The sequence below is a fragment of the Saccharopolyspora taberi genome (genome assembly GCF_039534165.1).
Lineage (GTDB): Bacteria > Actinomycetota > Actinomycetes > Mycobacteriales > Pseudonocardiaceae > Saccharopolyspora_D > Saccharopolyspora_D taberi.
In genome coordinates, this window is record NZ_BAAAUX010000010.1 from 18,595 (window position 1) to 74,194 (window position 55,600).

General features: G+C 70.9%; 57 protein-coding genes (1 of these 57 cut by a window edge). 27 read left to right on the forward strand and 30 right to left on the reverse strand.

Annotated features, from left to right (window positions below):
* Window positions 1-268 precede the first annotated feature (268 nt).
* The 4 genes from pdxH (at window position 269) to ABD691_RS08360 (ending at window position 4,894) form a co-directional block, all read left to right on the forward strand.
* Window positions 269-934, forward strand: coding sequence for a pyridoxamine 5'-phosphate oxidase (pdxH, locus tag ABD691_RS08345; protein ID WP_344678908.1), 666 nt, complete (start codon window positions 269-271; stop codon window positions 932-934).
* 169 nt (window positions 935-1,103) lie between these two features.
* The gene (locus ABD691_RS08350) at window positions 1,104-2,417 is read left to right on the forward strand and encodes an MFS transporter (RefSeq protein WP_344678909.1); all 1,314 of its coding nucleotides are present in this window, start codon (window positions 1,104-1,106) and stop codon (window positions 2,415-2,417) included.
* A gap of 121 nt (window positions 2,418-2,538) precedes the next feature.
* Complete coding sequence (locus ABD691_RS08355) at window positions 2,539-3,933, forward strand: APC family permease (RefSeq protein WP_344678910.1); 1,395 nt, start codon at window positions 2,539-2,541, stop codon at window positions 3,931-3,933.
* A 34-nt stretch (window positions 3,934-3,967) separates the two neighbouring features.
* Window positions 3,968-4,894, forward strand: coding sequence for an aldose 1-epimerase family protein (locus tag ABD691_RS08360; RefSeq protein WP_344678911.1), 927 nt, complete (start codon window positions 3,968-3,970; stop codon window positions 4,892-4,894).
* A gap of 17 nt (window positions 4,895-4,911) precedes the next feature.
* On the opposite strand, the gene ABD691_RS08365 is transcribed toward ABD691_RS08360, so the two are convergent.
* The 3 genes from ABD691_RS08365 to ABD691_RS08375 all read right to left on the reverse strand — a co-directional run bounded on the left by ABD691_RS08365 (window position 4,912) and on the right by ABD691_RS08375 (window position 7,174).
* Complete coding sequence (locus ABD691_RS08365) at window positions 4,912-5,388, reverse strand: DUF7144 family membrane protein (protein WP_344678912.1); 477 nt, start codon at window positions 5,386-5,388, stop codon at window positions 4,912-4,914.
* Between the two features lie 69 nt (window positions 5,389-5,457).
* Window positions 5,458-5,982, reverse strand: coding sequence for a GNAT family N-acetyltransferase (locus ABD691_RS08370; protein WP_344678913.1), 525 nt, complete (start codon window positions 5,980-5,982; stop codon window positions 5,458-5,460).
* Window positions 5,983-6,028: 46 nt separating this feature from the next.
* Window positions 6,029-7,174 (reverse strand): acyl-CoA dehydrogenase family protein, encoded by a 1,146-nt coding sequence (locus ABD691_RS08375; protein WP_344678914.1) that lies wholly within the window; start codon window positions 7,172-7,174, stop codon window positions 6,029-6,031.
* 137 nt (window positions 7,175-7,311) lie between these two features.
* Between ABD691_RS08375 and ABD691_RS08380 the strand changes: the two genes are divergently transcribed.
* The 4 genes from ABD691_RS08380 (at window position 7,312) to ABD691_RS08395 (ending at window position 11,437) form a co-directional block, all read left to right on the forward strand.
* Window positions 7,312-7,947, forward strand: coding sequence for a TetR/AcrR family transcriptional regulator (locus ABD691_RS08380; RefSeq protein ID WP_344678916.1), 636 nt, complete (start codon window positions 7,312-7,314; stop codon window positions 7,945-7,947).
* Complete coding sequence (locus tag ABD691_RS08385; RefSeq protein ID WP_344678917.1) at window positions 7,944-8,876, forward strand: carbohydrate kinase family protein; 933 nt, start codon at window positions 7,944-7,946, stop codon at window positions 8,874-8,876. The genes ABD691_RS08380 and ABD691_RS08385 overlap by 4 nt, the downstream gene beginning before the upstream one ends.
* Window positions 8,877-9,284: 408 nt before the next feature.
* Window positions 9,285-10,589: a citrate synthase gene (locus ABD691_RS08390; protein WP_344678918.1), complete on the forward strand. Its 1,305-nt coding sequence runs from the start codon at window positions 9,285-9,287 to the stop codon at window positions 10,587-10,589.
* 527 nt (window positions 10,590-11,116) lie between these two features.
* Window positions 11,117-11,437 (forward strand): SbtR family transcriptional regulator, encoded by a 321-nt coding sequence (locus ABD691_RS08395; protein ID WP_344679084.1) that lies wholly within the window; start codon window positions 11,117-11,119, stop codon window positions 11,435-11,437.
* Here ABD691_RS08395 and ABD691_RS08400 read toward each other — a convergent pair.
* The 4 genes from ABD691_RS08400 to ABD691_RS08415 all read right to left on the reverse strand — a co-directional run bounded on the left by ABD691_RS08400 (window position 11,409) and on the right by ABD691_RS08415 (window position 15,684).
* Entirely contained in the window at window positions 11,409-12,578 is a 1,170-nt protein-coding gene (locus tag ABD691_RS08400; RefSeq protein WP_344678920.1) for an ABC transporter permease, read from the reverse strand. The two genes, ABD691_RS08395 and ABD691_RS08400, sit on opposite strands and share 29 nt — an antisense overlap.
* Before the next feature lie 31 nt (window positions 12,579-12,609).
* The gene (locus ABD691_RS08405) at window positions 12,610-13,443 is read right to left on the reverse strand and encodes an ABC transporter ATP-binding protein (RefSeq protein WP_344679085.1); all 834 of its coding nucleotides are present in this window, start codon (window positions 13,441-13,443) and stop codon (window positions 12,610-12,612) included.
* Between the two features lie 74 nt (window positions 13,444-13,517).
* Window positions 13,518-15,038: a glycerol-3-phosphate dehydrogenase/oxidase gene (locus ABD691_RS08410; RefSeq protein ID WP_344678922.1), complete on the reverse strand. Its 1,521-nt coding sequence runs from the start codon at window positions 15,036-15,038 to the stop codon at window positions 13,518-13,520.
* A gap of 16 nt (window positions 15,039-15,054) precedes the next feature.
* Window positions 15,055-15,684, reverse strand: a complete 630-nt coding sequence (locus ABD691_RS08415; RefSeq protein ID WP_344678923.1) for a TetR/AcrR family transcriptional regulator — start codon at window positions 15,682-15,684, stop codon at window positions 15,055-15,057.
* 16 nt (window positions 15,685-15,700) lie between these two features.
* On the opposite strand from ABD691_RS08415, the gene ABD691_RS08420 reads away from it, so the two are divergent.
* A complete protein-coding gene (locus tag ABD691_RS08420; RefSeq protein ID WP_344678924.1) occupies window positions 15,701-17,350 on the forward strand; it encodes an FAD-binding oxidoreductase in 1,650 nt (549 codons plus the stop codon).
* 22 nt (window positions 17,351-17,372) lie between these two features.
* Here the strand turns inward: ABD691_RS08420 and ABD691_RS08425 are convergent, their stop codons facing one another.
* Window positions 17,373-17,564 (reverse strand): DUF397 domain-containing protein, encoded by a 192-nt coding sequence (locus ABD691_RS08425; RefSeq protein WP_344678925.1) that lies wholly within the window; start codon window positions 17,562-17,564, stop codon window positions 17,373-17,375.
* Window positions 17,561-18,415 carry a helix-turn-helix domain-containing protein gene (locus tag ABD691_RS08430; protein ID WP_344678926.1) on the reverse strand — a complete coding sequence of 285 codons (855 nt, stop codon included), beginning with the start codon at window positions 18,413-18,415 and terminating at the stop codon, window positions 17,561-17,563. The genes ABD691_RS08425 and ABD691_RS08430 overlap by 4 nt, the downstream gene beginning before the upstream one ends.
* Window positions 18,416-18,546: 131 nt before the next feature.
* Here ABD691_RS08430 and ABD691_RS08435 point away from each other — a divergent pair, with 131 nt between their 5' ends.
* The gene (locus ABD691_RS08435; protein ID WP_344678927.1) at window positions 18,547-18,774 is read left to right on the forward strand and encodes a hypothetical protein; all 228 of its coding nucleotides are present in this window, start codon (window positions 18,547-18,549) and stop codon (window positions 18,772-18,774) included.
* Window positions 18,775-19,010: 236 nt separating this feature from the next.
* Window positions 19,011-19,253 carry a hypothetical protein gene (locus ABD691_RS08440; RefSeq protein WP_344678928.1) on the forward strand — a complete coding sequence of 81 codons (243 nt, stop codon included), beginning with the start codon at window positions 19,011-19,013 and terminating at the stop codon, window positions 19,251-19,253.
* 283 nt (window positions 19,254-19,536) lie between these two features.
* On the opposite strand, the gene ABD691_RS08445 is transcribed toward ABD691_RS08440, so the two are convergent.
* Entirely contained in the window at window positions 19,537-19,995 is a 459-nt protein-coding gene (locus tag ABD691_RS08445) for a GyrI-like domain-containing protein (RefSeq protein ID WP_344678929.1), read from the reverse strand.
* 128 nt (window positions 19,996-20,123) lie between these two features.
* On the opposite strand from ABD691_RS08445, the gene ABD691_RS08450 reads away from it, so the two are divergent.
* Window positions 20,124-20,630: a DinB family protein gene (locus ABD691_RS08450; protein ID WP_344678930.1), complete on the forward strand. Its 507-nt coding sequence runs from the start codon at window positions 20,124-20,126 to the stop codon at window positions 20,628-20,630.
* 53 nt (window positions 20,631-20,683) lie between these two features.
* On the opposite strand, the gene ABD691_RS08455 is transcribed toward ABD691_RS08450, so the two are convergent.
* Window positions 20,684-20,851, reverse strand: coding sequence for a hypothetical protein (locus ABD691_RS08455; RefSeq protein WP_344678931.1), 168 nt, complete (start codon window positions 20,849-20,851; stop codon window positions 20,684-20,686).
* 172 nt (window positions 20,852-21,023) lie between these two features.
* On the reverse strand, window positions 21,024-21,254 hold the full coding sequence (locus ABD691_RS08460) for a hypothetical protein (protein ID WP_344678932.1): 231 nt from the start codon (window positions 21,252-21,254) through the stop codon (window positions 21,024-21,026).
* Between the two features lie 283 nt (window positions 21,255-21,537).
* Here ABD691_RS08460 and ABD691_RS08465 point away from each other — a divergent pair, with 283 nt between their 5' ends.
* Window positions 21,538-21,813: a Clp protease N-terminal domain-containing protein gene (locus ABD691_RS08465; protein ID WP_486374891.1), complete on the forward strand. Its 276-nt coding sequence runs from the start codon at window positions 21,538-21,540 to the stop codon at window positions 21,811-21,813.
* Here the strand turns inward: ABD691_RS08465 and ABD691_RS08470 are convergent.
* The 8 genes from ABD691_RS08470 to ABD691_RS08505 form a co-directional block, all read right to left on the reverse strand.
* Entirely contained in the window at window positions 21,810-22,208 is a 399-nt protein-coding gene (locus ABD691_RS08470; RefSeq protein ID WP_344678933.1) for a hypothetical protein, read from the reverse strand. The two genes, ABD691_RS08465 and ABD691_RS08470, sit on opposite strands and share 4 nt — an antisense overlap.
* Entirely contained in the window at window positions 22,205-24,976 is a 2,772-nt protein-coding gene (locus ABD691_RS08475; protein WP_344678934.1) for an FtsK/SpoIIIE domain-containing protein, read from the reverse strand. The genes ABD691_RS08470 and ABD691_RS08475 overlap by 4 nt, the downstream gene beginning before the upstream one ends.
* Before the next feature lie 111 nt (window positions 24,977-25,087).
* A complete protein-coding gene (locus ABD691_RS08480; protein WP_344678936.1) occupies window positions 25,088-25,339 on the reverse strand; it encodes a hypothetical protein in 252 nt (83 codons plus the stop codon).
* Between the two features lie 3 nt (window positions 25,340-25,342).
* Window positions 25,343-25,603 (reverse strand): hypothetical protein, encoded by a 261-nt coding sequence (locus ABD691_RS08485; RefSeq protein WP_344678937.1) that lies wholly within the window; start codon window positions 25,601-25,603, stop codon window positions 25,343-25,345.
* 183 nt (window positions 25,604-25,786) lie between these two features.
* On the reverse strand, window positions 25,787-26,599 hold the full coding sequence (locus tag ABD691_RS08490) for a hypothetical protein (protein WP_344678938.1): 813 nt from the start codon (window positions 26,597-26,599) through the stop codon (window positions 25,787-25,789).
* A gap of 307 nt (window positions 26,600-26,906) precedes the next feature.
* Window positions 26,907-27,326 carry a PRC-barrel domain-containing protein gene (locus ABD691_RS08495; protein WP_344678939.1) on the reverse strand — a complete coding sequence of 140 codons (420 nt, stop codon included), beginning with the start codon at window positions 27,324-27,326 and terminating at the stop codon, window positions 26,907-26,909.
* 192 nt (window positions 27,327-27,518) lie between these two features.
* Window positions 27,519-28,322: an alpha/beta hydrolase gene (locus ABD691_RS08500; RefSeq protein WP_344678940.1), complete on the reverse strand. Its 804-nt coding sequence runs from the start codon at window positions 28,320-28,322 to the stop codon at window positions 27,519-27,521.
* 85 nt (window positions 28,323-28,407) lie between these two features.
* Complete coding sequence (locus ABD691_RS08505) at window positions 28,408-29,088, reverse strand: DUF4232 domain-containing protein (protein ID WP_344678941.1); 681 nt, start codon at window positions 29,086-29,088, stop codon at window positions 28,408-28,410.
* A 373-nt stretch (window positions 29,089-29,461) separates the two neighbouring features.
* On the opposite strand from ABD691_RS08505, the gene ABD691_RS08510 reads away from it, so the two are divergent.
* Complete coding sequence (locus tag ABD691_RS08510) at window positions 29,462-30,253, forward strand: GH25 family lysozyme (RefSeq protein WP_344678942.1); 792 nt, start codon at window positions 29,462-29,464, stop codon at window positions 30,251-30,253.
* 555 nt (window positions 30,254-30,808) lie between these two features.
* Here ABD691_RS08510 and ABD691_RS08515 read toward each other — a convergent pair.
* Window positions 30,809-31,855, reverse strand: a complete 1,047-nt coding sequence (locus tag ABD691_RS08515; RefSeq protein ID WP_344678943.1) for a copper resistance D family protein — start codon at window positions 31,853-31,855, stop codon at window positions 30,809-30,811.
* Between the two features lie 1,068 nt (window positions 31,856-32,923).
* Here ABD691_RS08515 and ABD691_RS08520 point away from each other — a divergent pair.
* Genes ABD691_RS08520 through ABD691_RS08535 form a run of 4 tightly spaced genes read left to right on the forward strand, consistent with a single transcriptional unit; the run spans window position 32,924 to window position 37,115 of the window.
* A complete protein-coding gene (locus ABD691_RS08520) occupies window positions 32,924-33,865 on the forward strand; it encodes a DMT family transporter (RefSeq protein WP_344678944.1) in 942 nt (313 codons plus the stop codon).
* The gene (locus tag ABD691_RS08525) at window positions 33,862-35,097 is read left to right on the forward strand and encodes a glycosyltransferase (protein ID WP_344678945.1); all 1,236 of its coding nucleotides are present in this window, start codon (window positions 33,862-33,864) and stop codon (window positions 35,095-35,097) included. The genes ABD691_RS08520 and ABD691_RS08525 overlap by 4 nt, the downstream gene beginning before the upstream one ends.
* 6 nt (window positions 35,098-35,103) lie before the next feature.
* A complete protein-coding gene (locus ABD691_RS08530) occupies window positions 35,104-35,979 on the forward strand; it encodes an alpha/beta fold hydrolase (RefSeq protein WP_344678946.1) in 876 nt (291 codons plus the stop codon).
* Window positions 35,976-37,115 carry a glycosyltransferase family 4 protein gene (locus ABD691_RS08535; protein WP_344678948.1) on the forward strand — a complete coding sequence of 380 codons (1,140 nt, stop codon included), beginning with the start codon at window positions 35,976-35,978 and terminating at the stop codon, window positions 37,113-37,115. The genes ABD691_RS08530 and ABD691_RS08535 overlap by 4 nt, the downstream gene beginning before the upstream one ends.
* 702 nt (window positions 37,116-37,817) lie before the next feature.
* Here the strand turns inward: ABD691_RS08535 and ABD691_RS08540 are convergent.
* Window positions 37,818-38,312, reverse strand: coding sequence for a peptidase inhibitor family I36 protein (locus ABD691_RS08540; RefSeq protein WP_344678950.1), 495 nt, complete (start codon window positions 38,310-38,312; stop codon window positions 37,818-37,820).
* Between the two features lie 253 nt (window positions 38,313-38,565).
* Between ABD691_RS08540 and ABD691_RS08545 the strand changes: the two genes are divergently transcribed.
* Complete coding sequence (locus tag ABD691_RS08545) at window positions 38,566-40,221, forward strand: FAD-binding dehydrogenase (protein WP_344678951.1); 1,656 nt, start codon at window positions 38,566-38,568, stop codon at window positions 40,219-40,221.
* Here ABD691_RS08545 and ABD691_RS08550 read toward each other — a convergent pair.
* Window positions 40,134-41,147, reverse strand: coding sequence for an AraC family transcriptional regulator (locus tag ABD691_RS08550; protein ID WP_344678952.1), 1,014 nt, complete (start codon window positions 41,145-41,147; stop codon window positions 40,134-40,136). The genes ABD691_RS08545 and ABD691_RS08550 overlap by 88 nt on opposite strands.
* Before the next feature lie 82 nt (window positions 41,148-41,229).
* Between ABD691_RS08550 and ABD691_RS08555 the strand changes: the two genes are divergently transcribed.
* Window positions 41,230-42,042 (forward strand): NmrA family NAD(P)-binding protein, encoded by an 813-nt coding sequence (locus ABD691_RS08555; RefSeq protein WP_344678953.1) that lies wholly within the window; start codon window positions 41,230-41,232, stop codon window positions 42,040-42,042.
* Window positions 42,043-42,075: 33 nt separating this feature from the next.
* Here the strand turns inward: ABD691_RS08555 and ABD691_RS08560 are convergent, their stop codons facing one another.
* Together ABD691_RS08560 and ABD691_RS08565 are read right to left on the reverse strand one after the other, a co-directional pair.
* Window positions 42,076-43,665, reverse strand: coding sequence for a solute symporter family protein (locus ABD691_RS08560; RefSeq protein ID WP_344678954.1), 1,590 nt, complete (start codon window positions 43,663-43,665; stop codon window positions 42,076-42,078).
* Window positions 43,662-44,204, reverse strand: coding sequence for a DUF485 domain-containing protein (locus ABD691_RS08565; RefSeq protein ID WP_344678955.1), 543 nt, complete (start codon window positions 44,202-44,204; stop codon window positions 43,662-43,664). The genes ABD691_RS08560 and ABD691_RS08565 overlap by 4 nt, the downstream gene beginning before the upstream one ends.
* A gap of 605 nt (window positions 44,205-44,809) precedes the next feature.
* Between ABD691_RS08565 and ABD691_RS08570 the strand changes: the two genes are divergently transcribed.
* From ABD691_RS08570 to ABD691_RS08585, 4 genes are all read left to right on the forward strand, one after another.
* A complete protein-coding gene (locus ABD691_RS08570) occupies window positions 44,810-48,103 on the forward strand; it encodes a sensor histidine kinase (protein ID WP_344678956.1) in 3,294 nt (1,097 codons plus the stop codon).
* 67 nt (window positions 48,104-48,170) lie between these two features.
* Window positions 48,171-48,608: a roadblock/LC7 domain-containing protein gene (locus ABD691_RS08575; RefSeq protein WP_344678957.1), complete on the forward strand. Its 438-nt coding sequence runs from the start codon at window positions 48,171-48,173 to the stop codon at window positions 48,606-48,608.
* A gap of 7 nt (window positions 48,609-48,615) precedes the next feature.
* Window positions 48,616-49,125 carry a DUF742 domain-containing protein gene (locus ABD691_RS08580; RefSeq protein WP_344678959.1) on the forward strand — a complete coding sequence of 170 codons (510 nt, stop codon included), beginning with the start codon at window positions 48,616-48,618 and terminating at the stop codon, window positions 49,123-49,125.
* A complete protein-coding gene (locus ABD691_RS08585; RefSeq protein WP_344678960.1) occupies window positions 49,106-49,732 on the forward strand; it encodes a GTP-binding protein in 627 nt (208 codons plus the stop codon). Before ABD691_RS08580 ends, ABD691_RS08585 begins: the two co-directional genes overlap by 20 nt.
* A gap of 60 nt (window positions 49,733-49,792) precedes the next feature.
* On the opposite strand, the gene ABD691_RS08590 is transcribed toward ABD691_RS08585, so the two are convergent.
* The 4 genes from ABD691_RS08590 to ABD691_RS08605 form a co-directional block, all read right to left on the reverse strand.
* Window positions 49,793-50,410, reverse strand: coding sequence for a GyrI-like domain-containing protein (locus tag ABD691_RS08590; RefSeq protein WP_344678961.1), 618 nt, complete (start codon window positions 50,408-50,410; stop codon window positions 49,793-49,795).
* A gap of 8 nt (window positions 50,411-50,418) precedes the next feature.
* Complete coding sequence (locus ABD691_RS08595; RefSeq protein WP_344678962.1) at window positions 50,419-51,228, reverse strand: SAM-dependent methyltransferase; 810 nt, start codon at window positions 51,226-51,228, stop codon at window positions 50,419-50,421.
* Window positions 51,229-51,317: 89 nt separating this feature from the next.
* Window positions 51,318-52,412 carry a winged helix DNA-binding domain-containing protein gene (locus ABD691_RS08600; RefSeq protein ID WP_344678963.1) on the reverse strand — a complete coding sequence of 365 codons (1,095 nt, stop codon included), beginning with the start codon at window positions 52,410-52,412 and terminating at the stop codon, window positions 51,318-51,320.
* Between the two features lie 9 nt (window positions 52,413-52,421).
* Window positions 52,422-52,787: an ArsR/SmtB family transcription factor gene (locus tag ABD691_RS08605; protein WP_344678964.1), complete on the reverse strand. Its 366-nt coding sequence runs from the start codon at window positions 52,785-52,787 to the stop codon at window positions 52,422-52,424.
* Between the two features lie 84 nt (window positions 52,788-52,871).
* Between ABD691_RS08605 and ABD691_RS08610 the strand changes: the two genes are divergently transcribed.
* Genes ABD691_RS08610 through dprE2 form a run of 3 tightly spaced genes read left to right on the forward strand, consistent with a single transcriptional unit; the run spans window position 52,872 to window position 55,495 of the window.
* A complete protein-coding gene (locus ABD691_RS08610) occupies window positions 52,872-53,936 on the forward strand; it encodes a Gfo/Idh/MocA family protein (RefSeq protein ID WP_344678966.1) in 1,065 nt (354 codons plus the stop codon).
* A gap of 19 nt (window positions 53,937-53,955) precedes the next feature.
* Window positions 53,956-54,726: an HpcH/HpaI aldolase family protein gene (locus ABD691_RS08615; protein WP_344678967.1), complete on the forward strand. Its 771-nt coding sequence runs from the start codon at window positions 53,956-53,958 to the stop codon at window positions 54,724-54,726.
* Window positions 54,727-54,751: 25 nt separating this feature from the next.
* Window positions 54,752-55,495 carry a decaprenylphospho-beta-D-erythro-pentofuranosid-2-ulose 2-reductase gene (dprE2, locus tag ABD691_RS08620; RefSeq protein WP_344678968.1) on the forward strand — a complete coding sequence of 248 codons (744 nt, stop codon included), beginning with the start codon at window positions 54,752-54,754 and terminating at the stop codon, window positions 55,493-55,495.
* Window positions 55,496-55,500: 5 nt separating this feature from the next.
* On the opposite strand, the gene ABD691_RS08625 is transcribed toward dprE2, so the two are convergent.
* A protein-coding gene (locus ABD691_RS08625) for a helix-turn-helix domain-containing protein (protein ID WP_344678969.1) crosses the window boundary here: on the reverse strand, window positions 55,501-55,600 show its 3' portion. The gene runs 623 nt beyond the window's last position; the window shows 100 of its 723 coding nt (coding positions 624-723); its start codon lies beyond the right edge, outside the window — the gene reads right to left on this strand; it ends in the stop codon at window positions 55,501-55,503.

Here is a 55,600-nt window from a genome sequence, read left to right on the forward strand (position 1 = left end):
TGGCCGGGTTGGAGCGCCCCCGGTTCCTGTTCGTGCGCTGCCGGAATTGCCCGGATGACCTGCGGCCGAACGGGTGTGCTTCCACTCACTTGATCGATTGCGAGATCGATCGGGAGGCACCGCTGATTCGGCACCGGTTCGCATCCCGTTTACCGTCGTACCGGGGTTGGCGCGCCCACGCGGTGGCGCCTGCCCGCCGAGCCCGGCGGACCGCCGGAGCTACGAATTCGAGTCGGGCCGCTGCCGGGCGAGTCAGGGAGGAAAACCGATGTCGGAGGCGAACTCCACCCCCACGGCGACGCTGCCGTCCATGCGCGTGTCCTACGAGGCGGGGGCGCTGGACGAGACGTCCCTCGCCGCGACCTGGCACGAGCAGCTCCAGCTCTGGTTCGACGAGGCCGTGCAGGCCGGCGTGCCCGAGGCCAATGCGATGGTGCTGGCCACCGCCGACGCCGACGGCGTGCCGTCGTCGCGCACGGTGCTGTGCAAGGGCTTCGACCAGCGCGGCGTGGTCTTCTTCACCAACTACACCTCGGCCAAGAGCCACGACCTGAAGGTCACGCGGCGGGCGGCGGCGACCTTCCCCTGGCTCGCGATGCAGCGGCAGGTCAACGTGCGCGGCGAGGTGGAGAAGGTCTCCGCCGAGGAGACCGCCGAGTACTGGGCGGTCCGGCCGCGGGGTTCGCAGCTGGGCGCGTGGGCCTCGCCGCAGTCCCGGGTGGTCACCGGGCGCTCGGCGCTGGAGTCCTCGCTGAGCGGCATCGAGCGGCGGTTCGCCGACAACGAGAAGGTGCCGGTGCCGCCGCACTGGGGCGGCTGGCGGATCCGGCCGGAGTCGGTCGAGTTCTGGCAGGGCCGCCCGGACCGGCTGCACGACCGCCTGCGCTTCCGCAACAACGACGGCAGGTGGGTCGTCGAGCGGTTGGCTCCCTGAGCAGCCGGCGTCCGGCGGAGGGACATGAGAAAGCCCCGGTCACCAGCCGGGGCTTTTTCCTGACACCATCCGCGAAATCTTCGTTCCAACCAGCGGAAAAGTAGACATCGGTCACAAGGCCGGAAATCCCCGAGCTGTTAGCCGTACTAACGGCTAGGGTTCTGCAGTTGTGCAGAAGCGCGGCGGCGAGGCGGTGCGGGAGCCCGGCAGGACCCGCTCCCGGCTGAGCAAGGTCCTCATCGACACCCGGCCACTGAAGTACCCCGCCTACCGGCGGCTGTGGCTGTCCAACATCGTCACCTCGGTCGGCGCGCAGGTCAGCGCGGTCGCGGTGCCGCAGCAGGTGTTCAACCTGACCGGCTCCTCGGCCTACGTCTCGCTCGCCGCCATGTTCGGCCTGGCGCCGCTGCTGGTCTTCGGCCTGTGGGGCGGCGCCGTCGCCGACGCGGTCGACCGCCGCAGGCTGCTGATGGTCACCAACGGCGGCCTGGCGGTCACCTCGGTGCTGCTCTGGGCGGTCGCCGCGGCCGGCTTCAACACGGTCTGGCTCGTGCTGGTGCTCTTCGCCGCGCAGCAGACCTTCTTCGCGGTCAACATGCCCACGCGCGGCGCCGCCATCGCGCGGCTGCTGCCCGCGCACCTGCTGCCTTCGGCGCAGGCGCTGGGCTCCACGGTGTTCCAGATCGGTGCGATCACCGGCCCGCTGCTGGCCGGGATGCTGCTGCCGCTGCTCGGCCTCCCGGTGCTGTACCTGATCGACGCGGTCGCGCTGTGCGCCGCGCTGTGGGCGGTGTACCGGATGCCGCCGCTGCCGCCGAACGACGGCGCTCCGACCAGCGCGGGCCTGCGCTCGATCCTCGACGGCTTCCGCTACCTGACGCTGCAGAAGGTGCTGCTCGCGTCGTTCCTGATGGACATCATCGCGATGGTCTTCGGCATGCCGCGCGCGCTGTTCCCGGAGATGGCCGAGCGGACCTTCGGCGACCCGCCCGGCGGCGGTGTCGCGCTCGGCCTGCTGTTCGCCGCGATCCCGGTCGGCTCGTTCGCGTTCGCGCTGTTCTCCGGCTGGCTGCACCGGGTCCGGCGGCACGGCGTCGGCGTGACGATCGGCGTGGTCGCCTGGGGACTGGCCGTGATCGGCTTCGGGCTCTCGGACTCGATCTGGCTCGCGGTGCTGTTCCTGGCGATCGCGGGCGGCGCGGACCTGATCAGCGCGGTCTACCGCAGCTCGATGCTCCAGACCGCCGCGACCGACGAGATGCGCGGCCGGATGCAGGGCGTGTTCACCGTCGTCGTCGCGGGCGGTCCGCGCCTGGCCGACGCGCTGCACGGGGTCGGCGGCGCGACCTTCGGCACCGGGGCGGCGGTCGCGTGGGGCGGCGTGCTGGTCGTCGTGCTCGCGATCCTCGCGGTGGTCTGCCTGCCCGCGTTCTGGCGCTACCTCGCTCCCGGTGAGGAAGAACCCCGGGACAAGCAACACTGAGTGCGGATGGCGGCACGGACTGCGCCGATGTGCGCCTTGCTGCGCCTCAGCACAGCTGAAAAGTGCACTTTGTCCAGGGGTGGGCGGACAAGCGCGGGTGCCACCCTTCACACTTCGTCCTATGGCCAACGAGACGACCGTGAACGACAACGCGCCCGGCGGTGCGCACAACCCTGGCCTCAAGAAGGTCATCGGGCCGAAACTGCTGCTCTTCTTCGTGATCGGCGACGTGCTGGGGACCACGATCTACTCCCTGACCGGCAAGATCGCCGGCAAGGTCGGCGGTGCGTTGTGGATCCCGTTCCTGGTCGCGTTCGTCGTGGCGTTCCTGACCGCGTTCAGCTACCTGGAACTGGTCGGCAAGTACCCGAAGGCCGGCGGTGCCCCGCTGTACGTGCACCGCGCCTTCGGCGTGCACTTCGTGACCTTCCTGATCGCCTTCGCGGTGATGTGCTCGGGCATCACCTCGGCCTCGTCGGCGGCGCGGGCCTTCAGCGGTGACTACCTGACCAAGATCTTCCCCGACGTGCCCGCGTGGCCGGTGGCGATCGGCTTCCTGCTGCTCCTGGCGGCGATCAACCTCCGGGGCGTCGCCGAGTCGGTGAAGCTGAACGTGGTCCTGACCTGCATCGAGCTCGGCGGCCTGCTGATCGTGATCGTCTTCGGCGCGATCGCGCTGTTCGGCGGCAGCACCGACCCGCACCTGGAGCCGGACCCGAGCAGGCTGCTGCAGTTCAACACCGAGACCTCGCCGTTCCTGGCGATCACCTCGGCGACCGCGCTGGCCTTCTACGCGATGATCGGCTTCGAGGACTCGGTGAACATGGCCGAGGAGACCAAGGACCCGGCCAGGAACTTCCCGCGCGCGCTGCTGATGGGCCTGAGCATCACCGCGGCCATCTACCTGGTGATCGCGCTGATCACCTCGACCCTGGTGCCCACCGACGAGCTGGCCGGGTCCACCGGTCCGCTGCTGCTGGTGGTCCAGGCCGCCGCGCCGTGGTTCCCGCCGATCCTGTTCTCGGCGATCGCGCTGTTCGCGGTCACCAACAGCGCGCTGATCAACATGCTGATGGCCAGCAGGCTGGTCTACGGCATGGCCGAGGAGAAGATCATCCCCAAGGGCTTCGGCATCGTGCACCGCACCCGGCAGACGCCGTGGGTGTCGATCTTGTTCACCAGCATCATCGCGGTGGTCCTGGTGATCAGCTCGCTGGACATCTCCGACCTCGGCAACACCACCTCGCTGCTGCTGCTGGCGGTGTTCGCGGTGGTCAACGTCGCGGTTCTGGTGCTGCGCAAGCACAAGGTCGAGCACAAGCACTTCCGGGCGCCCACCTGGGTTCCGGTGGCGGGCGCGATCACCTGCGCGTTCTTCGCCAGCCCGCTGTCGGGCCGCGCGTACGACGAGTACCTGGTCGCGGGCGCGCTGCTGGGCATCGGCGTGGTCCTGTGGCTCATCAACTACTTCGTCACCGGCAAGACACGATTCGACGCCGCCAAGCTCGGCAAGTAGGCAGCCGAGCCGGTGGCGGGAATACAGTGGTCGCGTGAATGATCCAGTTCCCGCCACCGGCAGGCAGTTCGAGATCGGGCACGGCTCCGCGCGGGCCGTCGTCACCGAGGTCGGCGCCGCGCTCCGCGTCTTCGAGGTCGGCGGGGTGCCCTACTCCGAGACCTACGGCGCCGACGAGCAACCGCCGTCGGCGGCGGGCGCGGTCCTGGTCCCGTGGCCGAACCGGGTCGCCGACGGGCGCTGGACCCTCGAAGGCGAACCGCAGCAGCTCTCCCTGACCGAACCCGCGCGGCACAACGCGATCCACGGCCTGCTGCGGCACGCGCCGTGGCGGCTGGTCGAGCACGCGGAGTCCACGGTCGTGCTGCACGCGATGGTCCCGTCCCAGCCGGGCTGGCCGGTCCCGCTGCTGACCTCCATCGGCTACACGCTCGACGACTCCGGCCTGACGGTCACCCACACCGTCGAGAACCTGGGTTCCCGCGCGACCCCCTTCGGCGTCGGCGTGCACCCCTACCCCCGGGCGGGCAACGCCGCGACCGACGACTGCGTCCTGCGGCTCGCGGCGGCGAACGTCCTGCCGGTCGACCCGGAGCGGCTGCTGCCCGCCCGGCCGCCCCGCGCGCTGGAGGGCGACGAGATCGAGTTCCGTAGCGGCAGGCGGCTGGCCGGGGTGCTGCTGGACACGGCGTTCGGCGGCGCCGCACCGGCCCCGGACGACCCGGAGCAGCTGGTGCGGCACCGGCTGACCGACCCGTCCGGCCACGGCGTGGAGCTCTGGGCGGATCCGGTGTTCAAGTGGGTGCAGGTCTACACCGCCGACGAGTTCCCCGGCCGGGGCCGGGCGGTCGCGATCGAGCCCATGACCTGCCCGCCCGGCGCGCTGAACTCCGGGACCGACCTGCTGGTCCTGCGGCCCGGCGAGACCTGGATCGCCTCCTGGGGCCTGTGTCCGTTCTGATTTGGGTCACGTTCTGATCAGGTGCCCGTGGCCCCCTGCGGCGGCGTCACCAGCGCGTAGATCACCAGCACCGACATGGCGATGACGAGCACCGACCACATCGGGAAGGCGTTGAGGAACGCCAGGTGCCCGATCGCGGCCAGCCCGGCGAGGACCACGCCGGTGACCCGCGCCCAGGTCTGCCCGATCATCGCGCCGATCCCGGTCGCGACCTGCAGGACGCCGACGACCAGCCAGATCCAGCCCCACGCGGCGTAGTTGAAGACCAGCAGACCTGCCTCGGTGACCACGTAGTAGTCGGTGCGCAGGAACGCGGTCAGCGCGTCGATGACGTTGAAGACGCCCACGAGCACCAGGATCGTGCCCGCGAACGCCAGCCAGTTCGACAGCGGCGCGCCGCGCCGCGAACCGGCCATGGCCCAGGTGCTCTGCGGTGCCTCCGCCTTCTCGGAGGTGCGGTCCTCGCCGGCGCTCGGCTGTGATGCGGAAGTCATGAGTACCCCCTCGGACTTCGCGGTGAAGCCTTTCGAGTGTCGCGCCGGAGGGCGTCGATCGCAGCGGATTCAGGCCCGCTCGTAGCGGCTGACCCAGGTGGCCGGGCCGTCGTCCTGCCGCTGGCCGGGGGCACCGCGCACGGGCACGTCGCCGCGATGCTCGAAGCCCCGCGCCTCGTAGTAGGAACGCAGCCGCGGATTGGACCGCACGCAGTCCAGGCGCAGGGCACCGGCGCCCTGCTCGCGCGCGGCGTCGGCCGCCCAGTCGAGGACGACGGCGCCCAGCCCGGCCGCCCGGCGGCGCACGGCCATCCGGTGGACGTAGCCCGCGGTGCCACCGACGTCCGCCCACAGCGGGTCCGACCAGTCCAGGGTGAGGGTTGCCGCGACATCGCCCCCGACCTCGGCCAGCCACGTCTCGCCCCTGGAAATGGCCTCGGCGAGCCACGCGGCTTCGAAGCGCGCAGGCCATTGGTCGATCCTCCGCGCGCCGAGCCAGCCCGCCGCCTCGTCGAGCACGCCCAGCACGGCGCCGGTGTGCTCCTCGGCGGCCCGGATGAAGCGGACTTCGCCGCCGTTCCACCTGATCGTCACACCGGGATCGTCGCACCCGGAGCGCTGATCCCGGTGTGACGTCCGCTCAGCCCTTGGCCAGGTGCCGCCCGATGAGCATCCGCTGGATCTGGTTGGTGCCCTCGAAGATCTGGAGCACCTTCGCCTCGCGCATGTACCGCTCGGCTGGGAAGTCGCGGGTGTAGCCGACGCCGCCGAGCACCTGCACGGCGTCGGTGGTCACCTTCATCGCCGCGTCGGTCGCGACCAGCTTCGCCACCGACGCGTGGAGCCCGAACGGGAGCCCGGCGTCGCGCCGCCGCGCGCCGTCGAGGTAGGTCGCCCGCGCCGAGTGCACGGCCGCGGCCATGTCGGCGAGCAGGAACTCCAGGCCCTGGAACTCGATGATCGGCCGCCCGAACTGCTCGCGCTGCCTGGCGTAGTCGACGGCCAGGTCCAGCGCGGCCTGCGCGAGGCCGACGGCGCAGGCGGCGATGCCCAGCCTGCCCGAGTCCAGCGCGGCGAGCGCGATCTTGAGGCCGTCGCCCTCCGCACCGACGAGCCGGTCGGCGCCGACCCGCGCGCCCTCGAAGCGCAGTTCGGTGGTGGGCGAACCGGTGAGCCCCATCTTGTGCTCCGGCGGAGCGGCCGACAGCCCTGGCGTCGAGCTGTCGACGAGCAGGCAGCTGATGCCGCGCGGGCCGTCGTCGGAGGTCCGGGCCATCAGCGTGTAGAAGTCGGCGACGCCGCCGTGGGTGATCCACGACTTGGTGCCGTTGACGGTGTACTCGTCGCCCTCGCGCACCGCGCGCGTGCTCAGCGCCGCCGCGTCGGAACCGGCGTGCGCCTCCGACAGCGCGTAGCCGCCGAGGGTCCGGCCGCCGATCATGTCCGGCAGCCAGCGGTCGCGCTGCTCGTCGGTGCCGAAGTGGGCGAGCGGGAAGCAGGACATCGTGTGCACCGAGAGCCCGACGCCCACGGTCATCCACGCGCTGCTGATCTCTTCGAGGACCTGGAGGTAGACCTCGTACGGCTGTTCGCCGCCGCCGTGCTCCTCCGGGTACGGCAGGCCGAGCAGCCCGGACTTGCCGAGCAGGCGGAAGACCTCGCGCGGGAAGGTCCCGGTCGCCTCGCCCTCGGCGGCGGCCCCGGCGAGCTCGTCGCGGGCGATGTCCCTGGTCAGGGCCAGCAGATCGGTTGCTTCAGGGGTGGGAAGCAGACGTTCGACAGGCATGGTGGTCGCGCTCCTGTGGCCAGTGTGGCACTGCGGGTGGGTACCGACATCAGTACTGTAGGACAGTTCTCAGTACCGAGGCAGTCCTCTCACCAAACCAGGGAAGGAACGGCCCCGGGGTGTGGCAGGCTCGACCGGTGACCACCTCGGATCGCTCGCGGACCGCCTCCCGCCAGGTCAGCGCGCGCCGGGCGGACCTGCTCGACCGCCTGCGCGACCTGTTCCTGGCCGAGGGCTTCGCGCACCTGACCCTCGACGACCTCGCGGCCCGGCTGCACTGCTCGAAGTCGACCCTCTACACGCTCGCGGGCAGCAAGGAGCAGCTGGCGGTGCGCGTGGTGGCGCACTACTTCAAGACCGCGACCGCCGCCATCGAGCGCGAGGTCGGTGCGGTGACCGACGTGCGGACCAGGCTGCGCGTGTACCTTGATGCCGCAGCAGCGGCGCTGCGGCCGGCATCCCGGGAGTTCATCGAGGACATGGCGGCCAACTCCGCGACCAGGGCGACCTACGAGGCCAACGCCCGCGCGGCGGCCGACCAGGTCGGCCGCTACATCCGCGAGGGAGTGCGGCTGGGCGTGTTCCGCGAGGTGCACGCCGCGCTCGTCGCCGAGATGGTCGGCCGGACGATCAACGGCATCCAGCGCGGCGAGATCGCCGAACGCACCGGGCTGTCCGACGCCGAGGCGTTCGCGGCGCTGTCGCAGTTCGTGCTCGGCGGGCTGTCGGCGCCCGAGCACAACGCGCAGCACAACCCCTCGGAGGAAAAGTGATCGTCACCGGCGGAGAGGCCCTCGTCGACCTGGTACCGGACCGGTCCACTGCGGACGGTGAACTCGGTCCGCTGCACCCGCTGCTGGGTGGTGGCCCCTACAACGTCGCGGTCTCGCTGGGAAGGCTCGGCGTCCCGGTGGGCTTCTTCGCCCGGATGTCCACCGACCAGTTCGGCGACAAGCTCTACGAGCGGCTGGTGGCATCCAATGTGGACACCTCGCTCGTGCAGCGGTCCGACCACCCGACCACGCTCGCTGTCGTCGGCCTGGCCGAGGACGGCTCGGCCCGCTACAGCTTCCACACCGAGGGCACCGCGGTCCGCTTCGTCGAGGACCGCGGCCCGCTGCCGGACGAGGTGACCGCGGTCGCCTTCGGCACCCTCGGCATGGTCCTCGAACCGGGCGCCACCGTCTACGAGACCGTGCTCCGGCGGGAGGCCGGACGCGGCCGGTTCGTCGCGCTGGACCCCAACATCCGCGCCGACCTGATCGAGGACCCGGCCGCCTACCGCGAGCGCTTCGAGAGCTGGCTGCCCTCGGTCGACCTGCTCAAGCTGTCCGAGGAGGACGCCGAGTGGCTTGCGGGCGGCGTCGATCTCGACGTGGCGCTGGAGCGCTGGCGCAAGGCAGGTCCGGCGGCGGTGGCGCTGACCCGCGGTTCCGCCGGGCTGACCGCCCTGACCGGCGGCGGCGAGCGGGTCGACGTCCCGGTGGTCCGGACCGAGGTCGCCGACACCATCGGCGCCGGCGACACCGTGCAGGCGGCGCTGCTGGCCTGGCTGCACCGCCACGACGCGCTGCGCGCGGACGCGGTGCGCGCCCTGGGAACCGCCGAGTGGGCGCAGGCGCTCGAGTTCGCCGCCCGGGCAGCGGCGATCACGGTCTCCCGGCCCGGTGCGGAGCCCCCGTTCGCCTCGGAACTGGACTGAACGCCGGACAACACTTTCGGGCGTACGCGGTGTTCGACGCCACCCTTGTGGCGTCGAACGCACTGGTTCGAACGCATCAACCGCCGTTGGCGCGTTCGGCCGTGCGGACTGGTCACAGTGGTGGTCTGAACCGGTTTCGGAGTGTGGAGAACCGGGCATGCCGGAGCTGCGACAGCGATGTGATCGTGGTCCCACCTGCCCAAAAGGGCAAACCCGATTGCTGCGCGACGGCCCCACTGCGGTCTAGCGTGACTACCGACAGGACCCCAACGGGGTGGTGCTGCGGCGGTTCGGACACCCCGGCCGGCGCATGCGCGCGATCGACAACGCAGCCCGGACAGCACGGCCGCCCGGGGACGTGGGTCGTCGGCGTCAGTGCTGCCCCCGACGAGCGCGAGAGGTTCCCGAATGCCCGACGACGCGACCACCAAACGTACCGTCGCGCTGCGCTACGACGCCGGCGAGCACGAAATGCAGGTCACCGAGTCCACCGAGGGTGCGGCAGGGGTCGACCTGGGCAAGCTGCTGGCCCAGACCGGTTTGGTGACGTTGGATCCGGGATTCGTCAATACGGCGGCCTGCACCTCCGACATCACCTACATCGACGGCGATGCCGGCATCCTTCGCTATCGCGGTTACCCGATCGAGCAGCTCGCGGAGAAGTCGAACTTCATCGAGGTCTCCTACCTGCTGATCTACGGCGAGCTGCCCACCCAGCAGCAGTACGAGGAGTTCGCCGAGCGGATCCGCAGGCACACCCTGCTGCACGAGGATCTCAAGCAGTTCTTCGACGGATTCCCGCGCGACGCGCACCCGATGCCGGTGCTGTCGTCGGCGGTCTCGGCGCTGTCCACCTTCTACCAGGACAGCCTCAACCCCTTCGACCAGAACCAGGTCGAGCTCTCGACCGTCCGGCTGCTGGCCAAGCTGCCGACGATCGCGGCCTACGCCTACAAGAAGTCGGTCGGCCAGCCGTTCCTCTACCCGGACAACTCCCTGGGCCTGGTGGAGAACTTCCTCCGGATGACCTTCGGATTCCCGGCCGAGCCCTACGAGGTCGACCCGGCGCTGACCCGCGCCCTCGACCTGCTGTTCATCCTGCACGCCGACCACGAGCAGAACTGCTCGACCTCGACGGTGCGGATGGTCGGTTCGTCGGAGGCGAACCTGTTCGCCAGCATCTCGGCGGGCATCAACGCCCTGTTCGGCCCGCTGCACGGCGGTGCCAACAGCGCGGTGCTGGAGATGCTGGAGGGCATCCACAGCGGCGGTGACGACGTCGACGCGTTCGTCAACCGCGTCAAGAACAAGGAGCCCGGCGTCCGGCTCATGGGCTTCGGGCACCGGGTCTACAAGAACTACGACCCGCGCGCGGCGATCATCAAGAAGACCGCCGACGAGGTGCTGAGCAAGCTCAACGCGAACGACCCGCTGCTGGAGATCGCGCTGAAGCTGGAGGAGAAGGCGCTCGCCGACGACTACTTCATCGAGCGCAAGCTCTACCCGAACGTCGACTTCTACACCGGCCTGATCTACAAGGCGATGGGCTTCCCGACGAAGTTCTTCACCGTGCTGTTCGCGCTGGGCCGCCTGCCCGGCTGGATCGCGCACTGGCGGGAGATGCTGGAGGACCCGGCCCGCAAGATCAGCAGGCCGCGGCAGGTCTACACGGGTTCGCCCGAGCGCGCGTACACCCCGATCGGCCAGCGCTGAGCAAGACCCCGGCTCGGGGAGGTGCACTGAATCCTTCTCGAAACCGGTTGCGTTCGGGTGCCCGGTGATCGCCAGGCACCCATATGACGGCCCCGGTACCCGGTCCTCGAAGACCGGATTCCGGGGCCGGTTCGCGTTCAGGCCCCGTTGAGCGGAATCCGTCGCGCGAGCACCTTCCGATGGGAGATCCGCCAGCCCCGGTCGGTGCGGATGATCGTGGTGGCCGACCGGGTTGAGCTCGCCCAGCGCGAGCGCGGCGTCCCGGATCGCGGCCAGTCCCTCTAGCGATCCGTGCCCGAGGTCGGAGACGTCGTAGGTGATGTCGGCGGTGAAGGAGCTGTTCGCCGAGCGCGGCCCCGAAGTCGCGATGGACGAGGTGGCGCGTCGGGGCGGGCGTCGGCAACGCCACGCTGTACCGGAACTTCCCAACTCGCGGTGACCTCCTCGTCGCGGCCTACGCCGACGAGGAGGCCGCGCTCTGCGAGTGGGACACCGCGCTGCTCGACGAGCCCTCGGTCGCTGAGGCGCTGTTCGAATGGCTGGACGACTTCGTCGACCACGTCGCGGGCAAGCGAGCCCTGGCGCTGGCGGTGACCGAGGGACCGGACCGCCGTCGCACCGAACTGTTCGACCGCTGGCACGAGTCGATGAGATCGACCGCGGAACACCTGCTGGTCAGGGCCAGGCAAGCCGGTGCGGTCCGGTCCGACCTGGAAGTGCATGACCTGCTCGCGCTCACCAGCGCGGCGGCCGTGGCCGCCTCCGGGGAGGAGCACGCCCGGAAGCTTCTGCGGATTCTGCGCAGCGGTTTCGAGCCGGCTACGCCTTCAGCGCCTCGGCGAGCCTGACCCGAGCGCCGGTCCGCAGCACGGCGTTGCCGTAGATCCGCCCCCCGACCCGCAGCAGCACCCCGATCGCCGCGAGCGTGACCGCAAGAGCGACCGCGATCTCCCACGCCGCGGCCACGCCGAGCGCGGTCCGCATCGGCATCAGCACCGGCGAGAAGCCCGGGACCAGCGACATCACCGCGGCGGCCGAGCTGTCCGGATCGCCCGGCAGCACCGTCACCGCCAGCACGAACGGCACCACCAGCAGCATGATCACCGGCGTCAGCACGCCCTGCAGGTCCTCCTGCCGGGAGACCAGCGAAGCCGCCGCCGCGAGCACTGTCGCGTAGCTGAAGTACCCGAGCACGAACCACGCGACCGTCCAGCACAGCGTCCCGACCAGCGATCCGGTCGGCACGCTCAGGGCCCCGGCCGCCCCGGCGGCGGCCAGCCCGACCCCGGTGATGATCGCGAACTGCAGCAGCCCGGTCAGCCCGATCCCCAGGACCTTGCCGGTCAGCAGCTGCGCCGGGCGGATCGTCGACAGCAGCAGCTCGACCACCCGGCTGGACTTCTCCTCGACCACGCCCTGCGCCACCTGCTGCCCGGTGAAGATCAGGAACATGTACAGCAGGATCCCCGCGGCCATCGCCAGCGCGAGCCGCTGGCCGAGCTGCGGGTCGGCCGGCGCGAGCCCGGTGACCAGCACGTGCGCGCTGTCGACGGCGGCGTGCACGGTCGCCGGGTCCTGCCCGGACTCGGCCAGGTGGGCGTCCAGCGCCTGCCGCTGCACGACGCTGTCCAGCGCGCCCTTGAGCTCGGGGTCGGCCCGCTCCTCGACGATCAGCCGCAGCGAGTCCGGCGCCCCGACCACCAGCGCGTCCAGCTCGCCGTCGCGCACCAGGGCTTCGCCCTCGGCCTGACCGGCGATCTCGCGCGGCTCGACGTCCTGGCCGCGCTCGCCCGCGATCGTCCGCAGCTGCGGCGCGACGGCGGTGGCCTGCCCGACGAACCCGACCCTGGTGCCGGAGCCCCCGACGAACAGCATCGCCGCGACGTAGAGCGCCAGCACCACGATGATCGCGAGCGTGCCGAGGACGAAGGACCGGGTCCGGACGCGGGTCGCGATCTCCCGTCGCGCCACCAGCCACACCGCGCTCATCGAATCCTCTTCCACGTCCTGCCGAAAACGCTCATCGGCTCCCCACCACGTCGCGGAACAGCTCGGCCAGTTCCGGCTGCTGCCGCCGGAACTCCCGCACCGCGCCGGTCGCCAGCGCCGCACGAAGCACGTCCTGGTCGTCGGTGCCGTCGAGCAGTTCCAACGTCGTGCGCCCGGGTTCGGCGGTCAGCACCCGGACCCCGGGAAGGCCGTCGGCCCAGCCCGGGTCGGCGTCCGGGGCGCCCACGACCAGCCGGACCGGCCCTCCCGCGCGCAGCTCGGAGACCGCCCCGCACGCCACCATCCGTCCACTTCGGACGATCCCGACCCGGTCGCAGAGCCGCTGCACCAGGTCCAGCTGGTGGCTGGAGAACACCACCGGCACCCCGGCCGCGCACCGCTCCCGCAGGACCTCGCTCATCACGTCGACGGCGACCGGGTCGAGCCCGGAGAACGGCTCGTCCAGCACCAGCACCTCGGGCTCGTGGACCAGCGCGGCGGCGAGCTGCACGCGCTGCTGGTTGCCGAGGCTGAGCTTCTGCACTTCTTCGTCCCGGCGCGCGGTCAGCCCGAGCCGCTCGATCCACTCAGCGGCCGACCGCGCCGCGCGCTTCCGGGACAGCCCGTGCAGCTCGCCGAGGTACGCGAGCTGGTCGGCGACCTTCATCTTCGGGTAGAGGCCCCGTTCCTCCGGCATGTACCCGATCCGCCGCCGCGTCCGCAGGTCCAGCGGGGCGCCGTTCCAGCGCACCTCGCCGGAGTCGGCGGCCAGCACGCCGAGCGCGATGCGCATCGTCGTGGTCTTGCCCGCCCCGTTGGACCCGACGAAGCCGAACATCTCGCCCGCCCGCACCGAGAACGTCATGTCCGCAAGCGCCACGACCTCGCCGTAGCGCTTGCAGACCCCGTCGACCTCCAGCAACGCAGCTCCCCAGTTCTTCAGGCCCAGACGCCTTCCAGCGCGCGGTCGACGACTTCGGCGACGGCCGGGAGCGCGGCCTCCCGCGCCCGCGGGTCGAGCCCGAGCCGGCTGCGCCGGTCGAGCACGTCGTCGACGTCGAGCGCGCCCTCGTGCCGCACCGCCCACAGCACCTCGGCGGCGGTCAGCCCCGGTGCGACCGGATCGGCGAGGTCGGGGTCGAGTTCCGACAGGGCCGCGACCCGCACCGCCTCGGTACCGTACTTGCCGACCAGCCGCGCCGTGGCCTCGATGTCGGACAACTGATCCCGCCTGGCCGCGCCGACCAGTGCGACGGCGCTGGTCCGGGACGGTCCGGCGGGCATCCCGGACGCCTCGATGGCCGAGTCGACGGCGTCCGCGGCGGCCCTGCGGTAGGTCGTGAGGCCGGAACCGATCACCGTCACGACCCCTTCCGGCGAGGTCTGCACCGCGGGCCGCCGGAACGTCCGGCGCTTCTCCGGAATCGCCCGCAGCCCGGCGAACGACCCCAGCACGTGCTCGCGCCGCAGCGGTTCGCCCAGTACCTCGTTCGCCGAAGCCAGCAGGGTGTCCACATCGGACTCCCGCGTGGAGGTCGAGTCGGGCACCAGCGGCAGCACTTCCTCCTCGGTCGACCCCAGGTACGCGCGCCCGTCCGGCTGGGGCAGCAACATCAGCGGCGGCGCGAAAACCGCCGTCCCCGCCAGCCCCGCCGCATCGGCGTCGATCACCAGGTGCACACCCCGCGCCGCCCGCAGCCGAACCTCCGGCGCGAGCCGCCCGGCCCAAACCCCGGTCGCGTTGACCACCGAGCGAGCCCTGATCCGCAGCGGTGAACCGGAACGCTCGTCCACGGCGTCCACGCCGTCCCGGTCCAGCGACTCGGCCCGGACCCGGGTCAGGATCCGGGCCCCGAAACCCGCCGCGGTGCGGGCGAGCGCGACCACCAGCCGGGCGTCGTCGATCAGCTGCCCGTCGAAGCTCAGCAGCCCGCCCCGCAACCCGGCGCTGCGAAGCCCGGGCACCAGCGCCAGCGCCTCGGCTGCCGGAATTCGTCGTGGCGCGGGCAAAGCCGAGGACGGAGTCCGCGCCGCGCGGCGCAGCGCGTCGCCCGCGCGGAGGGCGGTGGACAGCAGCAGCTCGTTGCCACGGGACACCGAGTCGTGCAGCGGCACGAGCCGCGGCAGCGTGCGGACCAGGTGCGGCGCGGTGCGGGTCATCAGCACGCCGCGCTCGACGGCCTGCTCGCGCGCCGGGCCCAGATCGCCGGTGGTCAGGTCGGTCTGGATCAGCTTGCTCGACCAGCGGGAGGTGCCGCAGGCGAGGTCTTCGGCCTCCACCAGCGCCACCGCCAGCCCGCGGGCGGCGGCGTCGAGCGCGACCCCGGCACCGATCACCCCGCCGCCGACGACCAGCAGGTCCACTTCGGACTCGGCGACCGCGGACAGGTCGTCCGCGCGGCGGGAGGCGTTGAGCGAGGTGGCGCGCAACGATCCGGCGGGCAGCGGTGTGGTGATCAAGGGCCCTCCTGACTGCTCACGACGGTTCCTCCGGGCGCAGCGCGGCGTCGAGCAGGTGCGCCAGCTCGTCGGCGAGCGCCTTCGGGTCGACCCCGCTCGCGGCCGGGCCGGTGGACACGACGAACGACTGCACGGTCATCAGCAGCGCCCGGCTCTGCACGGCGGGATCGGCGCGGCGGATGGAACCGTCGAGGTGGCCCTGCACGAGGTAGTCGCGCAGGAAGTTCTCGGCGGCGAGCTGGGTGCTGCCAAGCTGTTCAACGAGGTAGGGCAGCAGCAGGTCCGCGTCGGTCTCCAGCACCCGCCGCAGCAGCGGCGCCGACTGGAGCAGCCGCACGCAGTGCAGCACGGCCGACACCAGCCGCTGACGCGCGTGCCCGCTGCCCTCGGCCGCGCGCGCGGCGCGCAGGACCTCGCCGAACTCGGCGGTCATCAGGGCGGTGACCAGGGTGCCGACGTCGGGGAACCGGCGGTAGAGCGTCATGCGGCTGACCCGCGCGCGCCGGGCGATCTCGGTGAGCGTACTGCGGCGCACCCCGCGGTCCAGCACGCATTCGCGGGCGGCGGTCAGCAGTTCGGCGTCCCGGATCCGGACCGCCGGTGTTGATCCATGACTTGGTGTTGACCTGTGACGCTCAGCCACCATATGTAACACTGTACTGGTGAGCGAGTTGATCGACCACACGTTGCGAGCAGGTTGGACCCCGTCGGGTGCCGCCGCCGCGCCCCTGTCGACGCGGGCGCTGCGCTGGCTGCGGGATCGCATCGGGACGCCGGAGGAAACGACTCCGGCGGTTCCCGCGTCGCTGCTCGACGTCCCGGAGAGCGCGCTGGCCGAGCAGGCCCGCGCGGACCTGGCGGGAGCGGTCGGCGATCAGCACGTGCTCACCGCGGTCGCCGCGCGGCTCGGCCGAGCGGGCGGGCTGTCCTACAGCGACCTGATCCGCCGCCGCGACGGCGGTGACTTCGCGGTCCCGGACGCGGTCGTGCTCCCGGCCGACGCCGACGAGGTGCAGCGGGTCGTCGACCTGTGCGTCCAGCACGACCTCGCCGTGGTCCCGTTCGGCGGCGGAACCTCGGTGGTCGGCGGTGTCAGCGCCCTGCGCGGGGACAAGAGCGCGGTGATCGCGCTCGACCTGACCAGGCTCAACCGGATGCTCTCGGTCGACCCGGTGTCGCGGATCGCGGTGCTGGAAGCCGGGGTCCGCGCGCCGGAAGCGGAAGCGCTGCTGGCCGGGCACGGCCTGACCCTCGGCCACTTCCCGCAGTCCTACGAGCGCGCGACCATCGGCGGTTTCGCCGCGACCCGCTCGGCCGGGCAGGCGTCGTCCGGCTACGGCCGCTTCGAGAGCATGGTCGACGGCGTGAGGCTGGCGACCCCGGTCGGTGACTGGAAGCTCGGCGTCGCGCCGGCCTCGGCGGCCGGGCCGGATCTGCGGCAGCTGGCGGTCGGCAGCGAGGGCGCGCTCGGCGTGATCACCGAGGTCGCGCTGCGGGTCCGGCCCGCGCCGACGGCGCACCGCTACGAGGCGTGGGTGCTCGACGGCTGGCAGGCGGGCGCGGAGGCGGTGCGAGCCCTGGCGCAGCACCGCGCGCTCGCGGATGTCACGCGGCTGTCCGATGTGGACGAGACCGAGGTGCAGTTCGAGCTGTCCGGCGCCCTCAAGGCGAGGGCGTTGCAGACCTTCCTGCGGGGCAAGGGAATCATCGAGCCCTGCCTGCTGATCCTCGGTTGGGAGGCGCAGTCGTCGGGCGAGCTGAAGCGCCGCCGCGCGGCGACGCTCCGAGGGCTGGACGGGGTCCGCGCGGTGCGGCTGGGCCGCAAGGTCGGCGAGTCCTGGCGGACGCACCGATTTGCTGGACCGCGTCAGCGCGACACCCTGCTGGACCTGGGAATCTGCGTGGAGACGCTGGAAACGGCCGCGCACTGGTCGAAGCTGGGCGACCTGCGCACGGCGGTCCGCTCGGCGGTGGTCCGCGCGATCGGCGCGGACCGCAAGGCGCCGATCGTGATGTGCCACATCTCGCACGCCTACGAAACCGGGGCCTCGCTGTACTTCACCGTGCTGGCCTCCCGGGATCCGGAGGACCCGCTCGGGCAGTGGCAGCGCGCGAAGGCCGCCGCGAGCGAGGCGATCGCCGAGCACGGCACGATCACCCACCACCACGCCGTCGGTACCGACCACCTGCCGTGGCTGACCGGGGAGATCGGCGCCATCGGCATCAGTGTTCTCGCGGCGGCGAAGCGCGCGGTGGACCCGACCGGGATTCTCAATCCCGGCAAGCTGATTCCCGACGCCCGGCAGGGCTGACCCCGCCGGGCGCCGGGGGTGGTCAGCGGTCGTAGTTGCCGTTCTTGAGGGCGGTCAGGAAGTTCTGCCACTGCCGTCCGGTCGTGGTGAAGTACCCGGCCGCGCGGTTCTTGGTGTCGCGCACAGCCGCACCGCCACCGAGACGTCCGACTTCCACGCAGTCGGTGTGCTGGTGGCTGCGGCTGGACTTCCGCCAACCCTTGGGGGGAGTCATGTTGTCTCCTTCTCCGCTACGACGTCGGTGATGAACCCTGCCGAATCCTCCGGGCTCATCGCTACCCGTTCGATATCGTCCCGTGCGGAGACGAATGCTTGCACGTCTGTTTCGTCACGCAAGAAGGCCGATGACCTGTGGTGCTCCAAATGCACCACCGGGCTCGCCTTGCCGAACTCCAACAAGATGAACTGCCCTGCATGTGCGGGCGTCCAACCCGCTGACAACGGGATCACTCGCAGAACGACGTTCTTCCGCTCGCTCATCTCCAGCAGGAACCGAAGCTGATCCTGGAGCACTTCGCCGTCGCCGATCGGTTGGCGCAGGGCTGTCTCCAGCAGGAACGCCGAGTACGCAACGGGAGACCGGTGGCGGGTGATGACGTCGCGACGACCGATTCGCATCGCCACGCGTTTGTCGATCTCCGCGGTGGGGAGGCCCGTCTTCATGATCGCCCGCGCGTAGTCGGCTGTCTGGAGCAGTCCGGGCACGATGCTCGGCGAGACGTTGGTGATCGCGCTCGCGTTCCGCTCGAACTCCAGCAACGCGGCCATCTGGTCGGCTGCGCCGATCTTGCCCACCGACACCCTGTTCGGCGGCTCGGCGGCGGCTTCCCTGGTCAGCTTCATCAACCGTTCGCGGGAACGGCCGTTGATCCCAAGCACGGCGCACACCGCCGCGATCGACTCGGTCGACGGCACCCGCTCGCCGCGTTCCCAGCGCACGACCACCGAATGCGAGACGTCCAGTATTCGGGCGAGTTTCCGCAGTGTGAGGCCGGATTCGATGCGCGCGTTCCGCAACTCCGATCCGAGAACGTAGGCGAGTGGTGCCGGAGTGGTCTCATTCATGCACCACACCCTAAACCGATCACGCATTGGTGTGGCTCACTCAAATGAAGGATTGTTTTGCGGTTTCGGGACCAACATGATTTGGTTCCGAGACCGTAGGAACTGGCTGTTTTCAGCTGAGAGGATAGGCCATGCCGACCACGCGCAAGTCGTCCGGTCGCCATTTCTGGCTGCCGGTGCCGGACTCCGGCGGACCCGGCGGCACCCGCCACGCGTTCCGCGGCCCCCGCTGGGACGGCAGCGCGACCGACACCGCCGTGTGCGGCGAGGAGGCCGCACTGGCCCAACCATCCGAAATGGACTGGTGCACCTTCCCGACCTGCCGAGCCTGCACCGAGACCCTGAAAGCCGAACCATGACCCGCCCACCCGTGCCCCGCTTGTCCGGCCCCCACCCGCCCGAGCCCCACCTGTCGGAGCCCCGCCTGTCCGAGATCCACTCGCCCGTGCCTCGCCCGCCCGAGATCCACTCGCCTGTGCCTCGCCCGCCCGAGACCCGCCGACCCGAGCCCCGCTCGCCCGTGCCTCGCCAGTCCGAGATCCGCCAGTCCGTGCCCCGTCGACCCGAGCCTCGCTCGCCCGAGATCCGCCTGTCCGTGCCCCGCCTGTCCGTGCCCCGCCTGTCCGTGCCCCGCCTGTCCGCGCCCCGCTCGTCCGCGCCTCGCCCGCCCGAGACCCACTCGCCCGACCTGACCTGGCCCGACGGCACCCCGGTCGACCCCGATCCGGACGGCCTCGCCCCCGAGGACCAGGCGTGGCTGGTGAACGCGGTGACCCCGTGGTCCCTGCCGAGCCAAGAGATGGCGAACCGCATCATCGAACGCGTCCGAGCCCTCTAGCCCCGCGCTTCTTGCCCCTGGCCCGGCAAGTCTCGGCCCCGCATGTCCTGCCCCCGCAAGTCCTGCCCCCGCAAGTCCCGGCCCGGCAAGTCCTGGCCCCCAAGTCCCGGTCCGGCGCCGGGAACCTCCCCCTCGCTCGGCGCCGAACCGCACGGCCGGGAGGCGCAGCGCCCCCCGGCGCGCCTCCCGGCCGTACCCAGCAAGCTAAGCCGCATCCGACGAGCCCGGCCGCAGCCTAAAAGCCCGGCCCCACCCCAAAAGCCCGCCCCAGCCCCCCAAACCCTCAGCCCACCGGCCAGTTCAACTCGGTCCGCAGCGTCCCCGGATCCACGTCCGGACCGGGCTCGGTCAGGTACACCTCCCAGAACACCGACCCCGGCGTCAGCCCCTGCTCACCGATCCACGTCCCCAACCGCTCCCACGAAGTCCCCAGCCCGTCGAAAGCCCCCTCGTGCACGAGCCGCGCGACCCGCCCCGACGGCAGCGACCCCGCCACCACGTCACCGGTCGGCTCCACCGGCCGCCCGGTCGGAAAACCCACCTCCAACTCCGCGGTCTCGCCGGGAATCCCGTGGTAGAGCCCGAAAGCCGGCCCGGTCGGCGCCAACGACTGGGCGGCCAGCGTCCGTCCGATTTCCTGGAATGACCGGTCGTAGAAGTCCGCGATCTCGCTCATCCGCACGGTGCCGCGGATGACGGCGGTCGTGGTCGCGTCGGTGGTGGTCAGTTCCGGTTCCGCCATGTCTGCCTCCCCAAATCGGTGGATCCGACCGTAACGAGAATCCCCGTCAACGCAGGCCAGATATAGGACATGATCAGACCTACATGACCTCTAAGCTCCGGAACATCCGAGAACGAGAGAGGCCGACCATGACCCAGACCCTCAGCCGTGAGCGCACCGACCTGCTGGATTCGCTCGCCAACCAGTGGCACAACCTGCTCATCACCATGCGCGGCCTCACCGACGAGCAGGCGGCCACCCGCAGCACGGTCAGCGAGCTGACCCTCGGCGGAATCCTCAACCACCTCATCAACTGCGAGCGCGGCTGGACGCGCCTCATGCTCGAAGGCGGCGACTGGCCCGAAGGAATGCTCGACCCGGACCAGTACCGGATGCCGGAGGGCGCGACTCTGGACGGTCTGCTCGCCGAGTACGCCGAAGTAAACCGGGCCACCGCCGATGCCGTGACAACGGTCGATCTCGACAAGGAAATCGCGCTTCCGCGCGCCCCGTGGTCCCCGCCCGAGACCATTTACTGGTCGGCCCGGCGCATCATCCAGCACATTCTCAAGGAAATCGCCCAGCATTCCGGTCACGCCGACATCATCCGCGAATACCTGGACGGCGCGAACACCACGATGCAAATGGGCGCCTAGGAAACCACGAAAGTCCGGTGGCGGCTTCTGACCGAACCGCCACCGGACTTCATTCACCGGATCAGCCGTAGCTTGATCTCGGGCAGCTGCTCCTTGCCCTCGGTGTTGTTGAACGCGCAGCCGGTCGGGCCCATAACGCCGACCGTGCCGCCGCAGGGCAGTCGGTCGCGCCACTCGCGCATGTCGTTGTAGTAGCCCGCCTGGTCCGACGGCCACGTCACCGCTGCGCGGCCACCGCGACCGCCACCAAACCTCTGATTCGCACTTCGTCCCGGCGACTGAGGTCTTTAGTCGCGGGCGGGGTGGAACTTTCGTCGACTACCAGTTGTCCGAACTGACCAGGACCCACCGAGCCCCGGGGTCCGGCACTCCCGCGCACGGGGCCTTCGTCGGTTAGTAGCCCGTCAGCTCCGAGCACACCTCGTCCGCGGTGAGGTTGTGCAGGGACGCGCAGGCGGTGTGGGTCGCCACGACCCCGGTCCGCCGGCAGAGCTGCTGGTGCTGGCCGTCAGGCGTGAAGCCGCGCGACGCCAGGTGCTCCCGCATCACTTCGTGGGCGCGGTCGCCGGTCGCGAACAGGTACCGGGAGCAGCCACCGGAGCCGCAGCCGCCGTATCCGGCCATTGTCCTGATCTTGCCGAGGGGCGTCCTGATCTTTCGTGAAATGCGGTCAGGGCGACCGGCCTGCCGGTCTCGGCTCTCTGCAAGCGGGCGCGAGCGGACGGCGCCGCTGCCGTCGGAACCGAACACCTGCTGCACGGCATGCTCGCCGAGGGCACCAACCTCCCCCTGCACGTCCTGCGCACCGTGGAGATCGAGCCGGACCAGGTCCGGCGAGCGTTGGAGACCGCTCCCGCCGAACCCGCCCGCGACGCAGTTCAGCGGCCCGGCCGCCAACGCGCTGGAGCTGACCGTCACCGAAGCGCTTTCGCCGGGCCACAACTACGTCGGCTGCGAGCACCTGCTGCTCGGCCTGGCAGGCGAACCCGACGGAACCGCCGGGCAGGTCCTGCGCGAACTGGGCGCGGATCAGCGGTCGGTCCGACGCGCCGTCGTGGCCGCGCTCAGCGGTTACGTCGACCTGCGCACCCAGACCAGCGGCCAGCAGGACCCGGCGGCGGCGATCGCCGCGGTCGTCAAGCGGGAACTAGCGCCGGTCCCAGAGCGGATCGAGCACGACTAGGACCTCGGCTTGTTCCGACGTTGCATCAGCGATCCCGCCGACCAGCGGGTCTTGTCCAGGGACTGCCGAAGCTGCATGTAGGAGTCGTGGAGCGCGCGGCGCGACTGCTCGGGCGTCACGGGAGGCGCGGACCGGTCCGGCTCGGGCAGGTTCGTGACCTCCAGCCACCGCTCGTCCCACAGTTGCTCCAAGGCGACGTTCCAGCGGCCCTGGATCTCCTTGACCAGCTTCTCGTGCTCCTCGTCGGCCTGCTGCTTGCGCGTTTCCCCCGCGGCGACGGACTTCTCCAGCTCCGCCGCCTTCTCCCGCTCGTGGCGGCGCATCCGCTGCGCGGCGGCGGTCGCGGTGGCCGCGATCTCCTTGTACCGGACGGCGGCCGGGACGTGTTCGGTCACGCGGCACCTCCCGCGGTCGCGCCGTCGAGGTCGAACGGCAGCACGACCTCCGGCTGGGAATGGGTGGAGCGGTCGAAGAACAGCCCGCGCCGGGCGCGTGGCGACCAGTTGACGACCTGCCCGGCGGCGAAGGTCAGCAGCTCCTGGCCGTGCACGTCGAACGCGACCCACGCGCCGATGTCGTCCACCGGGCCCATCCCGAGGGTGTTCTTGACCCGCTGCGCGCTGCGCCACCAGCCGATGACGTGGACGTGCGATTCCGGGCCCTGCTTGAGGATTTTGCGCAGGTGGTCCAGCGCGCTGATCCGGGTCGTCGGATCCTTGCGCTCCAGCGCGGTCTGCGCGGCGTCGGCGGCGTAGAGCACGAGCACGTGCGGCACCGAGTCCGAGGTCGAACCGTCGAGCTTCTCCGCCAGCGTGGTCACCGCCGCCTCGATGCCGTCCATGCCGACCAGCTCCGCCTCGTGGCCCTCGTCGTGCAGAGCAGCGAGCAGCGCCCGCACGTCGTCGTCGGCGTCGTCGACCAGACCGGCGATCGTGAACCGGATCCCGCCCGGCCGGTGCTGGCGGGCCAGCGACAGCGCCGCCGCGCCCAGCACGCTCGCCGCGTCGATCCGCACCGAGCCGATCACCGCGATGTTGCGGCCGGGGGAGCGGGCGAGCTCCACCGCCGCGGCCGTGCCGTCGACGTCGATGACCTGCCCGAGCAGCGCCCTCGGCGGCTGCTCCGACGGCTCCAGCCGCCGGAAGTCCTCCAGCGCCGCGAGCGCGGGCAGGTGCGAACCGTCGAACAGCCGCGGCGGCGCGGACTGCGGATCACGCCGCTCCCACAGGCGTTGCTGCAGATCGTCGAAGGTGTGCTTGGCGGTGGCGTCCGGGATGCGCGCGATCTCGTTGCCGTGCTTGACACCCGACTCGTGGTTGATCACCGCGTGCCAGCGGGGCAGCTCCATCGCCGCGGTGTTCTGCTCGACCAGCACCCGCCGCGCCTTCGGCAGCGCGATCCGCAGGATGAACTGCTCGAAGATCGCCGGCTTGCCCCAGAACGCCTCGATCCCGGACACGTCCTGGCTGGCCAGCACCAGGTGGATGCCCTGCGACCGCCCGCGCCGCGCCACGTCCTCCAGCAGCGTGGTCGCCTGCGCCGACACCGTGTCGCGCTCGGCGAACAGGTACTGGAACTCGTCGATCACCGCGACGATCCGCGGCCACCGGCCGTCCGGGTCCTCGGCGCGCAGCTCTTCGAGCTTGGTGACCTCGTGCTCCTTGGCCGCGTCCGCCCGCCGCCGCATCTCCGCGGACAGGAACCGCAGCAGCGCCAGCCCGAACTCGCGGTCGGCGTTGACGTTGACCCCGACCAGCTGCGCGTGCGGCAGCCAGCTCGGATCCCGCCTGCCCGGCGTGAACTGGGCGAAGGACACGCCCTCCTTGAAGTCCAGCAGGTACAGCTCCAGCTCGTCCGGCGAGTACCGCGAGGCCATCCCGGCGAGCATCCCGTACAGGAAGTTCGTCTTGCCCGACCCGCTCGGCCCGCCGATCAGCGTGTGCGGGCTGGCATCGCCCAGCGTCACCCACACCGGCTCGCCCTCGGCGAACCCGACCGGCGCCTGCAACCCGGACATCGAGCGCTGCGTCCACAGCTGCTCGGGAACCAGGTCGTCGAAGGTCCGCACCCGCGCGCGGCGGGCGAGGAACGACTCCGCGATGGCCGAACACGCCTTGGTGACGGCGTTTCCGGGCGGCGAGTCGTCGAGGTGCACCAGCGCCTCGGGCCCGGTCATGCTGGTGCGCGCGGTTTCGGCGTCGAGGACCGAGACCGACTCGATGGCGCTGTTGACCGTCAGCGGCAGCTCGACGATCACGAGCTGGATGCCGCAGGCCAGCCCGTTGCGCGCGATGCGCTGGAGCTGTTGCTGCTGCTCCTCGCGCAGCGGCTCGCCGTCGCCGAACAGCACCGCGATCCGCCACGGCTCGGTGCGGTGACCGGTCTCGGCGGCCAGCGCCCGCAACGAGGTGTGCCCGCCCATCAACGCGCCGGTGTGGATCCGGCGGATGTGGTCCGACAGCGCCTCCAGCATCTCGTCCAGCCGCGTCGGGTCGTGCGCGGTGAGCAGCCCGGCCCTGGTCAGCGGGTAGAGGCCGGGCAGCGTGCTGGTGAGCTGGGCGACGTCCCAGATGTGCACCCGGACCAGGCCGGGCTGGAAGTGGCTGAGCACCCGCAGCAGCAGGTTCTGCACCAGCACCTCGGCCGCCTCCCGGGTGTCCGGGCGGGTGGTGATCCGCAGGTGCGCCTCGTCGAGCAGCGGGAGCGCGGCCGGGAACGGTTGCGGTGCGGGGGAATCCGGCACCACGGCGGTGCCGATCCGCCACAGCTCCGGCGCGGGCGCGGTGGCGTCGGCGGTGCCGACCTCGCCGAGCCAGTCCGGCCAGGGCAGGCCGGCGGTGCCGGGCGCGGCGGCGGTGACCAGGTCGGTCAGGGCGGAGGGGCCGCCCGCGGTCCAGTCCGCGTAGACCTCGTCGCGTTCGCGCAGCGCGTCGGCGAGCGCGGCGTCGAAGGCGGGACTGGGCGTTGCGTCGAACTGCCCCGGATCCCGCGCGGCCTCGGCGGCCCCGGCCTGCGCGATCCGCAGCGCGAACCGCTCCCGCTCGATGTCGGCGTGGATCCGGTCGCGCTCGTTCTCGGCGGCGCCCAGTGCGGTGGCGACGTCGGCGCTCAGGCGGGTGTAGGCCGCTTCGATCCGAGCCCGGCGCTCGTTACGTTTACGCACACCCCACCTCGGTACCTGAGTTACTGACCGTGAGCAAACTACCACTCAGCAGCAGGTGGAACCGAAGGCCAGTGAGCGGAATTCACGTGACGCCACGCTCACTTCGCGCAGCTACAGCTGGGTGACGAAACCACGCAACGTGTCGACCGCGTGGTCCACCAGCCCCTGCGTGCGCTCGATCTGGTCGTCGGCCCGGCGCAGCCCCGGCGGCACGACTGTCTCCGGGTGTTCCGGATCGAGCCCGGCCAGCGCGGACTGCGCCTCTGCCAACGACTTCCGGCTCTGCACCAGCTGGCCGCGCACCTGGTCGAGGCGCTCCTCCACCTGGCGCAGCGCCTCGACGAGTTCACCCAGCGCGGACACCGGTTACAGCCGCCCCGCGTAGCCCTCGGCGGAGGTGATGCTCGCGTTGATCGTGCCCTGCACGCCCGCGAGGCTCTGCGCGGCCTCGGCGAGCATGCCGGTGGCGTGCGCGATCTCCTCCTGGCTGCTGCCCTGGGTGGCGGCCGCGAGGGCCTGCTGGGCTTCTTCCAGGGCGAGAGTGGCCTGTTGCAGGGCGGCGATGCTCTCCGACGCCTTCTGGTTCGCCAGCGCGATGCCCGCGCGAACCTCTTCCACGCCTGCCATCGGTTAGTGGCCCTCCGGGTGCACATGTTGGGGAAGAACTGCGGTAGCGGTGCCCAAGTTAGCGCCCACCCCGAGGTGCCCCGCACCCAGGTCCGCAACGTTGGCGATGCCTCGGGCTTCCGGGCATGTAGCCTCGGGTTTCCCGACATGTAGCCTGGGTTTTCCCGACATGTGAACGCGAATCTATCTGTCCACTGTGGTGTGTGCGGCGGACACCTCGATCGCCGCGATGCCCGACGGCGGGGTCGGCGCCGCCGACCAGCGCGCGGTCGCGCGCGGGCCGTCGACCCGCATCCGGGACCAGCCGTTGCCGCCCAGCACGGCCATCGCGTTGGTGACGATCTCGGGCGGTTCGCCGAGGGCCGGACCGAGGTCCAGCGCCACCCGCACCATCGGCGGCCGTTCCGACCAGTCGACGATCACCGCGTTGCGGGACAGCCTGCTGGCCAGCGCCCGGGCCGGCCACTCCGCGCCCGCCCGGCGCTCGGTGACGACGTCGACCAGCAGCGCCAGCCGCGGACGCGGCCTGCCGTGCTCGTCGAGCTCGCCGGGTCCGGGGTCGGGCTCGGGAACCGGCTCGTCGGGGTCGTCGAGCGGGTCGAAGGGGTCGAACCCGGTCAGCCCGCCGCTCCACGCCTCCACCAGCACCCGCTCGCCGCCGTCGACGAGTTCGCCGACCAGGTCGGGGTTGTCGACCACGGTCCAGGCGGTCGGGGGCTCGCAGGAGACCCGGTGCCGGGCGTAGTCCGGGCCGAGCTCGCGCAGGAAGTTGCGCACCGCCCTGGACAGCGCACCGGGCCCGGTGTCGGGCGCGCCGCTGCTGCGGCTGATGGTCACCGACCAGCAGCCGGGCTCCTCGTCGGAGCAGTCGCCGGACTCCACGATCCGGCCGCCGAACCGCTGCACGAAACCGCGGCAGGCATGGCGCGCGGAACGCTCGTCGTCGGCGCCGACGACGACGGTGACCAGAAGTTCGAGCTCGTTGTTCTCAGGCATCGCGGGAGGATTCTCCCGCATGCGCGGTGCCGGGAACAGATCATGAGCGCCCGATCACGAGCGCGCGGTCGCCTCTGCAGCGCCACCTCAGCGGGGCTTTGCTGCGGGTGCCGGTTCGGCTGGGTCTTGCGGCGGGGTGCCGGGTCGGCTGGGTCTTGCGGTGCTCGCCGGGGTCGGTCGGGCTTTGCGGTGCCTGCCGCCCAGTCGGCCTCGCGCCGCCTGCCGGTTCGGCCGAACTTTCCGGCGCGCGCTGGGTCACCGAGCCTTTTGCCGCCCCGCCGCCCCAGCCGAGCCCCGCACCGCCGCCTCAGTCGGCCTTGCGGTGCCGTCCGGTCGTCCGCTCGGTCACGTCGGACTCGGGCAGCTCCTCGACCGGGGACTCGGCCCCCGCCTCGATGTCGTAGGAGTCGGTCGTCGCCTCGATGCCGTAGTGCGCGAACAGGTCGCGCCCCTCCTCGTCGGAGAGGTGGCCGTGCTCGGCCTCCACCCGCGGCGCGCCGCGCACGAGATCCTTGGTGACGTCCACGTTGATCCCGTCATCGCGGTTGGAGGCACCGGTCAGCGGGACGAACGTCTCCCGCATCCCGAGGAAACCGCTGCGGACGGTGACCCACTCCGGCTGGTGGGTGGTGTCGTGCACGTAGACGTTCCCGACGCGGCCGATCCTGGACCCGCTGCGGTCGAAGACCGCGCTGCCGATCAGATCCTGCGCACGCTCGACATCCATGGCCAACCCCCTCGCTGCTCGCGCACGGATACCCGGTTGCGCCGGGGGAGACGACCGCTCCGGCGGGCACCGGTCGTCCAACGCTGCACGCGAGGTCAGGGCGCTGCAACCGGGTACGCGACAACCATCACTCGTACGGGTGGCCACCACGATCGTCGATCACGATCAGCAAGCAGCAGCGGCTATTAACAATCAGGTGTTGAGCTCCCGCCCGACGAAGGTCAGCACGTCGCCGAGGACCTCGGCCCGGTTGGTCTCGTTGAACAGCTCGTGCCTGCCGCCGGGGTAGACGTGTTCGTGGAACTCGAACCCGCGGACCCGGTCGATGCCGGTCCGGGTGTCGGCCTCCGGGACCAGCTCGTCGTCCTCGCCGTGCACCCACAGCGTCGGGACCCGCAGCGTGACGCCCTCGTTGATCGCGGTCAGGCAGCGGTCGATGGCCGCCAGCGTCGGGCGCTTGAACGCGCCGTGCCACACAAGCGGGTCGTCGACGTAGTCGCGGCCGACCTGCGGGTCGCGGGAGAGCGTCGACGGGTCGATCGGGGTGTCCGGGATCTCCTCGGCCTCCAGCAGGTCCAGCACGTGCCAGGTGCCCAGGACCGGGGCCGACAGCACCACCGCGGAAAGCGAGTCCTGGTGCTTCTGCGCGTGCCGGACGGCGAACATGCCGCCCAGTGAGTGGCCGATGAGCACGACCGGCAGGTCCGGGTGCTCGGCGGAGATCGTCCGCCGGACCGCCTCCAGGTCCTCGACGACGGTGTCCGCGTCGCTGAACAGCACCCGTTCGCCCGGGGACTTGCCGTGCCCGACGTGATCGGGTGCGCAGACGAGGGCCTGGGCGCCGACCAGCTGCTCGGCGACCCACTGGTAGCGCCCGGAGTGCTCGCCGTAGCCGTGCGACAGCAGCGCGATCCACCGCGGGTTGCCCGCCGACCAGGTGCGCACCGCGAGGGTGCCGCTGGGGACGGTGACTTCTCGTTCGGTCGGCTCGATCATGGGGCCAGTCTGGATGTTGGAAACCGGTTTGGGTAGCCGACCCCCGGCATGCGCCCGGCGGAGTGCCGGGCGCGCATCGCTCGGGTCAGGAGTGGTAGGCGCTGCCGCTGATGGTGCCGAAGCCGCAGACCGCGCCGAGGTCCCAGGTGGCGCTGAGCGCGTCGGTCTCGTCGGGCGGGATGACGTCGAGGCGCACCGGCGTCGGCTCGCACTGCCCGGTCTCCGGCTCGCCCTCGTGCGGGATCACGCTCCAGTGCAGCGTCGCGCTGGCCGATCCGCCCGGGGCCAGCCTGACCAGCGCCGGGCCCGGGTTCGGGGTGCGTTCGACCTTGGTCGGCAGCGGGCTGCCGTCGGCCCCGATCAGCTGCATCCCGCCGTAGCCGTAGATGTTGCAGGTCTCGCCGCTGGTGTTGGTCAGCACCAGCTCCGCGTAGCGCTGCCCGGCGCCGGAGTCGCTGGGCTGGACGCTGCCGGAGAGCATCGAGGTGTGGCACCGTTCCGAGCCGGCCGGCTTCGGCGCGGGCTTGCTGCCGGTCGGCCTGGCCGACGTGGCCGGTTCGGCGGCTTCCGACGTGCCGGTTTGGGCTTGCGTGGGTTGCGCTTCCTCGGAAGCGGCTGCCGACGGCGAAGTGCCGCCCTGCGCGTTCGGCACCGTCGCGCCGAGTCGTTGGTCCTGTCCACAGCTGCTGAGCAGCACCGCGGCCAGCGCCACTCCGGTCACCTGGACCGCTCGCAGGCCGAGGTTCCCCCGTCGTCGAAGAGCCACGATGACCACCTCCCAATCCCCGCCGCGGTGGCGGGAGCCGATCCCCGCCGCGTTGGGCGGGAGCGTCAGGTTCTGCCGTTCTGATCGGAAGACGCCCGGTGCGGCAGCGGGTTGCCTGATCCGCCGATGATCCTTTTCGGCAGCTGCGAAACATGTCCGCGGTTATCGCTATTCATTCTCGCGTATGGGTGGCGCCGGTTGCGCTAACGTATGAGTCGGGAACGTTGAGTGACCAACACCTGTTATTCCACCTCTATTTTCCACTTGTGTCGACCAATCGGGTGGGGATCTTGACCTGATCGGCGGCCACACCTGATCACTGATGTTCGATAGGTTGGCGAGCAGGGGAAGTCGGCAATTCAGGGGGTTGGCTATGGCAAGCATTCCCGGCATCGACGTCGCGAAATACCAAGGGGAGCCGGACTGGGCCGCGGTGCGCGGAGCCGGATACGCGTTCACCTACATCAAGGCCACGGAGGGTGTCGGGTACGTGAGCCCGACCCTCGACGCGCAGCTCGCCGGGGCGCGCGGGGCGGGCCTGGTCACGGGGCTGTACCACTTCGCGCGGCCGGACACGAACTCACCGCAGCAGGACGCGGCCGACTTCGCGGCCCAGCTGGCGCGGCTGAACTCCAGCGCGGCGGGCAACCTGCCGCCGTGCCTGGACATCGAGACGGAGGGCCCGGACCTCGCGGCCTGGGTGAAGGGCTTCATCGATGCGCTCCGCGGCCACACCGGCCGCCACGAGCTCGTGGTCTACGCCTCCACCTCCTGGTTCGCCGACAAGCTGGGCACGGATTCGTGGGTCGACCCCGGGGTCTTCCTGTGGGTGGCGCACTACGGCCGCCCGCCGGGCCAGCCCGGCTACCTGACCGACCGGGTCGCGATCCACCAGCACGCCTCCGACGGCCAGGTCCCGGGCGTCGCGGGCAACACGGACCTCAACGTCTCGCTGGTGGAGCTGCCGGTGCTGACCGGAGCGGGCGCTCCGCCGCCGCCCCCGCCGCCACCGCCGCAGGGCGAGACCTACGTGGTCCAGCCCGGCGACACCCTGTCCGGCATCGGCTCCCGCCTCGGCGTCGACTGGCGCGAGATCGCCAGGGTCAACGGCATCGCCGACCCGAACCTGATCTACGTCGGCCAGGTGCTCCGCATCCCGCGCTGAGCCCGCTTCGCGCTACCGCCCCGGCTTGGGTCAGGCCGGGGCGGTGTTGTGTCGGGGCGCGGTGGCCGGGCGATCGGCGTTGTTTCGGGGCTGGTGGTCACGTGGCTGGCGGTTGGTGGCCGTGCCGGTTGTTGGCGGGTGGTCAAGTGGTTGGCGACGGTGGTCGCGCCGGTTGGTGGCTGGTGGTCAGGTGGTTGGCGACGGGTGGCCGCGGCGGTCGGCGGCCGGTGGTCAGGTGGCTGGCGGCGGGTGGTCGCGCCCGGTTGGCGGCTGGTGATCAGGCGGTTGGCGACGGATGGTCGCGCCGGTCGGTGGCTGGTGGTCAGGCGGTTGGCGGCTGGTGGCCGCGGCGGTCGGCGGCGGGTGGTCAGGCTTGCGCTGGTGGTCGCGACGGTCGGCGGCCGGGGGTCAGGCGGGCGACAGCTGGGTGGTCAGGTGGCCAGCAGCGGTCAGATGCCGCCGATCAGCGGCCGGTTTCCGGTGGCCGGACCTGGCGGATCTGCCGCCCGCACCGCCGGTGCTCAGGGTGGCGGAGCTGCGGTTCGCGACTGGTGGTCACGCGATCGGCGACCGGGCGAGGGCGGCGCCGAGGCCGTAGGCCACGCCCATCACGCCCAGCTCGAACGCCGCCCACGTCAGCAGGGCGGTGCGCTGGTGGCGCGCGATCCGCGGCAGCAGCCGGAAGCGGATGCGCGCGGCGAGTACCGCGAGCACGGCCAGGCAGCCGACCTTCACCAGGACGAGCTGGCCGTAACCGCTGGTGACAAGTCCGGCGAGTCCGACGTCCGGGGTGCTGTACAGGGCGATCAGCCCGTTGAACAGGCCGGTGAGCCCGACGACGCCGACCGCCGCGGTCGCCAGCGCCGACAGCCTGGGCAGCGCCTCGGCCAGCAGTCCGCGACGCGGCGCGACGAACAGCACGACCGCGCCCAGGCCGCCGACCCACAGTGCGGCGGCGACCACATGGAGCTCGACCGAGAGCATGCTGAACTCGTGGTACTCCCAGTCCGTGGCGTGCCCGGTCAGCGGCATCGGCAGGACGCCGATGAGCGCGACGATCGTGCGGAGCTCGGCCGGAACGGCCTCGCCGAACCGCACCGCCGCGATCCCGAGGCCCGCGCTGACCAGCGCGATGCCCGCCGTGACCAGCAGTCCGAGCCCGGCCGGGACGCCGACGGCGTAGGAGAGCAGGAAGTCGGTGGTCAGCGCGCGCCCGGAGGACAGCTCCGAAGCCTGGAGCAGCAGGGACAGCAGCGCGCAGCACATCCAGGCCAGCGCCGCGACGACGGTGAGCCTGCGGGTCAGCGAGAGGATCGGTTCGGTCTGCTTCGAGCGGGCCGTCCCGAGCAGCTTCGGCAGCAGGTTTAGGCCGATGACGCCGACCGCACCCAGGTCCAGCAGCACCCGCAGCACCGGCAGTCCGAAGCGCACCGCGTGCTCTGGGACCGGCAGTCCCGGTACGACGCCCGTTCCCACGTAGACCGTTGCGACCAGCGCCGCGAGCACCGCAGCGAGCAGCGGGCCGATCGCGGCGGCGCGGCGCGCCACGCGGGACTCGGTGAGCTCGGACGCGGTGTTCGCGGGGTCGGGGTCTACGGCCATCGGCTCATCGTCTCACCCAGGTCAGCGGGCCGAGTACCGCTCGACAGGGCGGTCTTGATCACGAACGGTGATCGAATTGATCCGATGCGCGAAGGCGCCGCCCCCGGGTTTCGCCGGGCCGCTGCGGGGTTTCGGCGAGCGCCGGGGTGTTTCGCCGGGCGCCGGGCGTATCGCGGGCGCCGGGCGTTTCGCTGGGCGCGGGGCGTTTCGCCGGGTGTCGGTTGGATCACCGTTTCCGCAATCCGCACAGTTGATCTTCATTGCGGTGAATAACGTGGTGAGGTGCCGTCTTTCCGATCGATCAACCAGATGCGAGCAGGCCGGGCCCGCGCCCCGGCCGCTGCCGCCGTGGCTGTCGGAAGTGCTGCTGACAAAGTCCTCAGGGTCGTTGTTCTAGAGTCGGCGGCGTGGATCCGGCGGGTGGCGCGGAAGGACGCGCGGGAGGTGTCGACGCCGTGCCCTGTTCGGATCACGGAGTAACGATTTCCAATCATTTTCGATGCGGGTTTCCCGGGGATTCCGCGCCCGGCCGACTTTCGTTCACCGCGCCGGGCCGTGCTTATCGACCGATGGTTTCCCGGGCATGCACAATTCCCCGTACCGCACCGGCTCCCCGTACCGCACCGGTTGTTATGCGTGGTGCCGACGAGGTGTGTCGGGGACGTCCTGCGGGTTACCCGTATGAGTGCGGAAGTGGCGGGCGACCGTGTGCACCCAGGAGGAACGATCTTCGGCTGGCCAGGCGGCGGAGGGACGGCAACCCTGAGGGGAACCAGGGGGTTCAGGGTGCCAACCTGGAACGCCTCAGGGAGAAATTGGGGTACTACCCCGGATGTGAGCGGTCCGATGAGACGCGAGATTGAACGGCACGGACGGGCGGTGCCCCCGGCGCCGGTCGACAGGGGTCGAACAGCCCGTGCGACGTTGCTCGCAGGTGTGCTCGGATGGGGGGCGTGTCGTGAGACTCGCACTAGTGTGTTCGAAAGTCGAACCGTTCTGTTGCCTGGTGAAGAGGACTGACGCCGCGTTGCTGCCGCACTCGAACGACCCGGTGGAGCGTGGTCCGCGATGACCACGCTGGCGGTGCTGCTCGCCGCGTTGGGTGCCGTCGGTTACGCGGTGGGCGCTCGGACCCAGCACGCAGCCGTCCACGACACGATCGGCGACAGCGGGCTCGGGCTCCGCAGCCAGCTGCGGCTGCTCAGGAACACCCGCTGGCTGCTCGGTGCGCTGGCCCTGGGGACGGGCGCCGTGCTGCACGCCTGCGCCCTCGGGCTCGCCCCGCTGACCGTGGTGCAGCCGATCGGCGTGCTCGCGCTGCCGATCACGGTCCTGCTCAACGCCCGGGAACACGGCATCAAGCTCCGCACCCTGGACCCGACCGTCGTGTTCGCGGTGGTCGCGAGCACGGTCGGGGTGGGCGCGTTCGTGGTGCTCGCCGCCGGGAGCGCGCAGCCGACCCCGGTGGCACCCGACGACCAGCTGCTCGCGACCCAGCTGGTCGCCGGCGCGGTGCTCGCGCTCGGCGTCTTCGCCATGATGAGCCGCTCGAAGGTCCGGTGCGTGCTGTACGCGGCGGGCTGCGCGGTCGCCTATGGCTACGTGTCGCTGCTCATGCGCGCGGTGGTGCAGCAGGTCGGCACCACCGACCTGCTGTCGCTGAACCTGTTGCCGCTGTTCGGCGTCGGCATCGCGATGATCGTGGGCGGTTGGTTGTTGCAGCACGGCTACGCGAGCGGCCCTCCTGATCTGGTCGTGGCCTGCCTGACGGTGATCGACCCGATCGTCGCCGTGGGGCTGGGCATCGGTCTGCTGGGCGAGGCCGACCGGGTCGGGACCTGGACCGCCGTCGGCGAGGTCCTGTGCGCGGCGGTGGCCTGCGCCGGGGTCTTCGCGCTCGCGAGGTTCCACCCGGAGACCCAAGATCGACGGGTGCCCACCACTGTGACCGGCAGCAGTGATCTTGCCGGACCGAGTTCGACAGATCGTCCTGACGGGAGTACCTCTTGACTTCGCAACCGTCCAGCAGGCATCCGCTCCGGATCGTGATCGGGGCCGTGATGTACCCCCCCGACGTCAGCGGGGCCGGGAACTTCGGACACCGCCTCGCAACGGGGTTGGCGCGCCGTGGCCACGACGTGCACGTGATCTGCCACGCGCAGGACCGCCACTCCGTGACCGTGGTGGAGGACGGCGTGACGGTGCACCGGGTCGGTTCCTACGGCAACCCCGCGCACCCCACCTTCCGGATCAACGCGCCCTGGCAGGCCTCGGCCGCCGCGGAGAAGCTGCTGTCGGAGATCCAGCCCGACGTGGTCCACGTGCAGTCGCACTTCTACATCGGACGCGCGCTGATCAACACCGCGCGCAAGCACGGCATCGCGCTCGTCGCGACCAACCACTTCATGCCGGAGAACATCTTCGGCTACCTGCGCATCCCGCGGATGTTCCAGCCCAGCGCCTCGCGGCTGCTGTGGCGGAACCTGATCCGGCACTACAGCAAGGCCCAGCTGGTCACCGCGCCGACTCCGCGCGCGGTGCAGCTGCTGCAGGACAACGGGTTCCCGAACCGGGCCATGCCGGTCTCGTGCGGGATGGACGTCGAGCGCTACCGCCGCCGCGCCCGGCAGTTCCGCAAGCACAACCCGGACCCCAAGACCCGGACCGTGCTTTTCGTCGGCAGGCTCGACGAGGAGAAGCACATCGAGGACCTGCTGCGCGCGATGTCGTTGCTGCACACCAAGGCCCCGACCAGGCTGGAGATCGTCGGTGACGGCAGCCGCCGGGGCGCGTTCGAGGAACTCGCCGCCGAGCTCGGCATCGCCGACCGCGTGCACTTCGCCGGGTTCGTCAGCGACGAGGAACTGCTCGACGCCTACGCCCGCGCCGACGTGTTCTGCATGCCCAGCATCGCCGAGCTGCAGAGCCTCGCGACGATGGAGGCGATGTCGGCCGGAACCCCGGTGGTGCTCGCCGACGCCATGGCCCTGCCGCACCTGGTCGAGTCCGGCAAGAACGGCTGGCTCTACCCGCCGCGCGACGTGCACGCGCTCGCGAAGGCGATCGACGAGGTCATCAGCGACCGCGAGACGATCGACCGGATGGGCGCGGCCAGCGAACGCCTGGTGTCCAAGCACGACATCAACGTCGTCCTCGGCCGGTTCGAGGCGATCTACCGGCACGTGATGGACGCCGACGAGAGCCTGGAGCTCGAAGAGATCCACGCCGAGCTGGCGAGCTGAGCCGAGGTGGTCAGGCCAGGGCTCGATCCGGTCGAGCGAGTAGCCGAGATCAACGGTGCCGACCTGCACTACTGGGTCCACCGGGACGATCTCGCGGGGCCGGACGGCCCGGACACGGTCCTGATGGTGCACGGCCTGCGCGGCACCCACCACGGGCTCGAACTGATCGCCGCCGGCCTGCCGGACCACCGGGTGGTGGTGCCGGACCTGCCGGGCTTCGGCGACTCCGGCCCGATGGTGGGCAGCAGGCACGACGCGCAGGGCTACGCCGGCGCGATGGTCGAGCTGATCAGCCTGCTCGGCGGGAAGGTCGTGCTGCTCGGGCATTCGTTCGGGTCGATCGTCGCGGCTCATGTCGCCTCCTCCGCTCCTGAGCTGGTCAGTCGGCTGGTGCTGGTCAATCCGATCTCCACCCTCGCCCTGCGCGGGCCGCGGGTGCTGGCCTCCGGGCTGGCGTCGGCGTACTACGCGCTGGGCAAGGCGCTGCCCACCCGGATGGGACACGCGCTGCTGTCGAACCGGTGGGTCGTGCTCGGGGCGAGCCGGGCCATGACCCGCACCAAGGACAAGCGGCTGCGCCGTTTCATCGACGAGAACCACCTGCGCCACTTCAGCCGGTTCCACAGTCCGGAGCTGCTCTCCGAGACCTTCTCGGCCTCGGTGAGCAACACCGTCACCGAGTACGCGTCCGCGCTGTCCATGCCGACGCTGCTGATCGCGGGCGAAACCGACGAGATCGCGCCGCTGGCCGGGCAGCACGCCCTCGCGGAACGGTTGCCGAACGCCCGGCTCGCCGTGATCCCGCACGTCGGTCACCTCGTGCACTACGAGACGCCCGAAGCCGCGGCGAGCGAGATCAGGCAATTCCTCGGAGCATCATGAGCGACCACGACGCGAGCGGTGCCGCGAAGACCACCGCCACGGCGGAACCGCGGCCGATGCGGGTCTTCGTCGACGCCCGCTGGACCCGGACAGACACCCACGACGGGATCAGCCGCTACGGCGCGAACCTCGTCGACGCGCTGCACCAGCTGCACCCGGTGACGATGCTGATCCACGACGACCGGCAGCTCGCGCTGCTGCCGGAGGGCGTTCCGCACGTGAAGATCAACAGCCCGTTCTCGCCGCGGGAACTGCTGGTCTCACGCACCCTCGACCGGCTCGGTGCCGACGTCGTGTTCAGCCCGATGCAGGTGATCGGCGGTTTCCGGCGGCAGCACAAGCTGATCCTCACCCTGCACGACCTGATCTACTACCGGCACCCGCAGCCTCCGGGCTTCCTGCCGCTGCCGGTGCGGATCGTGTGGCGGCTCTACCACAAGGCGTACTGGCCGCAGCGGGTGTTGCTCAACCGCGCCGACGCCGTGGTGACCGTCAGCGAGACCACCCGGGACCTCATGGCGGAGCACCGGCTGACCCGGCGCCCGATCACGGTCGTCCACAATGCACCGTCGGATCTCCGGGAACCCAGCGACGACGAACCGGCCGAGGACTCCGGTGGGCCGCGCGAGCTGGTGTACATGGGTTCGTTCATGCCGTACAAGAACGTGGAAACGCTGATCGCGGGCATGGCTTTCCTTCCTGGTCACAGGCTGCACCTGGTCAGCCGACTGGCCCCGGAGCGCGAGGCCGAGCTGGCGGAGCGGATTCCACCTGGTGCGGATGTCGTGTTCTGGCGGGGTATCAGCGACGGCGACTACCACCGCTTGCTGTCCAGGGCCGATGCACTGGTCACCGCGTCCAAGGACGAGGGGTTCGGCCTGCCGATCATCGAAGCGATGAACGCCGGAACCCCGGTGGTGTGCAGTGACCTGACGATCTTCCGAGAGGTCACCGGCGGCCACGCGCGGTTCTTCGCCCCGGACTCCCCGGAGAGTTTCGCCGCCGCGGTGACCGGACTGGCCGACGGCCCATCTCGGGCGGAGCTGGTGGAGTCGGCTCGGGTACAGGCGCGGAACTTCACGTGGACCTCCTCTGCGAAACGTTTGCTGGACGTCATGCGGACCGTCGTCCGTTAGGGCGTTTCGGACACGGGACGGGCGTGCGGAGCGGAACCTGAGCGGCTGCTCGGGAACCCAGCTGGAGCACCCGACGCGCGCAAGCCGAGAACGAAGTCCCCACCTACGAGGGCGGGGCAGGTTCTCATCCCGTCGACCTGGCGCAGCCCGATCAGGCCGTGTCAAGGGGGCACAGACAAGAAAACCGCAGCGCAACAACGCAACGGCCCCCTTGACGCGGTCTGATAGCCCTCCGTGGAGGTCGACGGGATGAGAACCACCCCAACCGAACCGCAGCCGGACAGCGGAGACTCATCCCGGAGACCTGCCTGGGGTCTGGGGGCGGCGAGCGCCCCAGAAGCCACGAGCCCTACCGGACTCCGAACCGGCAGAGCCGCTTCGGTCCCGGAGACCTGCCTGGGGTCTGGGGGCGGCGAGCGCCCCGGAACCACCCACGCAACAGCACCCTGCCCTCAAACCGCCCCCGAACCCCCCAGAGGACGGTGGACGAGCCGGAGCGCTCCGGCTCGTCCACCCGGCGGCGCTCATCGGTGCATCCCAAGGTCGGGGGCGGACGCGCCGATGGACGCCGAGCCAGGTCGGGGAGAACGCGCTTGCGGGTCGAGAGATCGTGCTCGCAGGATCAGGGGAACGTGCTCGGCGGGAATTGCTTCCCATGCGGGCTGAATTCGGGGCAGCGGCCAATGCCGGTTCTGGATCGGTTCAATGCGACCAGATCTGGATCGCCCTGCCCACGTATGGCGCCTGTGGCACGAACGTTCCCGTTGGGAATGTTCGGAAGTCGGCTTCCGTCGAGCAGGTCGGATCCTGGTACACCGTCACCGGTCGCCCGGTGTTGTTGACGAACGAGGTCGCGTTCAGCTCCGGTGGCAGCGGGACGCAGCGTTCGAGCGGGGTCGCTGCGAGCTCGGCGTGGTGGGATCTTCCCTGGAACTGATGGCTCTCGTAGGCGCAGAAGGTGTCAGCCGGGCATAGCGCCGGAGCGCCCTGCGCCGCCGTGGCCCCGGCCAGCAGGGACAACAGGGACAGCAGCGTGAGCACCAGCGCCGCGCTCAGCCGGAGGAGGGTCGACCTCCGGAGCCGTGGACCCGACGGCGGTATCCGCCGGAGCGTCGACGGTCGTCTGCGTGGTGCCGGAATCCGGCGGCGTGCGTTCAGGTCGGTGACCGAGGCGGGCGAGACGGCGTGCGAGAACATGGCGGAACCCCTTTCATGACAGGAGAAAGCCGGAAGAACATCCGGTCGACGCAATCCAGATTCCCGAAGCCCCGGAAAGATTGCCAGCGAATAGACCGGATTCACCCCGACCGGGTGTTTTTCCCATTGATCTGACGTGTGCCTAAAGACCAAGTCGAAACAACGTGCCTAAAGGTTGCGTTCTATGCCTGTTCCGCGGCGCGCTGCTGCGGTATACAGGGCTCGGTTACTCGACAGTAGGGAAGGGATCGCCATGGGCTTGGACGCCGACGTCGTCGTCGTGGGGGCAGGGCTGGCCGGGCTGGTCGCCACCGCCGAGCTGGCCGACGCCGGCCGCCGGGTGATCCTGCTCGACCAGGAACCCGAGGCGTCGCTGGGCGGCCAGGCGTTCTGGTCGTTCGGCGGCCTGTTCTTCGTCGGCTCGCCGGAGCAGCGCAGGCTCGGCGTTCAGGACTCGCACGAGCTGGCTTTGCAGGACTGGATGGGCTCCGCCGGGTTCGACCGCGAGGAGGACCACTGGCCGCGGAAGTGGGCCGAGGCCTACGTCGACTTCGCCGCCGGGGAGAAGTACTCCTGGTTGCGCGGCCAGGGAATCCGGTTCTTCCCGCTGGTCCAGTGGGCCGAGCGCGGCGGATATCTCGCGACCGGTCACGGGAACTCGGTCCCCCGGTTCCACGTCACGTGGGGAACCGGGCCCGGCGTGCTGGAGCCGTTCGTCCGCCGGGTCCGCCAGGCCGAGGCGCAGGGGCTGGTGTCGTTGCGCTTCCGCCACCGGGTGAACGTCCTGACCAGCACGAACGGCGCGATCGACGGCGTGGCCGGGGACGTGCTGGCGACCAGCGCCGCGGAGCGGGGGCAGCCGAGCTCGCGCGATGTGGTGGGGGACTTCCAGCTCCGGGCGCAGGCTGTGATCGTCACCTCCGGCGGCATCGGCGCCAACCACGACCTGGTCCGCAAGAACTGGCCCAAGCGGTACGGCGAACCGCCGAAGCGGATGATCTCCGGCGTGCCCGACCACGTAGACGGGCGGATGCTGGAGATCGTCGAGGGCAGCGGCGGGCGGATCATCAACCCCGACCGGATGTGGCACTACACCGAGGGAATCCAGAACTACGCGCCGATCTGGAGCAGGCACGGCATCCGCATCCTGCCGGGTCCGTCCTCGCTGTGGCTGGACGCGCGCGGGCGGCGGCTGCCCACGCCGCTGTTCCCCGGCGCCGACACCCTGGGAACGATGGAGCACATCGCCGGAACGGGCTACGACTACACCTGGTTCGTGCTCAACCGGCGCATCATCAGCCGCGAGTTCGCGCTGTCCGGGTCGGAGCAGAATCCCGACCTCACCGAGCGCAGCATCCGCAAGCTCCTCGAACGCGGTGGCGGTTCGACCCCGCCTCCGGTGGCGGAGTTCGTCCGCAGGGGCCAGGACTTCATCACCCGGCGGACCCTGCCCGAGCTGGTGAAGGGCATGAACGACCTCGTCGGCGAGCCGCTGGTCGACCCGGTCGCGCTGGAGCGCGAGGTCGTCGCCCGGGATCGCCAGGTGACCTCCGGTCTGGGCAAGGACGCGCAGGTCATGGCGATCCGCGAGGCGCGCCGCTACGTCGTGGACCGGCTGGTGCGGGTCGCCGAACCGCACCGCCTGCTCGATCCCGAGAACGGTCCGCTGGTGGCGGTGCGGCTGTCGATCCTGACCAGGAAGACCCTCGGCGGCACCGAGACCGACCTTTCCGCACGCGTGCTCCAGACCTCCGGCGAGCCGCTGCCCGGGCTGTACGCGGCGGGCGAGGTCGCCGGGTTCGGCGGCGGTGGCGTGCACGGCTACCGGGCGCTGGAAGGGACCTTCCTGGGCGGCTGCCTGTTCTCCGGCAGGGTCGCGGGGCGGGCGGCGGCAGCCGAGGTGGCGTGAGACCGGTGGTCGCGCGGGCTGATGCCGCGCACCCGCTTGAACGCCGCGCTGAAGGCGAATCCGTCCGCGTAACCGACCTGTCCTGCGACGGAGGCGACCGTCGCGCCCGGGCGGGTGAGCAGTTCGGCGGCGAGGTCCATCCGCCAGCAGGTTAGGTAGGTCAGAGGGGGTTCGCCGACCGCCTCGGTGAACCGCCGCGCGAGTGACGCCCGGGAGACACCGGCGTGCTCGGCGAGCGATCCGACCGTCCACGGTTCAGCCGGGGCGGTGTGCATCGCGCGCAGCGCGGCCCCGACCACCGGATCGGCCATCGCGCCGTACCAGGCGGGCGGCTGGGCTTCGGGCCGGGTGAACCAGTCGCGCAGGGTGAACACCAGCAGCACGTCGAGCATGCGGTCCAGCGCGACCTGCTGGCCGGGGACGTCGCGGACCAGCTCGGCCTCCACCTGCCGCAGCAGCTGTGCGCAGGACTCGTCGACCGCCGGGACCACGAGCACCTGCGGCAGTGCGCAAAGCAGCCGGTCGCCGAGGGTTCCCGGGAGCTGGTAGGTGCCGCTGACCAGCGTCGAGGAGCCGTCGGCGGAGTCCCCGTAGGTGCGCGGTCCCAGCGCCATGGACTCGGTCAGGTCGGTGCCGTCCTCGGCGCAGACGCACCGGTCGTCGCGGATGAGGATGCGCGGAGGGCTGGCCGGGTCGTCGGCGATGACGTACCGGCCGGGGCCGCGTGCGATCGCGATGTCGCCAGGGCGCAGCCGGACCGGCTGCCCGCCGTCCGGGATGATCCACGCCTCGTCGTGCAGCATCGTGTGCAGCTCCAGCGTGGCCGAGTTGTCGACGTGCAGCGCCCACGGCGGGGACAGGACCGACTTGCAGAACTGGGCGCCCCGGGCTCGGACGCCGTGCAGGAGATCGGCGAGAGGATCCACGTCCGCCAAGCCTAGACGAAGACACATGCTGACGAGTCGGTCGGCCATGGATCGTCTCAGCGCGTGCTGCTTGGCTGTTGCCATGACAAACAAGACGATTCTGGTGCTCGGGGGGACTGGCAAGACCGGCCGCCGGGTCGTGTCCCGGCTGGCCGAGCGCGGTGTCGAGGCGCGGGCCGCCTCGCGCAAGGGCGCCGTCCGGTTCGACTGGGACGACGAGACGACCTGGGCACCCGCGCTGGAGGGCGCCGACGCGGCTTACCTGATCCCGCCGACCGAACTCGGTTCCGGTGAGCTGTTCTCCACTTTCGTCGCCCGCGCGGAGCAGGCGGGCGTGCGCCGGTTCGTGCTGCTTTCGGCGCGCGAGGTCGATGAGTCGCCGAGCACCGGCGTGCAGGCCGCCGAGGCCGCGGTCCGCGCTTCCGGCGCAGAGTGGACCATCGTGCGCGCGACCTGGTTCGCGCAGAACTTCAGCGAGGACTTCTTCGCCCCGTCGATCGAGTCCGGGGTGCTCGCGCTGCCGACCGGGGACGGGAAGGAACCGTTCATCGACGTGGACGACATCGCCGACGTCGTGGTGGCTGTGCTGCTGGAGGACGGCCACCACGGGCAGGTCTACGAACTGTCCGGGCCTGAGCTGCTGTCGTTCGCGGAGGCGGTGGCGCTGATCAGCGAGCAGTCCGGGAAGGACGTGGTGTTCCAGCCCGTTGAACCCGCTGAGTTCACCAGGGCGTTGATCGCCGACGGGTTCCCCGACGACCTTGCCGACCTGTTCGCCGGGCTGCTCGCCCTGATCAGGAACGGCGGGAACGCGTACCTGTCCGACGGCGTGCAGCGGGTCCTGGGGCGCCCGCCCCGGCGCTTCGCCGACTACGTCCGGCGCACCTGGGGCTGACCGCCCGGCCCGGCGGTTCCCACAGCCGGGCCGTCAGCCGCGGGACACGCCGATGCCGGTCAGCGACCGGACGTCCATCTCGGCGAGCCGGTCCTCGTCGGGGCGCTCCCGGCCGACGAAAGTGCCGATCGCGCCGCAGATGAACGAGATCGGGATCGACACGATGCCCGGGTTCTTCAGCGGGAAGAAGGCGAAGTCCACGTTCGGCAGGATCGAGTCCGACGCGCCCGACAGCACCGGCGAGAACAGCACCAGCAGCAGGCAGGAGCCGAGGCCGCTGTAGATGCCCCAGAGCGTTCCGGTGGTGTTGAACCGCTTCCAGAACAGCGAGTACAGGATCGTCGACAGGTTCGCCGAGGCGGCGAAGGCGAAGGCCAGACCGACCAGGAACGCGATGTTCTGGCCGTTGACCAGGATGCCGCCCAGGATCGAGACCGCTCCGATCACCAGCGCGGTGATGCGGGCGACCCGCACGACCGAGTCCGAGTCCGTCTTCCCGCGGCGCATCGCGTTCGCGTAGATGTCGTGCGCGAACGACGCCGACGCGGTCAGCGTCAGACCGGCGACAACGGCGAGGATCGTCGCGAACGCCACCGAGGCCACGATGCCCAGCAGCACCGTGCCGCCGATGCGGTAGGCCAGCAGGGGAGCGGCCGAGTTCTCGCCACCGGGCGCGGCGGTGATCGCCTCGCTGCCGACCAGCGCGCTGGCGCCGTAGCCGATGACCAGCGTGCACAGGTAGAAGATCGCGATGATCCAGATCGCCCACACCGTGGAGCGCCGGGCCTCGCGGGCGTTGGGCACCGTGTAGAAGCGCATCAGCACGTGCGGCAGACCGGCGGTGCCGAGCACCAGGGCCAGCGACATCGAGATGAAGTCGAACTGGGTCAGCGCGGACTTCCCGTACTGCACGCCGGGCGCGAAGATCGCTTCGCCGTTCGGGTTGTTCTTGGCCGCTTCGCGCAGCAGGTGCGACATGTCGTAGCCGAACTTGCCGAGCAGGAAGATCGTGATCAGCGCGACCGAGAGCAGCAGCAGCGTGGCCTTGATGATCTGGACCCAGGTGGTGCCCTTCATGCCGCCGATCAGCACGTAGAGCATCATCACCAGGCCGACGACCGCGATCACCAGCGCCTGCCCGGCACCGGTGTGCACGTCCAGCAGCAGCGCGACCAGACCGCCGGCGCCTGCCATCTGCGCGATCAGGTACACGAAGGTGATCGCGAGCGTGGAGGCGGCGACCGCGGCCCGCACCGGGCGGGCGCGCATCCGGAACGCGATGACGTCGCCCATGGTGAACCGGCCGACGTTGCGGGTGCGCTCGGCGATCAGCAGCAGGTTGATCAGCCAGGCGACCAGGAAGCCGATCGAGTACAGGAAGCCGTCGTAGCCCTTGACCGCGATAGCGCCCGCGATGCCCAGGAACGACGCGGCGGACAGGTAGTCACCGGAGAGCGCGATGCCGTTCTGCGCGCCGCTGAACGAACCGCCTGCCGCGAAATAGTCGCTGGAGGTGTTCTGGCTGCTCGCCCGGTAGACCACGAACAGCGTGATCAGCACGAACACGACGAAGATGCCGGTGTTGACCAGGGCACCTTCGGACGGGAGCAGGGTTGGGTTCATCGCTGGTCACCGACCGCCTCGCGGCGGATCTCCTCGATCTCGGGGTCGACGTGCTTGCGGGCGAACCGGCCGTAGAGCGCGGTGATGATCAGCGTGGTCGCGAACTGGCCGACGCCCATGACCAGTCCGACGTTGACCTCGCCGTACAGGCGCTGGGCCATGAATTCCGGAGCGTAGGCCGCGAGCAGCACGTAACCCACGTACCAGAGGAGGAATAACGCGGTCATCGGGAAAACGAACGATTTCACGCGGCGGCGGAGTCGCCGGAATTCCGGGCTTTGCCGGATCGCGTGGAAATCGGGACCGTCCGATGTGCTCCGCACCGAGCTCTTGTCGATTCCGCCGAAGGCTTCCCGCGCTTTTCCTGCCTGGTCACGGGGCTGCCCGCGCAGCGCGGATGGCGTTGCGTTGCTCATGCGTCCTTCCTGGGGGCTGCGCCGGAGCCGCCGGGGGCGGCGGATGGGGTCTCGTGCGGCGGGGAAATCTAACCACTTCCGTCGCCGGTTCAACAGTGTGGTGAGGACCACCGGTGAGGCCATTTGCGGGTCGCAGGCTTGATGAAAACGTGACCTCGGGGAGCACCGGCGACGGCCCCTCGGCCCTGCCCGTACACAGTTTTCCCAGTTCGGGGGCTGCTTGCCGGTGAGTGACACTGGTGCGAACGGCCGGTACGGTCTCGTTGCAGAGCTGTGAGAAAAGCGCCCGCACTGGGCTGAACGGGTGAAATCAGCTCGACGGTCGCACGCTGCTGAGGACCCGTGCTGCGGGGTTGCAACGTTTCGTCGGCCGGATTGTTGAAAACGCCCCCAGTGCTTTCGCCGCTGTCGGGGCTTATAGTGCTTGGGCACTGAAAGCCAGTCACCCCGGCGTGCGGCTCCTCGGTTCGATGTCCGGCGTGCGGAAACCGTCGCTCGCGGCGATCCGGTAACGCTGAGTATCGATTGAACCTGCACCGGTAAGGTGCGGTTCCGCAAGGGGCTTTGCGGTGGCGGTGCTGGTTTTCCGTCAAGCCCCCGACCGCTCCAGACGACGATTGCGGGATCGCACGCATGCGCCGTTCTCCCACGCCTCGCCCGCCCGCGCGGCTCCACCCCCGCCCTGAGCAGCACCGCAGCCGCGGCGCTTCGACAGGAGGGTGCTCGTGATGGCGTCCGGTGGTGCCGGCAGGTTCGCCGCCGCCACCGAGTGGCGGAACTGGTCGCTGACGACGAAGCTGGCCGCCGTCGTGCTGGTGCCGGTGATCTTCGCGATCACGCTCGGTGTCGGGCAGATCCGCTGGCAGGTCGGGCAGGCCGACGAGTACGACCGGGTCGGCAAGGTGGTCGACGCGGTCGACCGCATCGAGCCGCTGATCCTCAGCGCGCAGGAGGAGCGCACCAACGCGGTGGAGTTCCTGACCGGCTCGGCCGGACCCGAGGTCCTCGACCGGCAGGCCGCGGTGGTCGACTCGGCCGCGCAGGCGACGCACGAGGTGATGGCCGACCGGGACGCCTACAGCGAAGTCGTCCAGGAGCGCTACGCCGAGCTGCGAACCCAGCTCGACCAGCTCGCCGGCCTCCGCGCGCAGGTGCGGGCCAAGCAGCTCCCCCCGCCCGCGGCGATCGACGGCTACAGCAGGCTGGTGACCGCGGTGCTGTCCCTGGACCTCGCGCTGACCAGCACCGTCGCCGACCGCAACCTCTCCAGCACCTCCGCGGCAATGCAGGACATGGTGGTCCTGATGGAGGAGGTCCGGCTCCAGCAGGCGTGGGTGCTCACCGGCCTGGTCGACGGCGAGATCCGCCAGCCCGCGGTGGACGCCCTGCTCGGCTCCCGCGCCCGGCTGCTGAACAAGATCACCGAAGCCCGCGCCACGGTCGCCACGCACTGGCAGCAGCGGCTCGACCAGACGTTGAGCGCCCCGGCGATCCGCGACCGCAACATGATGCTGCAGGCGATCCTGGTCGAGAGCACCGACGACAAGGCCAGCGGCAGCTACTCGGTCTCGCACGACCAGTGGAACTCGCGCACCGACGAGGTCATCACGCTGATCGACGACGGTCACGACGACCTGGCCGCCGAGATCCGCGGCATCGCCTTCAAGCTGGAGGACGACGCCAGCAACGCCGCCGGTTGGGACTCGGTGCTGCTGCTGTCGGCGCTGATCCTGGCCGCGGCGGTCATCATCACCTTCGCCCGCCAGCTGCTCGGCTCGCTGCGCGAGCTGCGGCGCGGCGCCCTCGACTCGGCGCACCGCGGGCTTCCCGAGGTGGTGTCCGGAATCCGGCAGGGCCGCCAGGTCGCCGACGAGCTGCCGCCGGTGCGGGTCGACACCGAGGAGGAGGTCGGGCAGGTCGCCAGGGCCTTCGACGAGGTGAACCGGCAGGCGATCCGGCTGGCCGTCGAGCAGGCGTCGCTGCGGCGCGGTTACTCCGAGGCGTTCGTCAGCGTCTCGCGGCGGAGCCAGAGCCTGCTGGAGCGCCAGTTGCGGCTGTTCGAGGAGCTGGAGAAAGACGAGGAGGACCCGGACCAGCTGGCCCGCCTGTTCCAGCTCGACCACCTCGCGACCCGGATGCGCCGCAACAACGAGAACCTGATGGTGCTGTCCGGTTCGGACCTGGCGCGCCGCTTCTACCAGCCCACCGACCTCGCCGACGTGCTGCGCGCCGCGGTGTCGGAGATCGAGCAGTACCCGCGGGTCGTCGTGCAGCCGCCGCCCGCGGTGAAGCTGGTCGGTCACGCCGCCAGCGACCTGGTGCGGCTGGTGGCCGAACTCCTGGACAACGCGGCGAACTTCTCCTCGCCGGACACCTCGGTGACGGTGTCGAGCTACCAGCCGGGCGATGGTTCGGTCGTGCTCGACGTCCTCGACGAGGGCATCGGCATGGGCGACCGGGACCTCGCCGCCGCCAACGAGCGGCTGGCGCGGGTCGACGAGGACGACCTGGCGACCTCGCGGCGGATGGGCCTGTTCGTCGTCGGTCGGCTCGCGGTGCGCCACGGCATCCGGGTGGAACTGCACGGCGGCCCGGACGTCGAGGGCGTCCGCGCGACCGCGGTGATCCCGGCCGAGCACGTGGCTTCCGCCGAGACCCCGAAGACCCCGCCGCCACCGGCCTTGGGCGGGCAGCGCAACGGCAGCTCGCACCACGACGTTCCGAACGCGGTGCCGATCCCCGAGCAGTCGGCGGGCGAGCACTCCGGCCCGATCGATTCGGGCTCGGCGCTGCCCCGGCGCGAGTCGACCGGCGGGTACGAGATCGGCTCGTTGCCGAAGCGGGAGCCGGCCGCCGGGCTGGGCTCCGGGGATGCGCTGCCCAGGCGGGAACCCGCGCTGGGTTCCGAGGACGCCTTGCCGAAGCGGGAACCCGCGGCCGGGCTGGGTTCCGGTGACGAGCTGCCGAGGCGGGAACCGGCCGCCGGGCTCGGATCCGGCGACGAGCTGCCGAAGCGGGAACCCGCGGCCGGGCTTGGATCCGGTGGCGAGCTGCCGAAGCGGACCGCGCGGCAGAGCTTCGACTCGGGGCCGCAGCCCGCGATGTCGGACGCCGCGGCGCTGTTCGAGCCCTCCTCGCCGGACCCCCAATCGCTCTCGGAACCCCATTCGTTCTCCGAACCCCAGTCGCTGTCCGAACCGCAGCCGTTCACGCCGGACCCGCAGCCGTTCCCGGAACAGCCCGCCGAGCAGACGGCGAACCTGTTCAGCCCGGTGCTCGGGGAGTCCGCGCTGGACATCCCGCAGCAGCCGCGCACGGTGTCACCGGACTTCCCACCGGCGTGGCCCGAACGGCCCGAGCCGGAGACCGCCGCCGAGCCGTCGGTCTTCGAGGACGTCTCCACCCAGTGGTTCCAGCCCGCGGACCCCGAGGCGCTGGCGCAGACCGGCCAGCACGACTTCGCCTGGCCGGACCCGGAGGCGGATCCGCTCGGCGGCGGAACTCCCGGGGACGCCGGAACCGAGGAGCCCGACGACGCCGGGCTGCCCGGCTCGTCCGGCTACGCCGAGTTGGCCGGGGAGGCAGGCATGAGCGAGGAACCCGCACCCCTCACCGCGTCCGGGCTGCCCCAGCGGACCCCGCGCGATTCCGCGGCGCGCAGCGCGACCGACGTGAGCCGCGAGTTCTCGGAGCGCTACAACGGCGTCCGGTTCGGGCAGTCCGAACCCGACGACGCTCAGGAAGAACCGGACACCAGCGGGCAGGACGCGTGGAACTTCGCCGCCGACGACGCCCGCCGGGCGGCGGAGGCCGCGGCGTCCTCGCAGCCCACCTCGTTCACCGAAGCCGGGCTCCCGCGCCGCACCCCGAAGGCGCAGCTGGCCCCCGGAAGCATCGCCGCCGGCCCGGAAGACGACGGCGGCGGACTGTTCGAGCGCAACGCGGACGAACTCCGCAGTCGCCTGGCCGACTTCCAGAGCGGTGCCCGCCGGGGTCGGCACCGCGCGCCCGACGAGGGCTGACGGAGGTCACCATGACAGCGATCCCCACCGCGCACCATGATCACCTCGGCGACAATCAGGAGGTTGCATGACTGCCCAGGAGACGATTTCCCGCAGGTTCGGCTGGCTGGTCACCGACTTCACCGAACGCGTGGCCGGCGTGGCGCACGCGATCGTCGTGTCCGCCGATGGCCTGCTGCTGACCGCGTCCGCGAAGCTGCCCAGGGACCGGGCGGACCAGCTGGCCGCGGTGGCGTCCGGTCTGCTGAGCCTCACCCAGGGTTCGGCGAAGTGCTTCGAGGCGGGCCGGGTCATCCAGACCATCGTCGAGATGCAGCGCGGCACCCTGCTGCAGATGGGCATCAGCGACGGGTCTTGCCTGACCGTGCTTGCCGCACCGCAGTGCGACATGGGGCTGATCGCCTACGAGATGACCATGCTCGTGGAACGCGTCGGCCAGATGCTCACCCCGGAGATCCGGTCGCAGCTGCAGGGCACGGGCGCGGTGACGGGCCAGTTGGTGTGAGGCGCAGATGAGCGAACGAAGACCTGATGACGACTCCTTCGCCGAGGTGCTCGACGGCTTCACCTTCACGGGGAAGCGGCGCAAGAAGCGCGGCGAGCAGCGTGCCGAACGCCAGGAGCCGGAGCAGGCACCCAGGCAGGAGGAGCCGGGACCGGTTGCCGAGGAGGAACCGGTCGAGCCCGCCGCGTCGAGCATCCGCTCCTACACCTGGACCGGTGGCCGGACCCGGTCCAACCACCAGCTGGAGCTGGAAACGCTGGTCTCGACCGGTGACGCCCACCAGCCGGACGCGGTGCTGCGGCTGGAGCACCAGTCCATCGCCGAGCTGTGCAGGCACCCCCGATCCGTCGCGGAGGTCGGCGCCCTGCTGTCCATCCCGATCGGGGTGGCCAGGGTGCTGCTCGCCGACATGGCCGACCTGGGGCTGATCACCGTTCACCAGACGGTGTCCGAAAGCGGTAGCGCACCACACCTGATGTTGATGGAAAGGGTATTGAGTGGACTCCGTCGGCTATAGAGCGCAGGGCGGCGCGGTGCCGCCGCAGGCGCAGTCGCCCCGAGGCACGACCTCGGCGAAGATCGTGGTCGCCGGTGGCTTCGGCGTCGGCAAGACGACCTTCGTGGGGTCGGTCTCCGAGATCGTGCCGCTGACCACCGAGGCGGTGATGACGGAGGCCAGCCGCGGGGTCGACGACCTGGCCGCGACGCCGAACAAGACGAGCACCACGGTCGCGATGGACTTCGGCCGGATCTCGCTGGACTCCGATCTGATCCTGTACCTGTTCGGCACGCCCGGGCAGCAGCGGTTCTGGTTCATGTGGGACGACCTGGTGCGCGGCGCCATCGGCGCGGTCGTGCTGGTCGACACCCGCAGGCTCGCGGACTCGTTCTCCGCGGTGGACTTCTTCGAGGACCGCGGTCTGCCGTACCTGATCGGCGTGAACTGCTTCGACGGGCAGCTGCTGCACTCGATCGAGCAGATCCGGGAGGCGATGGCCATCGGGCCGGACGTGCCGATCGGTCCGTGCGACGCGCGGGACAAGGAGTCGACCAAGCAGACGCTGATCGCGTTGGTCCAGCACGCGATGCGGTGGTGGACGCAGAAGCAGGCGCCGTTGCGCTGAGCGGCAACCGGGGTCGTGGGCGTTTGAGGGAGCGCTCACGACCTTGTGTTTTTGCCGGCCTCAGCCGGTTACGGGCTGGCGCAGGATCGTCCGAAGCTTCTCGGGCGCGACCTTGCGGAAGTCGCTGAGGTAGATCTCGTGGTGCTTGCCGGTCATCCGCAGGCCGTTGGCCGGGATGAACTCGTGGTGCATCCGCGCGAGGAGACCGGCTTCGTCGTCGTACGAACCGATGTGCAGCGCCTGCACGCACCGGCCTTCGGAAAGGGTTTCGAGCCGGACCTCGTCGAGCCTGGCGGGGCGGTTCTTCCTGCCCGCCTGCGCGCGTGCGGTTTCGAGCATCGCCGGGCCGATCCAGTCCGGCACCATGATCATCAACGTCCAGTCCCACCGGGACTTGTCGCGGCGCGCGGTGAAGAAGTCCATGTCCTCCGCCCACCACAGGCCCTCCAGCGGCATGACCACGTAGTCGCGGCCGAGTTCGTTCCTGCTCGCGAACTTGAGCTTGTACGCGACGGGGTAGAGGGCGGTGACCGCGTCGGAGAACGCCTCGGAGGTGTTCGGGTCGCCGTGCCCGTCGATCATGAGGTACTGCAGGTCCGGGACGTCCACGACGCGGAGCTCGTGATGTTTCGCCTGGTAGCAGTCGAGTTCCCGCTTGAAGTCCGGCTTCGTCGTCACACCCGGCTTCACTTCCGCGCCACGCCGCCGAGGAGGTTGTGCGCGCCGGTGCTCGGCGGGGTCAGCTGCGGGCCGTCGGGCCACCAGTCGAACAGGTAGCTCACGCCCGGCTCGATGAGTTCCAGGCCGCCGAACATGGCCTCGATCTCCGCGCGGGAGCGGTAGAAGCAGCTGCCCATCATCTGGTTGAAGCGGGCCTGCGACTCCGCCGCGAGCTTGGCGAGTTCGCTGCCGTCGTCGGGGTTGTACAGGTGCGAGATCGCCACGAACGAGCCCGGGGCGAGCGCGTCGATGTAGGTCCGCATGATCTCGGCCGGACCTTCTTCTTCCGTGACATGGTGCAGGGTGTTGCACTGGATCAGGCCGATCGGCCGGGAGAAGTCCAGGTTTCCCGCGACGATCGGGTCTTCCAGGAGTTCCGCCGGGTGGCGCAGGTCCCCGACCGCGAAGTGGGTGCGGTCGTTCTCCTCCAGCAGGGCGCGGCCGTGCGCGGCCACCGCCGGGTCGTTGTCGACGTAGACCACGTGCGCGTCGGGGTTGATGCGCTGCGCGGCCTGGTGGGTGTTCTCCGCCGTCGGAAGCCCGGATCCGAGGTCGAGGAACTGGTCGATCCCGCCCTGCGCGGCCATGAACCGCACCACCCGGATCAGCCACGCCCGGCACTGCTTGCCGACCTCGGCCGCCTCGGGCGCGAGTTCCAGGATCTTGCGGTAGACCTCGCGGTCGACCTCGAAGTTGTCCTTGCCACCCACGAACGCGTCGTAGACGCGCGCGATGCTGGGCGTGCTGGTGTCGATCTGCGGGATGGCATCAGACATCGCGAACCACTTTCTCGGCAGGACTGATCGCACACAGCGTAGGTGTCGGTGTTTACGGGGTAAACATGACGTTTGCTCCCCTCAGCCGGTCAGCCCGGTTCGCCGAACCGGACGTCGTGTTCGGTGGCCGACTCCTCGGCGAACGCCAGCAGCGCGCGGCCCTCCTCGGCGACCGCGGCGACGTCCCTGCGGGCCATCCGCTGGAACGGCACCACCGCGAGCACCGCGGTGTCGCCCTCCCTGGTGATCTCCCAGGTGCCGCGCAGGAACCCGTCGACCAGGAAGGTGCCGGGGAGCTGGCCGTTCTTCACCTCGAACAGCCGCTTGCGGTGCCGCTCGGTCATGATCCGGGTCCGGTCGGCGTGGGAGAGCAGGACGTTGTCGAACGGCGGCAGGAAACGCGGCGGTGCGGGCGTTTCCGGGTCCGGCAGCGGGCCGTCGGGCACGTCGAACAGCTCGCGGCCGTGCTCGTCGCGGAAGGTGCGCAGCTCCATCCCGCGCACGACCTCGCGCAGCCGGATCAGCCCCGACCAGGTCTGCACGTCGGCGACCGTCGCCGGACCGAAGGCCCGCAGGTAGCGCCGGATCATGTCCTCCAGCGACGGCACCGGGTCGAGCTGCCTGCCCAGCCAGGTCTCGGCGGTGGCGTAGGTCGGCTGGCCGCTCCTGCCCCAGACCGCGCGCGGCGGGATCTGCACCAGCGGCAGCAGGCTGCGGACCGCGTAGCCGAGGCAGGCCGGGTCCTCGTCCGGCCAGCGCTCGGCGAGCAGCGGGCGGAGCTGGCCGAGGGTGCGGGGTTTCTCGTCGAGCAGCTTCCGGCCGTAGGCGGCGATCTCGCGGTGGTCGACGCCGATGGGGTGGTTGCGGATCAGGTCGCGGTCGATCGGCGGCTGGACCAGCGGGCGCAGCCGCAGGCAGTCCTCGGCGGTGACCAGGTGGACCGTGCTGCGCATGAGCACGATGCGCACGGCGCTGCGGTCCAGCAGGCGGTCGGCGAGGTCGGCCGGGCGGAACCCGTCGAGCCGGGTCCACAGCCCGTAGTAGGGCGGCAGCGGGGCCTGCGCCTGCATGCCGACGAGGTGCGCGACGGCGTCGAGCACCGGTAGCGCCGAGCGCTCCAGGAGCAGCTGCCGGTGCAGCGTCGCGCGGTTCAGCTGTTGGGAATCGAGTACGTCGGCCGCCATGTTCCAAGATTACGGATCAGCACCGCCGGTTGCTTCCACAAGCACCCCGACGGCGCAGTCCGCGCCCTCCCGCAGGACCAGGTCCAGCAGCCCGGGGAAGCGCCGGTCCAGCTCCTCCCGCCGCAGGGCGTTGAGCCTGCGGGTGCCCTCGTCCCGCTGCCGGATCAGGCCGCACTCCCGCAGCGTGCGGAAGTGCCTGCTGAGCGCGGACTTGGCCACTGGCAGGTCGAACGTGCCGCACGCGACCTCGGGGTGCTCGCCGAGGGTGACGACGATGCTGCGCCGCACCGGATCGCCGAGCGCGGTCATGAGCGCGAACAGGTCGATCTGGTGCTCTTCCGGGTGCAGCAGCGGGGAGGACGTGCGACTGGCCATCGGCACATTATGCCGCACGATGTTCGCGCAGGCGCGAACATGTGGCTAGGCTGGTGATCAAGAACGGGGAAAGGAGCACCAACCATGAACGCACCGATCGGTGTGGGGATCATCGGCCTGAGCACCGCGGGCGGCTGGGCGGCCGAGGCCCACGTGCCCGCGCTCGCGGCGCTGGACGGCTACGAACTGCGCGCGCTCGCGGCGAGCAGCGCCGAGACGGCCAAGCGCGCGGGCGAGCACTTCGGCGTCGCGCACGGGACGGTCGACGAGCTGGTCAAGCGCGACGACGTCGACCTGGTGGCCGTGACCGTCAAGGTGCCGCACCACCGCGAGCTGGCGCTGGCCGCGCTGGCGGCCGGGAAGGCGGTGCTCTGCGAGTGGCCGCTGGGCAACGGTCTCGCCGAAGCCGAGGAGATGGCAGCGGCTGCCGAAGGCGCGCGGGCGTTCGTCGGGTTGCAGGCGCGTTCCACTCCGCAGGTCCGGTACCTGCGCGACCTGATCGCCGACGGCTACGTCGGCGAGGTGCTGTCCACCAGCATGATCGCCTCCGGGCGGCGCTGGGGCGGGACCTTCGAGCCCCGCGGCGAGTACCTGCTCGACCGCGCCAACGGCGCGACCATGCTGAGCATCCCGTTCGGCCACACCATCGACGCCCTGGCCATGGTGCTGGGCGAGTTCGCCGAGCTGAACTCGACGATCGCGGTCCGCCGCCCGGAGGTGCACGAGGTCGGGACCGGGCGGGCGGTGCCGATGACCGCCGAGGACCAGATCGCGGTCACCGGCGTCCTCGACGGCGGCGCCGTGGCGTCGGTGCACTACCGGGGCGGCCTGTCCCGGGGGACCGACTTCCACTGGGAGATCAACGGGACCGAAGGCGACATCATCGTCTCCGGCGGCAACGGGCACCTCCAGTTCGGCCAGGTGAACCTGCGCGGCGCCCGCGGCGCGGGTGAGCTGGCCGAACTCGCCGTGCCGGCGAGCTACCAGCTGGTCCCGCAGGTCGAGCCGACCAAGATGGCCTACACGGTCGCGCACGCCTACGCCCAGATCCGGGACGACATCGTCAACGGCACCTCGGAGGTGCCGGACTTCGCACACGCCGTGCACCGGCACCGGCTGCTGGAGCGCATCCGGCAGGCAGCGGGCTGATGCTGTGTGCTGAGGAGCCGTGGGTGAAACCGTGGGAGGCCGGATGACGAACGGGCTGCTCGACAGGACGACGCACGGCGGGTGGTGCATGCTGCCGGGGCCGGTGACCGCCGAGGTGATGGGCCGGTCCGGCTTCGACTGGGTGTGCATCGACACCCAGCACGGGTTGATCGGCTCCGACTCGGTGCCGTCGATGGTGCAGGCGCTGGCGCTCGCGGGTACGCCCGCGGTGGTGCGGGTGCCGTGGAACCAGCCGGGCGACATCATGAAGGCGCTCGACGCCGGTGCGGCGGGCGTGATCGTGCCGATGGTGCAGACCGCGCAGGAGGCCGAGCAGGCCGTGCGCGCGTGCCGGTACCCGCCGCTGGGCGAGCGCAGCTACGGGCCGATCGGTGCGGCCCTGCGCGATGACGGGTTCACCACGGCGAAGGCCAACGACGGCGTGATCTGCGCGGTGCAGATCGAAACCGGGTCCACGTTGGACGAGCTGGACGCGATCCTGTCGGTGCCCGGCATCGACCTCGCCTACGTCGGACCGGCCGACCTCGGGCTCTCGCTGGGCGTGGCGCCGACAGTGGACGCCGTCGAACCGGTGCACGTCGGGGCGATCGAGCGGATCGCGCTGGCGTGCCGGGAGCACGGGGTGCCCGCGGGGATCCACTGCTCGGGGCCGGAAGGCGCGCTGCGGTGGCAGGAGCTCGGGTTCCGGTTCCTGACGGTGGCCACCGACATCCGGCTGCTCCAGGTCGGCGCGCAGCGCGCCGTCGACGGGGTCAAGCGCGCCGGTTGAGCGGGCAGCAGGCAGACTCGGCGGCGTGAGCGGAACGGTTCTGGTCCTCGGGGGCCGCAGCGAAATCGGACTCGCCGTCGCCGAGCGCCTGGTCAGGCGCGGGCACGACACCGTGGTGCTGGCCGCGCGGCGCAGCGGCGACCTCGACGCGGAGTCCAAGCGGCTGCGCGAGGCCGGTGCGGAGCGGGTGGCGCGTGCGGAGTTCGACGCCGACGACGTGGCCAGCCACGCCGACGTGCTGGACGCGATCAGGCGCGAGCACGGCCCGATCGACGTCGTCGTCATCTCCTTCGGCATCCTCGGCGACCAGGACCGCGCCGAACGCGACGCCGAACACGCGCTCGCCGTGGTGCACACCGACTACGTCGCGCACGTCAGCATCCTGACCCACCTGGCGAACCTGCTGCGGGCGCAGGGAACCGGCGACCTCGTCGTGTTCTCGTCGGTCGCCGGGGTGCGGGTGCGGCGGGCGAACTACGTCTACGGCTCGGCGAAGGCCGGCCTGGACGGCTTCGCCAGCGGCCTGGCCGACGCATTGGTCGGGAGCGGGGTGCACCTGCTGCTGGTGCGGCCCGGGTTCGTCATCGGGCGGATGACCGAGGGCATGAGCCCGGCGCCGTGGTCGAGCACCCCGGACCAGGTCGCCGACGCGACCGTGCGGGCGCTGGTCCGGCGCCGCCGGGTGGTGTGGGTGCCGCCGGTGCTGCGCGCGGTGTTCGCCGTGATGCGCCTGGTGCCGCAGGCGATCTGGCGCCGCATGCCGCGCTAGCCAGATCAGCAGGTCGGCAGGTCCAGGGGTGGGTCCTCGCCGGGAACCTTGGGCAGATCGGTGTAGAGGTCCGGGATCCAGTACCCGTCGCTGAGCCGGTTCCAC

Bases quoted from the DNA above. Each gene is read 5' to 3' on its own strand.
- ABD691_RS08430 (WP_344678926.1), bottom strand. From the start codon at position 18,415: ATGAATGAGACCACTCCGGCACCACTCGCCTACGTTCTCGGATCGGAG.
- ABD691_RS08565 (WP_344678955.1), bottom strand. From the start codon at position 44,204: ATGGCCTCACCGGTGGTCCTCACCACACTGTTGAACCGGCGACGGAAG.
- ABD691_RS08485 (WP_344678937.1), bottom strand. From the start codon at position 25,603: ATGGCAGGCGTGGAAGAGGTTCGCGCGGGCATCGCGCTGGCGAACCAG.
- ABD691_RS08355 (WP_344678910.1), top strand. From the start codon at position 2,539: ATGGCCAACGAGACGACCGTGAACGACAACGCGCCCGGCGGTGCGCAC.
- ABD691_RS08610 (WP_344678966.1), top strand. From the start codon at position 52,872: ATGAACGCACCGATCGGTGTGGGGATCATCGGCCTGAGCACCGCGGGC.
- ABD691_RS08520 (WP_344678944.1), top strand. From the start codon at position 32,924: ATGACCACGCTGGCGGTGCTGCTCGCCGCGTTGGGTGCCGTCGGTTAC.
- ABD691_RS08425 (WP_344678925.1), bottom strand. From the start codon at position 17,564: ATGACTCCCCCCAAGGGTTGGCGGAAGTCCAGCCGCAGCCACCAGCAC.
- ABD691_RS08405 (WP_344679085.1), bottom strand. From the start codon at position 13,443: ATGACGTTCTCGGTGCGGGCGGGCGAGATGTTCGGCTTCGTCGGGTCC.
- ABD691_RS08540 (WP_344678950.1), bottom strand. From the start codon at position 38,312: ATGTTCTCGCACGCCGTCTCGCCCGCCTCGGTCACCGACCTGAACGCA.
- ABD691_RS08375 (WP_344678914.1), bottom strand. From the start codon at position 7,174: ATGCCTGTCGAACGTCTGCTTCCCACCCCTGAAGCAACCGATCTGCTG.
- ABD691_RS08515 (WP_344678943.1), bottom strand. From the start codon at position 31,855: ATGGCCGTAGACCCCGACCCCGCGAACACCGCGTCCGAGCTCACCGAG.
- ABD691_RS08365 (WP_344678912.1), bottom strand. From the start codon at position 5,388: ATGACTTCCGCATCACAGCCGAGCGCCGGCGAGGACCGCACCTCCGAG.
- ABD691_RS08595 (WP_344678962.1), bottom strand. From the start codon at position 51,228: ATGTCTGATGCCATCCCGCAGATCGACACCAGCACGCCCAGCATCGCG.
- ABD691_RS08535 (WP_344678948.1), top strand. From the start codon at position 35,976: ATGAGCGACCACGACGCGAGCGGTGCCGCGAAGACCACCGCCACGGCG.
- ABD691_RS08390 (WP_344678918.1), top strand. From the start codon at position 9,285: ATGCCCGACGACGCGACCACCAAACGTACCGTCGCGCTGCGCTACGAC.
- ABD691_RS08415 (WP_344678923.1), bottom strand. From the start codon at position 15,684: ATGGTGGCTGAGCGTCACAGGTCAACACCAAGTCATGGATCAACACCG.
- ABD691_RS08575 (WP_344678957.1), top strand. From the start codon at position 48,171: ATGACTGCCCAGGAGACGATTTCCCGCAGGTTCGGCTGGCTGGTCACC.
- ABD691_RS08545 (WP_344678951.1), top strand. From the start codon at position 38,566: ATGGGCTTGGACGCCGACGTCGTCGTCGTGGGGGCAGGGCTGGCCGGG.
- ABD691_RS08580 (WP_344678959.1), top strand. From the start codon at position 48,616: ATGAGCGAACGAAGACCTGATGACGACTCCTTCGCCGAGGTGCTCGAC.
- ABD691_RS08555 (WP_344678953.1), top strand. From the start codon at position 41,230: ATGACAAACAAGACGATTCTGGTGCTCGGGGGGACTGGCAAGACCGGC.
- ABD691_RS08560 (WP_344678954.1), bottom strand. From the start codon at position 43,665: ATGAACCCAACCCTGCTCCCGTCCGAAGGTGCCCTGGTCAACACCGGC.
- ABD691_RS08510 (WP_344678942.1), top strand. From the start codon at position 29,462: ATGGCAAGCATTCCCGGCATCGACGTCGCGAAATACCAAGGGGAGCCG.
- ABD691_RS08435 (WP_344678927.1), top strand. From the start codon at position 18,547: ATGCCGACCACGCGCAAGTCGTCCGGTCGCCATTTCTGGCTGCCGGTG.
- pdxH (WP_344678908.1), top strand. From the start codon at position 269: ATGTCGGAGGCGAACTCCACCCCCACGGCGACGCTGCCGTCCATGCGC.
- ABD691_RS08605 (WP_344678964.1), bottom strand. From the start codon at position 52,787: ATGGCCAGTCGCACGTCCTCCCCGCTGCTGCACCCGGAAGAGCACCAG.
- ABD691_RS08570 (WP_344678956.1), top strand. From the start codon at position 44,810: ATGGCGTCCGGTGGTGCCGGCAGGTTCGCCGCCGCCACCGAGTGGCGG.
- ABD691_RS08450 (WP_344678930.1), top strand. From the start codon at position 20,124: ATGACCCAGACCCTCAGCCGTGAGCGCACCGACCTGCTGGATTCGCTC.
- ABD691_RS08490 (WP_344678938.1), bottom strand. From the start codon at position 26,599: ATGCCTGAGAACAACGAGCTCGAACTTCTGGTCACCGTCGTCGTCGGC.
- ABD691_RS08500 (WP_344678940.1), bottom strand. From the start codon at position 28,322: ATGATCGAGCCGACCGAACGAGAAGTCACCGTCCCCAGCGGCACCCTC.
- ABD691_RS08445 (WP_344678929.1), bottom strand. From the start codon at position 19,995: ATGGCGGAACCGGAACTGACCACCACCGACGCGACCACGACCGCCGTC.
- ABD691_RS08495 (WP_344678939.1), bottom strand. From the start codon at position 27,326: ATGGATGTCGAGCGTGCGCAGGATCTGATCGGCAGCGCGGTCTTCGAC.
- ABD691_RS08600 (WP_344678963.1), bottom strand. From the start codon at position 52,412: ATGGCGGCCGACGTACTCGATTCCCAACAGCTGAACCGCGCGACGCTG.
- ABD691_RS08460 (WP_344678932.1), bottom strand. From the start codon at position 21,254: ATGGCCGGATACGGCGGCTGCGGCTCCGGTGGCTGCTCCCGGTACCTG.
- ABD691_RS08400 (WP_344678920.1), bottom strand. From the start codon at position 12,578: ATGAGCGCGGTGTGGCTGGTGGCGCGACGGGAGATCGCGACCCGCGTC.